At 38.0% G+C, this 45,924-nt stretch carries 39 protein-coding genes, 15 tRNA genes, 1 pseudogene and 1 riboswitch (1 of these 56 running past the window's edge); of the genes and pseudogenes, 46 read left to right on the top strand and 9 right to left on the bottom strand.

Translation table 11 applies throughout. The annotated features are described in order from the left end of the window. Positions 1–89 precede the first annotated feature (89 nt). The 15 genes from I2F89_RS07040 to I2F89_RS06970 all read left to right on the top strand — a co-directional run bounded on the left by I2F89_RS07040 (position 90) and on the right by I2F89_RS06970 (position 1,516). Positions 90–163, top strand: a tRNA-Asn gene (locus tag I2F89_RS07040). Positions 164–202: 39 nt separating this feature from the next. Then, positions 203–291, top strand: a tRNA-Ser gene (locus I2F89_RS07035). 16 nt (positions 292–307) lie between these two features. Next, positions 308–379, top strand: a tRNA-Glu gene (locus I2F89_RS07030). Between the two features lie 16 nt (positions 380–395). After that, positions 396–468 (top strand) — tRNA-Val (locus I2F89_RS07025). A 9-nt stretch (positions 469–477) separates the two neighbouring features. Beyond that, a tRNA-Asp gene (locus tag I2F89_RS07020) sits at positions 478–550 on the top strand. Positions 551–592: 42 nt separating this feature from the next. Further along, positions 593–668, top strand: a tRNA-Phe gene (locus I2F89_RS07015). A 1-nt stretch (position 669) separates the two neighbouring features. Further along, positions 670–750, top strand: a tRNA-Tyr gene (locus tag I2F89_RS07010). 6 nt (positions 751–756) lie between these two features. Further along, positions 757–830 (top strand) — tRNA-Trp (locus I2F89_RS07005). A 2-nt stretch (positions 831–832) separates the two neighbouring features. Next, a tRNA-His gene (locus tag I2F89_RS07000) sits at positions 833–905 on the top strand. Positions 906–915: 10 nt separating this feature from the next. After that, positions 916–987: transfer RNA gene (locus tag I2F89_RS06995), tRNA-Gln, on the top strand. Between the two features lie 38 nt (positions 988–1,025). Continuing rightward, positions 1,026–1,096, top strand: a tRNA-Cys gene (locus tag I2F89_RS06990). A gap of 16 nt (positions 1,097–1,112) precedes the next feature. Continuing rightward, a tRNA-Leu gene (locus I2F89_RS06985) sits at positions 1,113–1,197 on the top strand. A 64-nt stretch (positions 1,198–1,261) separates the two neighbouring features. Next, positions 1,262–1,334: transfer RNA gene (locus tag I2F89_RS06980), tRNA-His, on the top strand. Between the two features lie 9 nt (positions 1,335–1,343). Further along, positions 1,344–1,415, top strand: a tRNA-Gln gene (locus tag I2F89_RS06975). 17 nt (positions 1,416–1,432) lie between these two features. Next, positions 1,433–1,516 (top strand) — tRNA-Leu (locus I2F89_RS06970). Between the two features lie 170 nt (positions 1,517–1,686). Here I2F89_RS06970 and I2F89_RS06965 read toward each other — a convergent pair. Further along, the gene (locus I2F89_RS06965; protein ID WP_195513915.1) at positions 1,687–3,198 is read right to left on the bottom strand and encodes a helix-turn-helix domain-containing protein; all 1,512 of its coding nucleotides are present in this window, start codon (positions 3,196–3,198) and stop codon (positions 1,687–1,689) included. 596 nt (positions 3,199–3,794) lie between these two features. On the opposite strand from I2F89_RS06965, the gene I2F89_RS06960 reads away from it, so the two are divergent. Together I2F89_RS06960 and I2F89_RS06955 are read left to right on the top strand one after the other, a co-directional pair. Beyond that, positions 3,795–4,643 (top strand): discoidin domain-containing protein, encoded by an 849-nt coding sequence (locus I2F89_RS06960; protein WP_195513908.1) that lies wholly within the window; start codon positions 3,795–3,797, stop codon positions 4,641–4,643. A 3-nt stretch (positions 4,644–4,646) separates the two neighbouring features. Continuing rightward, on the top strand, positions 4,647–6,320 hold the full coding sequence (locus I2F89_RS06955) for a hypothetical protein (RefSeq protein WP_195513906.1): 1,674 nt from the start codon (positions 4,647–4,649) through the stop codon (positions 6,318–6,320). Between the two features lie 181 nt (positions 6,321–6,501). On the opposite strand, the gene I2F89_RS06950 is transcribed toward I2F89_RS06955, so the two are convergent. Continuing rightward, entirely contained in the window at positions 6,502–7,557 is a 1,056-nt protein-coding gene (locus I2F89_RS06950) for a LacI family DNA-binding transcriptional regulator (protein ID WP_066025597.1), read from the bottom strand. A 331-nt stretch (positions 7,558–7,888) separates the two neighbouring features. On the opposite strand from I2F89_RS06950, the gene I2F89_RS06945 reads away from it, so the two are divergent. The 7 genes from I2F89_RS06945 (at position 7,889) to I2F89_RS06915 (ending at position 14,982) form a co-directional block, all read left to right on the top strand. Then, complete coding sequence (locus tag I2F89_RS06945) at positions 7,889–8,194, top strand: hypothetical protein (RefSeq protein ID WP_181265011.1); 306 nt, start codon at positions 7,889–7,891, stop codon at positions 8,192–8,194. After that, a complete protein-coding gene (locus I2F89_RS06940) occupies positions 8,103–9,890 on the top strand; it encodes a DUF2264 domain-containing protein (RefSeq protein WP_142433610.1) in 1,788 nt (595 codons plus the stop codon). Before I2F89_RS06945 ends, I2F89_RS06940 begins: the two co-directional genes overlap by 92 nt. A gap of 11 nt (positions 9,891–9,901) precedes the next feature. Beyond that, positions 9,902–11,035 (top strand): glycoside hydrolase family 88 protein, encoded by a 1,134-nt coding sequence (locus I2F89_RS06935; protein WP_142433609.1) that lies wholly within the window; start codon positions 9,902–9,904, stop codon positions 11,033–11,035. 35 nt (positions 11,036–11,070) lie between these two features. Continuing rightward, positions 11,071–12,336 (top strand): ABC transporter substrate-binding protein, encoded by a 1,266-nt coding sequence (locus I2F89_RS06930; protein WP_074801828.1) that lies wholly within the window; start codon positions 11,071–11,073, stop codon positions 12,334–12,336. A gap of 218 nt (positions 12,337–12,554) precedes the next feature. Then, positions 12,555–13,451, top strand: coding sequence for a carbohydrate ABC transporter permease (locus I2F89_RS06925; protein WP_074801831.1), 897 nt, complete (start codon positions 12,555–12,557; stop codon positions 13,449–13,451). A gap of 13 nt (positions 13,452–13,464) precedes the next feature. Next, positions 13,465–14,301: a carbohydrate ABC transporter permease gene (locus I2F89_RS06920; protein WP_074801835.1), complete on the top strand. Its 837-nt coding sequence runs from the start codon at positions 13,465–13,467 to the stop codon at positions 14,299–14,301. A 12-nt stretch (positions 14,302–14,313) separates the two neighbouring features. Further along, on the top strand, positions 14,314–14,982 hold the full coding sequence (locus I2F89_RS06915) for a DUF624 domain-containing protein (RefSeq protein WP_071868031.1): 669 nt from the start codon (positions 14,314–14,316) through the stop codon (positions 14,980–14,982). 152 nt (positions 14,983–15,134) lie between these two features. Here the strand turns inward: I2F89_RS06915 and I2F89_RS06910 are convergent, their stop codons facing one another. Then, positions 15,135–16,355: an MFS transporter gene (locus I2F89_RS06910; RefSeq protein ID WP_086334473.1), complete on the bottom strand. Its 1,221-nt coding sequence runs from the start codon at positions 16,353–16,355 to the stop codon at positions 15,135–15,137. Between the two features lie 547 nt (positions 16,356–16,902). Between I2F89_RS06910 and I2F89_RS06905 the strand changes: the two genes are divergently transcribed. The 9 genes and pseudogenes from I2F89_RS06905 (at position 16,903) to I2F89_RS06865 (ending at position 21,297) form a co-directional block, all read left to right on the top strand. After that, a complete protein-coding gene (locus tag I2F89_RS06905; protein WP_324250206.1) occupies positions 16,903–17,223 on the top strand; it encodes a hypothetical protein in 321 nt (106 codons plus the stop codon). Continuing rightward, the gene (locus I2F89_RS06900) at positions 17,220–17,474 is read left to right on the top strand and encodes a hypothetical protein (RefSeq protein ID WP_100917241.1); all 255 of its coding nucleotides are present in this window, start codon (positions 17,220–17,222) and stop codon (positions 17,472–17,474) included. The genes I2F89_RS06905 and I2F89_RS06900 overlap by 4 nt, the downstream gene beginning before the upstream one ends. Before the next feature lie 19 nt (positions 17,475–17,493). Then, positions 17,494–17,922 (top strand): hypothetical protein, encoded by a 429-nt coding sequence (locus I2F89_RS06895; RefSeq protein ID WP_195513902.1) that lies wholly within the window; start codon positions 17,494–17,496, stop codon positions 17,920–17,922. Beyond that, positions 17,919–18,167, top strand: a pseudogene (locus I2F89_RS06890) (lipase); the annotation flags it as partial. The gene I2F89_RS06895 and the pseudogene I2F89_RS06890, both read left to right, overlap by 4 nt. Positions 18,168–18,192: 25 nt before the next feature. After that, positions 18,193–18,600, top strand: coding sequence for a hypothetical protein (locus I2F89_RS06885; RefSeq protein ID WP_195513899.1), 408 nt, complete (start codon positions 18,193–18,195; stop codon positions 18,598–18,600). Between the two features lie 57 nt (positions 18,601–18,657). After that, positions 18,658–19,065 (top strand): hypothetical protein, encoded by a 408-nt coding sequence (locus I2F89_RS06880; RefSeq protein ID WP_086334477.1) that lies wholly within the window; start codon positions 18,658–18,660, stop codon positions 19,063–19,065. Beyond that, a complete protein-coding gene (locus I2F89_RS06875) occupies positions 19,062–20,309 on the top strand; it encodes a lipase (protein WP_195513897.1) in 1,248 nt (415 codons plus the stop codon). Before I2F89_RS06880 ends, I2F89_RS06875 begins: the two co-directional genes overlap by 4 nt. Positions 20,310–20,318: 9 nt before the next feature. Further along, complete coding sequence (locus tag I2F89_RS06870; protein WP_108146093.1) at positions 20,319–20,624, top strand: hypothetical protein; 306 nt, start codon at positions 20,319–20,321, stop codon at positions 20,622–20,624. Positions 20,625–21,033: 409 nt separating this feature from the next. Beyond that, positions 21,034–21,297 (top strand): hypothetical protein, encoded by a 264-nt coding sequence (locus I2F89_RS06865; protein ID WP_071866319.1) that lies wholly within the window; start codon positions 21,034–21,036, stop codon positions 21,295–21,297. 208 nt (positions 21,298–21,505) lie between these two features. On the opposite strand, the gene I2F89_RS06860 is transcribed toward I2F89_RS06865, so the two are convergent. The 4 genes from I2F89_RS06860 to celB form a co-directional block, all read right to left on the bottom strand. Then, a complete protein-coding gene (locus I2F89_RS06860) occupies positions 21,506–22,108 on the bottom strand; it encodes an alpha/beta hydrolase (protein WP_195513895.1) in 603 nt (200 codons plus the stop codon). A 20-nt stretch (positions 22,109–22,128) separates the two neighbouring features. Beyond that, on the bottom strand, positions 22,129–23,106 hold the full coding sequence (locus I2F89_RS06855) for a ring-cleaving dioxygenase (RefSeq protein ID WP_071866321.1): 978 nt from the start codon (positions 23,104–23,106) through the stop codon (positions 22,129–22,131). Between the two features lie 251 nt (positions 23,107–23,357). Next, a complete protein-coding gene (locus I2F89_RS06850) occupies positions 23,358–24,080 on the bottom strand; it encodes a GntR family transcriptional regulator (protein ID WP_023519447.1) in 723 nt (240 codons plus the stop codon). Positions 24,081–24,383: 303 nt separating this feature from the next. Then, entirely contained in the window at positions 24,384–25,655 is a 1,272-nt protein-coding gene (gene celB, locus I2F89_RS06845) for a PTS cellobiose transporter subunit IIC (RefSeq protein WP_019723475.1), read from the bottom strand. Between the two features lie 153 nt (positions 25,656–25,808). Here celB and I2F89_RS06840 point away from each other — a divergent pair, with 153 nt between their 5' ends. The 7 genes from I2F89_RS06840 (at position 25,809) to I2F89_RS06805 (ending at position 32,571) form a co-directional block, all read left to right on the top strand. Further along, positions 25,809–27,206, top strand: a complete 1,398-nt coding sequence (locus tag I2F89_RS06840) for a glycoside hydrolase family 1 protein (protein WP_071866322.1) — start codon at positions 25,809–25,811, stop codon at positions 27,204–27,206. A gap of 195 nt (positions 27,207–27,401) precedes the next feature. Continuing rightward, positions 27,402–27,842, top strand: a complete 441-nt coding sequence (locus I2F89_RS06835; RefSeq protein ID WP_086334483.1) for a universal stress protein — start codon at positions 27,402–27,404, stop codon at positions 27,840–27,842. Positions 27,843–27,991: 149 nt separating this feature from the next. Continuing rightward, the gene (thiD, locus tag I2F89_RS06830; RefSeq protein WP_086334484.1) at positions 27,992–28,807 is read left to right on the top strand and encodes a bifunctional hydroxymethylpyrimidine kinase/phosphomethylpyrimidine kinase; all 816 of its coding nucleotides are present in this window, start codon (positions 27,992–27,994) and stop codon (positions 28,805–28,807) included. Positions 28,808–29,125: 318 nt separating this feature from the next. After that, entirely contained in the window at positions 29,126–29,908 is a 783-nt protein-coding gene (locus I2F89_RS06825; protein WP_195513893.1) for a hypothetical protein, read from the top strand. After that, positions 29,898–30,653, top strand: coding sequence for a hypothetical protein (locus I2F89_RS06820; RefSeq protein WP_195513891.1), 756 nt, complete (start codon positions 29,898–29,900; stop codon positions 30,651–30,653). The genes I2F89_RS06825 and I2F89_RS06820 overlap by 11 nt, the downstream gene beginning before the upstream one ends. Positions 30,654–31,385: 732 nt before the next feature. Beyond that, a complete protein-coding gene (locus I2F89_RS06810) occupies positions 31,386–32,045 on the top strand; it encodes an ATP-binding cassette domain-containing protein (RefSeq protein ID WP_071866329.1) in 660 nt (219 codons plus the stop codon). Continuing rightward, a complete protein-coding gene (locus I2F89_RS06805; protein WP_115357485.1) occupies positions 32,032–32,571 on the top strand; it encodes a hypothetical protein in 540 nt (179 codons plus the stop codon). Before I2F89_RS06810 ends, I2F89_RS06805 begins: the two co-directional genes overlap by 14 nt. A gap of 183 nt (positions 32,572–32,754) precedes the next feature. Here I2F89_RS06805 and cls read toward each other — a convergent pair whose 3' ends face one another. Next, positions 32,755–34,206 carry a cardiolipin synthase gene (cls, locus tag I2F89_RS06800; RefSeq protein ID WP_195513887.1) on the bottom strand — a complete coding sequence of 484 codons (1,452 nt, stop codon included), beginning with the start codon at positions 34,204–34,206 and terminating at the stop codon, positions 32,755–32,757. Positions 34,207–34,542: 336 nt separating this feature from the next. On the opposite strand from cls, the gene I2F89_RS06795 reads away from it, so the two are divergent. Further along, positions 34,543–37,209: a cation-translocating P-type ATPase gene (locus I2F89_RS06795; RefSeq protein WP_195513885.1), complete on the top strand. Its 2,667-nt coding sequence runs from the start codon at positions 34,543–34,545 to the stop codon at positions 37,207–37,209. 201 nt (positions 37,210–37,410) lie between these two features. After that, the gene (locus I2F89_RS06790; RefSeq protein WP_195513883.1) at positions 37,411–38,133 is read left to right on the top strand and encodes a class I SAM-dependent methyltransferase; all 723 of its coding nucleotides are present in this window, start codon (positions 37,411–37,413) and stop codon (positions 38,131–38,133) included. Between the two features lie 30 nt (positions 38,134–38,163). Here the strand turns inward: I2F89_RS06790 and I2F89_RS06785 are convergent, their stop codons facing one another. Continuing rightward, complete coding sequence (locus tag I2F89_RS06785) at positions 38,164–39,321, bottom strand: hydroxymethylglutaryl-CoA synthase (RefSeq protein ID WP_071866334.1); 1,158 nt, start codon at positions 39,319–39,321, stop codon at positions 38,164–38,166. Between the two features lie 455 nt (positions 39,322–39,776). On the opposite strand from I2F89_RS06785, the gene I2F89_RS06780 reads away from it, so the two are divergent. The 4 genes from I2F89_RS06780 to I2F89_RS06765 all read left to right on the top strand — a co-directional run. Next, entirely contained in the window at positions 39,777–42,215 is a 2,439-nt protein-coding gene (locus I2F89_RS06780; RefSeq protein ID WP_195513881.1) for a hydroxymethylglutaryl-CoA reductase, degradative, read from the top strand. Positions 42,216–42,608: 393 nt separating this feature from the next. Continuing rightward, positions 42,609–42,776, top strand: a riboswitch (M-box (ykoK) riboswitch). Positions 42,777–42,860: 84 nt separating this feature from the next. Continuing rightward, the gene (locus I2F89_RS06775; RefSeq protein WP_071866336.1) at positions 42,861–44,006 is read left to right on the top strand and encodes an FtsW/RodA/SpoVE family cell cycle protein; all 1,146 of its coding nucleotides are present in this window, start codon (positions 42,861–42,863) and stop codon (positions 44,004–44,006) included. Beyond that, positions 43,996–45,135 (top strand): FtsW/RodA/SpoVE family cell cycle protein, encoded by a 1,140-nt coding sequence (locus I2F89_RS06770; RefSeq protein ID WP_074801205.1) that lies wholly within the window; start codon positions 43,996–43,998, stop codon positions 45,133–45,135. Before I2F89_RS06775 ends, I2F89_RS06770 begins: the two co-directional genes overlap by 11 nt. 20 nt (positions 45,136–45,155) lie before the next feature. Next, positions 45,156–45,924, top strand: partial view of a phosphatase PAP2/LCP family protein gene (locus tag I2F89_RS06765; RefSeq protein ID WP_195513879.1) — the start only. 833 nt of this gene lie beyond the right edge of the window; the window shows 769 of its 1,602 coding nt (coding positions 1–769); its start codon is at positions 45,156–45,158; its stop codon lies beyond the right edge, outside the window.

The following is a 45,924-nucleotide window of genomic DNA, read 5'->3' as shown; positions in this document are numbered from 1 at the left end:
CCGAACACAGAAGTTAAGCTTCTTAGCGCCGATTGTAGTGAGGGGTTGCCCCTTGTGAGAGTAGGACGCCGCCACGCTGGTATTATTATTCCGGCATAGCTCAGTTGGTAGTAGCGCATGACTGTTAATCATGATGTCGTAGGTTCGAGTCCTACTGCCGGAGTTCTCATTTATGAGAAGAGTAATGAGCTTCTTTCACTCTGGAGAGTTGTCCGAGAGGCCGAAGGAGCATGATTGGAAATCATGTAGATGGTGCAAACTGTCTCAAGGGTTCGAATCCCTTACTCTCCGTAATTGATGTTTTACTGGCCCGTTGGTCAAGCGGTTAAGACACCGCCCTTTCACGGCGGTAACACGGGTTCGAATCCCGTACGGGTCATTTAATTGGATACATTGGAGGTTTAGCTCAGCTGGGAGAGCATCTGCCTTACAAGCAGAGGGTCAGCGGTTCGATCCCGTTAACCTCCATAATGATTTGGTTCCGTGGTGTAGGGGTTAACATGCCTGCCTGTCACGCAGGAGATCGCGGGTTCGATTCCCGTCGGGACCGTCATTTCTATTCAATTAAAAAATTAAATAATATATTCTTTATGGCGCGGTAGCTCAGTTGGTAGAGCAACGGATTGAAGCTCCGTGTGTCGGCAGTTCGATTCTGTCCCGCGCCACCATGGAGGAGTAGCGAAGTGGCTAAACGCGACGGACTGTAAATCCGTTCCTTAGGGTTCAGTGGTTCGAATCCACTCTCCTCCATTTTATAGGGGCATAGTTTAAAGGTAGAACAGCGGTCTCCAAAACCGTTAGTGTGGGTTCAATTCCTGCTGCCCCTGCCATGGCGGATGTGGCGAAGTGGTTAACGCATCGGATTGTGGCTCCGACATTCGTGGGTTCGATTCCCATCATTCGCCTTTTTTTCATTGGGGTATAGCCAAGCGGTAAGGCAAGGGACTTTGACTCCCTCATGCGTTGGTTCGAATCCAGCTACCCCAGTCCTATAAATATTAATTTATAGCTTAAAATAGTATAATGGCGGTATAGCCAAGTGGTAAGGCAGAGGTCTGCAAAACCTTCATCACCGGTTCAAATCCGGTTACCGCCTTAGTACTAATTACATTGCCGGCGTGGCGGAATTGGCAGACGCGCTGGACTCAAAATCCAGTGCCCGTTGAGGGCGTGCCGGTTCGACCCCGGCCGCCGGTATTAACTAAGATGACCACATCTTAGTTTTTTATTCGGAAATTAAATAACAAATTATTTTATTATGGCGGATGTGGCGAAGTGGTTAACGCATCGGATTGTGGCTCCGACACTCGTGGGTTCGATTCCCATCATTCGCCCTTTATTATTGGGGTATAGCCAAGCGGTAAGGCAAGGGACTTTGACTCCCTCATGCGTTGGTTCGAATCCAGCTACCCCAGTTTTTATCTATTTATTTGCCGGCGTGGCGGAATTGGCAGACGCGCTGGACTCAAAATCCAGTGATCTCACGATCGTGCCGGTTCGACCCCGGCCGCCGGTATTTTTGGCACTAACGTAGTCTATACGTTGGTGCTTTTTTCTTTGTTAGACGTTATCGGCATTGAGGCATATATACGAACGGATAATATACGCCAGGAAAAATACCCATTGAATTATTTGAAATCTCAAAATAATTCAATGGGTATTTTTTATAAATAAATATCCAAGTGATTAAAAATAGCCTGTATAGTTTGTTGTGGAAGTGGCTGAATTTAAATGGGTGATTCTATCCATTAGAAGTGTCCAATCCTCTTGTGTAGGAATATTAGGCAAACGGTGAATCGGACATGGGAAATCTTCGTTCACATGTAGATCATAGTTGCAGATGATCAGGTTGGCTTGATGATCATTGATTTCTTTTTTTGTCACTGGTTGTTCAATCAAAAATTTGACTGAGATTTGTCGCAAGAAGAGTAATTCTGCTTCTTGAATAATATAATCGTCCATCGAGGGGCAACTTTGTAGTGCTACGATGACCCTCAGAGGTTGTTGTGACTTGATCCTTAAAATCGTTGCATGGAACGTGGTTAGGCTAGCTGCTAAGTGATCAAGATGTGTGAACTCAAACATCGGATGGACTTTTAATCGCTCTAAATGCTGAAGCCAAAGGTGAAAAAGCTCTGGGTATTTTTCTTTCATTAAATCAATCAAAGCTACAGAAGTCATTTCATATGACGGGCTCATCTTTGAGAGTAATCTTGTATTGATCAAGAAGGCTTCGATTTTGTCTAAAGCACCATTATCCAGCATCTGTTTTGGAAAAACCTGTAATAAAAAACGTTGGACTGCATCGACCACCACTGCATCTTCTTGACAACGGAAGGCGTAGGTTCGTTCTTCATCTAATCCTTGCCCATTTGAATAAGAAACACAATGTAAAAAAACGAGATACAGCCATAGTGATTCTGATTCAGGAATCGTTAGCTTGAAGAGTGAAGAATAATAGGAGGCAATCAGAGGTTCAATCAGTTGGTAGCCTCGATTTTTTTTGACTAAATCAATGGTGCTAGTGTTAAAGTGACAAAAGTTTTTAGACTGCCCTCTAACTTTAGCAATCGATAACCAAAGCGAAAAACAAAAATGGCTAAAATGCAGGAAAGTTATCCCACTTTTTCGACCATGAGCGATAATTGATTGCGCGTGTTGATTGCTATCAGAATCGATGATTTGACTATCACCAAAGCTTGAATAAAAAGAAAAGAGTAAAAAACGAATATCTTCTTCTTTGCCAATAAAAGTGAGCGGTCCGGTTGCTATCGATATGCGATACTCTTTCAGTACTTCATTCATATGACGAATGATATTGAAAATTGAACTACGAGAGATCATCAAGTGATCTGATAATTGTTCTGTACTATACGTTTTGTTATGAAGCAATAGGTCCATCATCCGATAAATGGTTGTATCTTTAGCTAGTATAGTAATGACTGAATCGACAGAGATTTCTTGAGGATCTATTTGTAAGAATCCTTGTTCATTGTAAGTAATCTGAAAGTCAATCGTAGGTAAGGAATGATTGATAATATCGATATCTTTTCGTAAAGTTGGTTTTGATGTTCCTAACTTTTGTGATAGATCACTAAGGGTTAAATTTTTACTTTGATGCGTACGTATAAACTGTAGTAAGTTATACTGTCGTTTGAATTGATTATCTAATTGTAATGTCATAGGTAAATTATTCATGAGAGAAACCTTTCTTTAAGACAAATATAGAATTTGAAAATAAGTACACTTTAGAAGATGAAAATATAGTTATTACTAATAGTGTATTAGTTATTTAAAATTTAATCAATCATTTTATCATTATTTTCACATTTTTATTTAACTGTTGTCGATGAGCGATGATTTAGTTGGCTCTATTATATATTATCTTTGATAATGCTTATTTTTGAGCGATGAAACTCATTTATGAATTAGATGAAATATTATTTTAAATAGATAAAGCGTTATGTTGAATCTCATTTTAATTAAATTTAATAATGAATGTAATCGATTTTATGTAATTTTAGTTAGTGATAAAAAGTTATTTATTTGTTTAATCTAATCTTATTCTAAATAAAATATTATTTTATGAATGCAAATATGTAGTGAGATATTCAGTTGGTAAGACTGAGTTTTAGTAGTAGTAGCACGTTTCATTCTGAATTTATTAGAAATGGAAATAGTATTTCTAACTAAATAACGAAAATTAAATTACTAAATATTTAGTAAAATAAATCGTTTTCTTTTCTTACCAGTCACGTTATAATAGATAAAAATGATCACTAGGGGGTAGTGAAATGGCGAAGTTAACATTAGCGATTTATGATAAAGAAAGAGTTCCAAGAAAAAGTTTTCAAGGAGAAGAAGAAATAGAAAAAGAGTTGGTTGTGACAGCAGAAAATTTTGTGCATTTGTCTATGAGAAAGTTTGAGTACCAAGAAGGAGATCAAATCGTTGTCGAAATGGATGAGTCTGGGAGGTACTTATGGGTCAAACTAGATGAAACTTTAGAAAGTTCACTGATCTATCTACCGGGAAATAAATGGACCTATGAAGTTTCATTTCATTCCAATCGTATCAAAGCCAGACCGGAGACTCGTTTTTCTGGGGGACGTCATTATATGAGTGTTCGTTGTGCTTCTGAAGAGGAAGTGAAGATGTATCGTAATTTAGCATTGAATCCGCATGATCAAAAAGAAGAAACCGGTGCGTATCCACATGCGAGTGCAAATGTGGAAACGAGGAATGATGCCACTTTCTTTGCGTGTAATGCGATCGATGGCGTATACGCGAATCATTCTCATGGTTCATACCCATTTCAATCTTGGGCCATCAATCAGCAAGCTGATGCAGCTTTGACGATTGATTTTGGTCGAGAAGTTCAATTGGATAAAGTTGGCTTTACATGGCGAGCAGATTTTCCCCATGATAGTTACTGGACGAACGTGACGATTCAGTTTGATGATGGAACAAGTGAAACGTTTGCGACCGAAAAAACAGCTCAACCACAATATTTTTCATTTAGTGCAAGAAAGACCAAAGCTATTCGCTTTTGTGATCTTATTCAAGCGAATGACCCGTCGCCGTTTCCTGCATTGACGCAAATTGAACTGTGGGGCATGAATGACCAGCCGATGAAAGGATAAGCAATGAAAAAATACTTTTTGATGCAACTGTTGGAAGCCAAAAAAGAGTATCTTACGAATAAAGTAGTTCCTGAGTTGCCAGTATCGGGATATAGAGAGTTTTTGACGACTGGAGAGCGATTGGTTTTTGAGAAGGCTTACTTTGCAAGACGTAAACATGCTACTGTCTTGGCGTTGTCCTTATTGCAAAAAAAAGAAGCCAAAGTAGTTGAAGGGTTAGAACAAGTTTTATGGGAGATCTGCAATGAGTATAGTTGGAGTTTACCAGCTCATTTACCAATTGAAGCGAATCACTTTCGTGTGGATGCACCGACATGGATCGATTTATTTGCAGCTGAGACAGGACAAATGTTAGCAGAGATAGTCAAGCTGTTTGAGAAAGAATTATCTGAGCTCTTGACGTTTCGAATCCGGTCGGAAATCGATCGACGACTCTTCGTTCCTTTTGTAACAAACACATGGCCGTTTGAATCATTTGAAAACAATTGGAGTGCGGTTGTAGGTGGTTCGATTGGTATGGCTGCCTTGGATATACAAGAAAAAGGCGATGAATTACAAGCGGAGATATTGAGGAAGGTAGATCGTTGTATGGCCTCTTATTTACGAAGTTTTGGTATGGATGGCGCATGTGAGGAAGGCGTCAGCTATTGGGCATACGGATTTGGTTATTATATTTATTTTGCAGAAAAGTACCAACAAGTTTATGATGATGACCGCTATCTGTTGGGTGATAAAGTGAAAAAAATCGCGGCTTTCCCTAATGATGTGATGCTCGCTGAAACAGAGGCTATACCGTTTTCCGACTACCACCCAGCGGATTTACCAAGTGGATTATTGAGTTTCTGTCAGGAAAGGTTTCATGTCGCCATTCCCGAAGTTGAGAGAATCAATGATTTAGATTTTGATCATTGTTATCGTTTTGCCCCTTTATTACGTAATTTACTCTGGTCAAACCAGCATATTTTGAATGATCAAAACGAAATCATTCATTATTTTGAGGATGTGGCATGGGGCGTTCTTAGATCTCCGAAAGAAAATCTGGTGTTTGCAGCAAAGGGAGGACGAAATGATGAAAGCCATAATCATATAGATATTGGTCATTTCGTATTTGGTACGAGAGAAGACTTATTTCTTACCGATCTTGGGGCGGGAGAATATACAAAAGATTACTTTGATGAAAAAACACGTTATCTTTTCTTAGTGAACAGCGCGCTTGGGCATAGCATACCTATCGTTGCGAACAGTTACCAATTACCTGGAGCTGTTTCAGCGGAAGATACGAGTTTTCAATCAACGAGAACTGGTGGAGTCTTCAAGACCGAATTGGCTTCCACGTATCCTTCGCAGATAGGACTACGCCAGATGGATCGGACAATAGAAGTGGATCGTTCGAAACGACAACTTGTTTTGAGTGATGCATTTACATTCGAAAAAGAAAATCAGTTAGTTATTGAAAATTTTATAACGACAAATCCAGTGGAAGTTATAGGAAAAACGGTATGTATCACAGGAGAAAAAGAAAAGTGTGAGATGTATTTTTCAAAACCTGTGCAGTTGATCAGAGAAAGTTATTTCGATCACTATGGCCAAAAAAATGAAGCTACGCTGATCCAAGCGACTTATCAGTTGCTGAAAGAAGAAACAATCCAGATCGAGATTGTGATCAAAAGTAAATGAGGACACGTGATTATCAGCGATAAGCGTGCGCCTTGTTTAATGGAATAAGGTAGTGACACACACATCCTCGCAAGGGAATAAATGGTGTTTCAGAAGCAATTCCTTCGTAAATAAGCTAGAAAACCCCAAAGTTTTAAAAATTCGGGTTTTCTAGCTTATTTATCGGAAGTTCATCTATCAATCATGAGTTCTTTTTATTTGGTGGGGTAGTTGAGCCACGGACGATTAATTCTGTATCTAATAGGATTCGTTTCGCAATACCCGGGGAGTGGATACGTTCGTGTAAAAGATTGATGCCTGTTTCGCCCATTTCCTCTGTATAAGCTCTGACCGTTGAAAGGGGTGGCGTGATGTAGCGAGAAATTGATAAATCATTGATACCCATCACGCTGATCTGTTTAGGTACTTGGATCTGATGAGCATTCAATGTATGGATGATACCGATAGCAAAAGCATCATTTGCGGCTAAAATGGCAGTCGGTAGATCGTCTTGCCATTGTGCTAAGGCTTTTTCTGTCAGTGATTCACTCGTTTTGACGTCAAGAGAACTATTTTCTTTTACGAAAAAATATTTTTCGTCGAATAGCTGATGATGTTTCATCATATCGATATACGTATTAGTCGTTGGTGTTTTGTAGGTTCGATACCCGTAGAGATTGGCACTTTCTTCTGCACCGATATAGGCAATCTTTTTATGTCCTAAATCTAAGAGATGAGTAAGTGCGACTTCAGTGGCTTGACCAAAATCAGTATTGACACAGTCATAATCGTGAAAAGGAAAATTTGATCCGACGACGCATAGATTTGGCGCAGTAGTATTTAATTCATCAATTTTTTCTTGCGTGAATTTACCGATTGCTAAGATGCCATCGACTGCTTGGATTTGATGTTGTTCGTTTTGGGAAAAGTTAATGACGTGATAGCCAAGTTCTACTGCACGTTTTTCGGCAGCTAAACGAATGGACATGTAATAAATATCTTCCAGTTCTTCGTCACTCGTGCGCCAAGTAATCAAACCAAGGACACCTTTTTTTTTCAACAGTTCATTTGCTGAGTGGGAATTGCCATTTTTTTTTGCCTTCTTTTTATATTTAGTGTAGTTCAGCTTTTCAGCAATTTCGAAAACTTTACGTTTGGTTTCTTCTGTTGCTGAGAGTGTATCATCATAATTTAAAACGCGTGAAACAGTAGAAATCGATACGCCTGCTTCCTTTGCGATGTCGGTGATCGTCGCCATAAGCTACCTCCGGATAATAGACTTTATTAATTATAGTATAGGTAATTTCAGTAAAAAGGCAAGTAAAAATATTTATTTTTTTACCAAAAAAATGTTGACTTTTTACTATTTTTAGGTAAAATTTAGTAAAAGAAAACGATTTCATTAGGAGGGGAGCCAAATCAAACGATTTCTCTTCGGATTACAATTCATTTTTATCGTTAGTTTTTGTACAGGATGTCAAACAAATAGCCGACAACAAGAGAAGGCTTTTGAAAATCAAATCAAAGAAGAAATCCAGCAAAAGGCGCGTGTTTTTACTGAAAAAGAATATCAGTCAGCAGAGGTTCCATTGCATCAGTGGGTAAAAATCGAAGGAAAAATTATACGATCAGATGGTCAAGAACAAATAGAAAAAGGCGATCGCTTTATTCTGAGAAGTGGTTCCAGTGATTACCAAGTATTCAATGAACAAGCAGCATCAATCAATGTGGGCGATGAAGTGATCGTTTACGGAGAATATTATGGGTTTATCAAAGGATTTTTAATTGAAAGGGAGAATATACATGCAACAATTTCGTACAAAAAAACAATGGCAAGAAAATTTTCGCCAGTTAATGGCACCGTTACGTCCTTATTACAAAAATCAACCGGGTAAATTAAAACTAGGAACACATGGCACCGTCTATTCAGAGGCAACAAGAGAAGTTGAAGCATTTTTACGACCACTCTGGGGATTTGGTCCTTATCTGGTCGACGAAGATGATGCTGAATTAGCATCTGATTATCTGAAAGGAATCATTGCAGGGACTGATCCACAGAGTGATGAGTATTGGGGGACAGTAACAGACTATGACCAGTTGATTGTCGAGATGGCTTCAATAAGTACGACGTTACTTTTGAATCCTGAAAAAATCTGGGGACGTTTAACTTCGATGGAACAGACGAACTTGGCAGAATGGTTATTCACAGTGAATTCGCGTAAGATACCTAAAAATAATTGGTATTTTTTCCGTATTTTGGTGAATATCGCATTGAAAAAATGTGGCAAATCCTATTCACAGCAACAAATCGATCAAGATTTTGAAGTGATCGAGCATTTTTACAATGACAATGGTTGGTATTTTGATGGGGCAGATACGCAATATGATTACTACGTCTCATTTGCGATCCATTATTACAGCTTAGTATATGCCCATTTTATGGCAGAGGAAGATCCAGTCCGCACAAAACGGATCAAAGAGCGGGCCGTTCTTTTTGCTCAAACATTTAAATATTGGTTTGATGCTAATGGCGAAGCATTACCTTTTGGTCGTAGCTTGACATACCGCTTTGCCCAAGCGAGCTTTTTCAGTGCCTTGGTGTTCGCGGATGTGGAAGCACTCCCTTGGGGTGAGATCAAAGGGTTGCTTAGTCGTCATTTAGAAAACTGGATGGATAAAGAGATTTTCTCGACAGATGGGCTTCTAACTGTTGGATATCATTATCAAAATCTAGTGTTTGGAGAAGGGTATAACGGACCGGGTTCTCCTTATTGGGCAATGAAGAGTTTTCTCTTATTGGCTGTACCTGATGATCATCCCTATTGGCAAGCAGATATATGTCCACTACAAATTGAAGAAAAGACGCTAGCGTTGCCGGAAAGTAAAAATTTTTACCAATACAATCATTCATTGACGCATCTTCAAGCTTTCCCAGCTGGGCAGTTTGTCAATCAGCAAAGCTTCCCACATGCCAAATATAGTAAATTCGTCTATTCGACACGTTTCGGTTTCAGTGTCCCAAAATCTGATTATTGGTATTACGAAGGTGCTTACGACAGTACGTTAGCTTTGGCAAAAGATGGTCATTATTTCCGTCCGAAAGGGTTAGACCTAGATTTTTCTGTTCTACCTGATCGTATCATCCATGAATGGTCTCCGTGGGAAGACGTCAAAATCCGTTCGACGATCATTCCATTGGAAAACTGTCACGTCAGAGTCCATGAAATTGACACAACTGCTCCTATACAAGCACATGATGGAGGTTTTAGTGTCCCTCTCGAACAGACTTTGCCAAAAGCAGAGGCGTTAAGTATCGAAGCAAAAACAAGTATCGGAATTTCAAAGATCGAGGGCATCATCGGGTATGAAAAAGCGGATGTTGTGCGAACGGAACCAAATACGAATCTCTTTTACCCACGTACGATGTTACCTTTTGTCTCAGCTGAGATCTCCTCAGGCAAACACTTGCTTGTGTCCCTTGTTTCAGGGACTTTACCTGATGAAACAGTGATCCAGCCAGTTATTGAGCAAAAAGGACAAAAATTAATGATCCAACAAAAGAATCAAACGATCGAACTAACGATTAGATAATGGAGGTAGGAATGACACAATTTGATTGGTTGACACATGAAATTGATTTTGTAACTAATAAAGTCAAAAAAAATCTGACACTTTTTCAAGATACCGTACCACCTGCTGCGAGCGTAGACCTTGTCTACGTTCCAGAGGAAAACACGGATTGGACAGCTAGTTTTTGGATAGGGATGCTCTTCCTAGTAAAAGAACTGACGAATGACCAAGCGGTTGATGCAACGATCGAAAAACAATTGGCATCTTTTCGCCAACGCCTTGAAAATGACATTGCGCTTGAAACACATGATATCGGTTTTTTGTACACACTCTCAGCAGTAGCTGATTATCAAGTGAACCGGCGGGAATCTTCAAAAGAATTAGCAATTCAAGCAGCGGATCGGCTGATGAAGCGTTATGACGATAATACACAGATCATTCAAGCTTGGGGAGATTTAGAGGATGAGCACCAACGTGGGCGTATGATCATCGATTGTTTGATGAACTTACCACTTCTGTATTTTGCATCTAATATGACGGGAGAGAGTAGTTATAAAGAAGCTGCCTATGCCCATGCCAAACAAACACAACGTTACATCGTTCGTGATAATTTTACGACATACCATACGTATTATTTTGATCCGAAAACTGGCAAAGCAATCGGTGGTAAGACACAACAAGGGTTTTCAGATGATTCTTGTTGGGCGCGTGGGCAAGCATGGGGAATCTATGGTTTTACACTGAGTTATAATCATACAGGTGATTACACGTTTTTAGAAACAGCAAAAAAACTAGCTGACTATTTCATCGACTGCTTACCAGAAGACACTATCTGTTATTGGGATTTAGTATTTCATGATGGCAGTGGTGAAGAAAGAGACACTTCCGCTGCGGCAATCGCAGTGTGTGGTTTATTGGAACTGGCGAAGCAACTGCCATTAAGCGATCCGAAAAAAGAATATTATCAGACTGTTGCTATCGCAATTATGAAAACGTTATCAACTAATTATACAAGTGTGGATTCGCCACAATCGAACGGCTTGTTACTTGAAGGAGTCTATGACAAAAAATCAAATAAAGGAGTGAAGGAGTGCATGATCTGGGGGGATTACTACTATGTAGAAGCCCTGATAAGACTGAAAAAAGTTTGGTACAGTTACTGGTAAAAAACTAAGATGAAAGAAATGGAGGGAATTGGAATATGAAGTTTTGGAAAAAAAGTTTAGTTGCTGGATTACTTGTTAGTGGGGGGCTATGGTTGGGGGCCTGCGGAAATGAAAACCAAGCACAAGATCAAACGGATGGAATGGTGTTGACGGTCAGTACGTGGAATTATGATACTACGCCAGAATTTGACAAACTTTTTCGGGCATTTGAAAAGGAAAATCCAGGGGTAACGGTGAAACCAGTCGATATTGCTTCAGATGATTATGATACGAAATTGACCACGATGTTAGCCAGCGGAGATTCGACAGACGTGTTGACGATGAAAAATCTCTTGTCTTATTCAAATTATGCATTAAGAGATCAATTGGTGGATCTATCTTCACATATCAACGACTTAGACACGGCTCCTGCTGTAGAGACCTATGAGATGTATGACATTGATGGGAAAACGTATGCACAACCTTATCGTACCGATTTTTGGGTACTTTATTATAACAAAAAGTTATTTGATGAAGCAGGGTTACCTTATCCAGATAATTTGACTTGGGAAGAATACGAAGACTTGGCGAAAAAACTTTCAAAACCAGAAGAGCAAGTATACGGTGCTTACCAACATACTTGGCGCTCGACTGTCCAAGCGATTGCTGCTGCGCAAAATAATAAAAATCTGGTGGAGCCAGATTATGGATTTTTAGGTGCGTACTATGACCGTGTATTGCGGATGCAAGAAGACCAAGCACAGATGGACTTTGGTACAGCTAAATCAACGAATGTGACCTATCAATCTCAATTTGAAAACTCCAAGGCAGCCATGATGTACATGGGTTCTTGGTACATGGGTGCATTATTGACAAATATTGATGCTGGAACAACAGATGTGGAGTGGGGGATTTCTCAAATGCCACAAAATGAAAAAGGAAAGGAAATCCAAACATTTGGGTCACCAACAGCCTTTGCGATCAATAAGAACTCGAAACAACAAGAACTAGCGCAAAAGTTCCTTGATTTTTGTTCGGGTGAAGCGGGAGCTAAAGTGTTAGCAGAAGTAGGTGTAGTACCTTCTTATCGCACAGATGCGATCAATGAGTTGTACTTTAGCCGTAAGGGAATGCCAAATGACGAAGTCTCACAAACAGCTTTCACGCCAGAGAAGATCGCCATTGAGTTTCCAGTGGATGAAAACGGACCAGCTATCGATAAGATTTTACAAGAAGAACATGAACTGATTTTAGTAGGAGACGAAACACCAAAAGAAGCAGTTGGTAATATGGAAAAACGAGTAAAACAAGAAAGTGAATAAAAAGGTGTGAGACGATTTGTCTTGAAGGTGTAAGATTTCTTTCATTTTCATATCAAATAAATAAGGGGGATAAATGATTTTCCTCCGCTATCTTGTCAACTATATGCTGAAGGAGCTGTCTCTACGCCTTCAGTATATAGCTAACAGGAATACCTGTAATTGCCTTTAATGAAAGGGGGAGCGTTAAAAGAACCAATTGGTTTTTTTGACATCAAGCTATGGAAGTAACGAAGTCAGCTTCACGTAAATTAAAACGTAAAAATACGATGATTGCTTGGTCATTTATTGCGCCAAATTTTATTGGATTTTTGATTTTTACTTTAGTACCTGTTGTTTTTTCATTGATTTTAGCCTTTATGAAATGGGATTCCTTTAGTACACCCGAATTTGTTGGTATGCAAAATTTCACTCGCATGTTATCGGATGATACATTTTGGATCTCTCTTAAAAATACCTTTTTGTATACGATCGGTGTTGTTCCGTTGACATTGATTTGTTCATTGGGCTTGGCCATATTGTTGAATCAGAAAATAAGAGGAGTCAAATTTTTTCGGACGGCTTTTTTCTTTCCATATGTCACATCATTAGTGGCAATCGCAGTGGTGTGGAGCATGTTGTTCCATCCCACCATGGGACCGATCAACCAGTTTTTACGTATGGTTATCGAAAATCCCCCAGGTTGGTTGTCTAGTTCAGATTGGGCATTGACAGCGATCATTATCGTTAGTGTCTGGCGAGGGATGGGGTACTACATGATTTTATACTTAGCTGGCTTACAAGGGATCTCGAAAGAATTGTACGAAGCAGCTGCAATGGATGGTGCGAATAAATGGAAACAATTCATCCACATCACCGTGCCTGCATTGCGCCCAACAACCTTTTTTGTAACGATCATGTTGGTTATCAACTGCTTCAAGATTTTTGACCTTGTCCAAGTGATGACCGATGGAGGACCGGGGCGTGCGACTAATGTGTTAGTTTACCAAGTTTATAGTGAAGCGTTCGTAAAATTCAATTTCGGCTATGCTTCAGCGATCGCTATGGTCTTGTTTGTCATCGTCCTTGTGATTACAGTTATCCAGTTTAAATGGAATCAGATCCGAGAGAAAGTGTAAAGGAGGAGAACGGATGAATAATCGATCAGAAAAAAATTCATTTCATAAAATTTTAGTATTTACGTTACTTCTAATTTTTTCACTGCTCACTTTGATCCCTTTTATCTGGATGATCTCTGCCTCATTCAAAACGAACAATGATGTCTTTTCGGTTCCGATCCAATGGATACCTAAAACCTGGCATCCAGAAAACTATTCGGTCATTTGGACACGCATTCCATTATTGACCTTTTTCAAAAATACAGCCATTTTAAGTATCGTGATCACGTTGATCCAGTTATTTACATCAAGCTTTGCTGCTTATGGATTTTCCAAAATGCACTTTAAAGGAAGAAACCTCCTTTTTCTTGCATATATTGGTACGATCGCTGTTCCATGGCAATCTTATATGATCCCACAATTTATCATGATGAGACAATTAGGTTTATCAGATACGTTGCTTTCTTTGATTTTGCTACAAGCATTTAGTGCATTTGGGGTATTTTTATTGAAACAATACTATAGTAGTATTCCCGATTCACTTTGCGAAAGTGCAAGAATTGATGGATTATCCGAATGGGGCATCTATCGCAGGATCATCTTACCATTGACTAAACCAGCTTTGGCTAGTTTGACGATCATCACTTTTGTCAATACATGGAATGACTACATGGGACCTTTTATTTATCTGTCATCTACAGAAAATAAAACGATCCAATTAGGATTAAAAATGTTCGTCGGATTGTATGATACGGAATATGCCTTGATCATGGCAGCGTCTGTGTTGTCTGTTTTACCAGTTGCGATTGTCTTTTTAGCCATGCAAAAATATTTTGTTGAAGGTATTGCTTCTTCTGGGGTCAAAGGATAGAAAGGAAAGGCTATGTTTAAAAAGCAAACATTTGAAACGAATGTTTACATGAAGCTGTTTCGTTTAGCATATAGTTTTCTGGCGGGCAATCTATGCTTATTACTGGTGAATCTCCCATTTTTTTTAGTCGTAGTAACTACTGCGATCGATATCAGGAATAGCCTCATTTTCTTAGGAAGTCTGTTTTTTTTCTTACCTGCCGCCATGACAATTTTTGCCTGGTTTGTTGAGGGAATCCAAGAAAACGAAGTTCCAGTCAAAACTTTTTTTCAATTGTATCGCCGGGCATGGAAAAAAAGTATGTACTTAGGTGGTCCAGGATATCTTGTAATCGTGATCTCTTTTGTCGATATCCTGTTTTTCATGCACCAACCAATCGGAAAATGGCTCATTCCTTTCTTTTTCTTATTGATCATCTTAGCTATTAGTCTGATCGCGAATAACTTTTATCTCCAAGTAAGAAATCCAGAAATCTCCATACGAAAAATCTACCACGTCTCTTTCTATTATGTATTGAAAAAGTGGTACATTAGTTTATTGAATACTATTTTGGTGTTTCTTTTGCTGATCGTGATGGTCGTTAAGCCCCAATTTGGTTTCTTACTCACTCCCTGTTTATTTCTAGGCTTGATTTATTTGAACTGTAAGCAGACCTATCGACATTTAAGTCAAAATCAGTAGACGCTAAAGAATAAAAAATTTGAAAAACAACCAGCCCCCAAAAGTGAGACCAAAAATCTAACTTTTGGGGGCTAATCATTTTGAATAATATTCATTTTGAATAATATTCATTGATCAGTGCCACGAAGATATAGGGGAAAGTTCAATAGATACTAGAATCGAAAGCTTTTTCCAACCAATAGCCATAGGACAAGTGGTATCAGGAACAGCCCGCTTGCAGTCATGATCCAATCAATTGAGATGACATCTGCTAATGGACCTAAAATCAACATCGTAGCCGGTGAAGCAATACTGATTGCCATTGTTACTAAACTCATGACACGCCCCATATGGGCATGATCGGTTTTTGCTTGGAAGAATGAAACCATAGCAGTTCGTGAGATGGGCACAACAAAACCAATTGCTACCATCATGGCGAAATACAGCCAGAAATTTGATGTCAGACCTAACAAAATAAAAGGGATGACCAACAATGAATAGCCTAAAGCAATCGTTTTGATTTTATTTTTGAAACCTCCCCAAGTACTCATCACAGATCCTCCAACTAACATCCCAGCAGCAAAACCAATCTCAATGGCTGATAGCTGCCATAGTCCGTCATGAAAATTACGAGTGATTTGTAAAGGCGCTAAATTTGCAGCAGGTGTAGAAAATATACTGCCCATAAAACCAACAAGGATCAGTGCGAGCAGGATTTTATGAGTACGGAGGTATTTGATACCTGAGTTTATTTCGGATAACACGTTTATTTTATTTGTTTCTTGAGATTTCATTGGGGAAACTGTTACTCGAAAAAACAGCATAGTCACACCGATAACCGCTGTCACAAAGTCGATCATCAATATCATCTCTAAAGGTAAAACTGTCAGTAATGTTGCTGCTAATGCAGGACTTGCAAGCATCATCACAGCTTGGATCGTTTGATCAATGCCGTTGATCCGTACTAAGTGCTTTTCTTTGGCAATTTGTGGAATGAGCGAAGAGACAGCAGGCGTTTGAAATCCTTGACCTACAGAGCGAATGAATATCAGTCCCAATAATAAGAAAAGATTATGCTCCATTTCTTTGTTTATCATCAATAAAATCGCCATGAACAAAGAAGCAAGTGCAACGCAGCTATCAGATAAAATAGCGATTTTTTTTCGGTCGTAATGATCAGCAAGTGCTCCTGCAAAAGGCATGACCAACACCATTGGTAAGATGCCAATAGCGTTCATCAAACCAACCATCGTTCCTGATTGGGTTGATAATGTGACATGCCAAATAATAGCATACTGTACCAACATCGTTCCGATCATTGAGATGGCTTGCGATGTTAGTAAGTATGCTATGTTCGTTTTCCAATTCTTTTCATCATAAATAATTTTTGACATTTGTATTCTCTCCCTTTTGATATAAATCATGTGCTTAACAATTTATATGCCCAAAAGGGTTTTTCGGAGAATGTGTCCTAATTGCTGTCACGAATTTATCATATCTAAAAAAATTTGTAAAGAACAAATAGGAGGGAAGTACTCATGCAAACGATTATGATACTAAAAAGATCTTTTATTAGGAATGTAATAAATAACAATGTAAAAATGATAGGATGAGTTGCGTAATAAATTGATCTAAGAGATAGTAGTGAAATTGAATCCTTAAATATAAAGATGAATCAACCGCATTGATTTTGGATTTTCCAAAAATGAGCAACTATTAAATAACGATTTATTTTGATGGAGAAGTAGCTGATAAATTGTTTAGAGGATGTTTCTCAGTTTTTCGTTTTTTGATTGTCTTTGACGTATCTATTAAATAGAGAAGCGAAACTTTATTTTTGAAAGGAAAAGAGGGAGAGATGAGAAAACGAACAAACAACTTTTAATGGGTATAGTAGTGCTGATCAGTTTGGTAATGATTGGAATCGGCGGGAAAGTATACATGGATAACAGGGAAGAAAGAAAAGCGCAAGAATTGTTAGCAGTCGAGAAGCAATCGGTCCAAGTATTAAAAAATACATTTGCGGATATTGCAGAGGTTAAATTTGAAGGTTCTGCTAAAAATGAAATGACAGGTTCATACACCCTATTTGTAACAATCAAAAATAAAAAAGGGGAACGTGACTCATTTTCTTTTTCTTTTTGGAAAGAGAGAAATGAAATTGGTTCATATATTATCAATAATGTAAATGTTCAAAAAGAAGGGATCACAAAAGAACCGATCCATATCGTATTCTCAAATAATATGGAGGGTAAACTATGACATTTAGTGATAAAGAATATCAAGAATTTAGTGATAAAGTATATCGGTTAGATCAAAATGATGATAAGAAATATGATTCAGATATGACAGAGGGAACTATTTTTAAAATAGATAAAAAATATAAAATTTTAAAGATTCAAGAGAACTTTGGTTCAGATGGCATGCAAGCTATGGCAGTCGCTCCGTTGGATGAAAAAGGGAACGTTGATACTTCCCGAGTAGTGATTTGTTATGCACGAACAAATATATAAGATATTAAGGATATAGAAAATGAATAAACGAATGAAAAGGCAAATATTAATAGGTATCACAGTAATAATCAGTTTGGTAATAATCAGTTTGGTAATAATTATAATTGGAGGGAAAGTATACATCGATAAGAGAGAAGAAAGAAAAGCACAAGAACTGTTAATCGCAGAAAAAGAATCGGTCCAAGCTTTGAAGAATATATTTGCGGATATTTTAGAGGTGAAAATGGAAGATGCAGGATATGACAAAGTTTCCATGACGGGGGCTCATGGCATGCGCGTTACTCTAACAAATACTAAAGGCCAGTCTGTTTGTTTTTCCTATAGTTTTGGAAACCATAGTCGTGAAATTGGTAGCTATGGAGTTATAGATAGAACAGTACAAGTAAAAGGAATTACGAAAAATAAAGTAAAAGTGATTCATTCCAATGGTAAGGTGGATTATGTATGATAATTACAGATAAAAACTATAATCAAATAAGTGAGCAGGTATACTGGCTAGATCCTAAACATCCTAGATATAATATTGATTTAAAGGAATGGATTATTCAAAATTTCGGTGGGGTTGAATTCAAAATGCTAAAACTCAAAGAAAACTCGAAAACAGATGACATGCAAGCTATGGTAGTCGCTCCGTTGGATGAAAAAGGGAACGTTGATACTTCCCGAGTAGTGATTTGTTATGCAGGAACAAATATATAAGATATTAAGGATATAGAAAATGAATAAACGAATGAAAAGACAAATGTTAATAGGCATCACAGTAATAATTAGTTTGGTAATGATTGGAATCGGCGGGAAAGTATACATCGATAAGAGAGAAGAAAGAAAAGCACAAGAATTATTAGCAATAGAGAAACAATCGGTCCAAGCTTTGAAAAATACATTTGCGGATATTGCAGAAGTAAAAATTGAACAATTTGATAGAAATGATATGACAGGATTTTATAGGGCAATGGTTACAATGACTAATACTAAAGGACAATCAGTCTATTTTGGATATGGTTTTATCGCACAAACAAATGAACTAGACGCTTATGGAATAGAAGATATAGACATACAAAAAGAGGGAATAACTACGAGGAAAATCAAAGTGACTTATAGTAATGGTCAGGAAGAAGAGGGATGATTCTGCTGAAATAGTCAGTTTGGTGTAATGGCGATAGTCTAAGAAGCGAGAGGGATTATGAAAAAACGAATGAATAAACAAATGTTAATAGGCATCACAATAATAATCAGTTTGGTAATAATTATAATTGGAGGGAAAGTATACATGGATAAGAGAGAAGCAAGAAAAGCACAAGAATTATTAATGGCAGAAAAAGAATCTGTCCAAGCTTTAAAAAATATATTTGCGAATATTTTAGAGGTGAAAATTGAGCATTCAGGGTACTTCAGCATGACAGGTTCTTATGACATGTTTGTTACTATGACAAATACCAAACAACAATCAGTGTATTTTTCATACGGTTTTGGAAAACATAGCCGTGAGATTCTTGATTACGGAATAGAGGATAGAAGTATACAAACGAAAGGAATTACGAAAAACAAAATAAAAGTGATTTATTCAAATGGTGAGGAGGATTATGTATGACAATTACGGATAAAAATTATAATAGTATAAGTAATAAGGTTTATCGAATAGATCCTAACCACCCTGAATATAGTTCTGATTTAAAAGAAGGATCATTTCGCAATTTCGGTGGGGCTGAATTCAAAATACTAAAACTCCGTGAAAACTCGAAAACAGATGGCATGCAAGCTATGGCAGTCGCTCCGCTGGATGAAAAAGGGAATGTTGATACTTCCCAAGTAGTGATTTCTTATGCAGGAACAAATACATCAGATTTTAAGGATATAGAAACAGATATACGAACGATCGGTGGTTTTTTTGATAAAACAGTTAGTCCGGGTTTTTCTATGACACCTAGTCAAGCACGTGTTTCAGGGCAATTGACGTCAGCAACTGAGTTTGCGAAAGAGGTAAAGAATGAGTATAAAGATGCCGAAATTTCTACAACTGGACATTCATTAGGACAGTATCTAGCCTTGTATATCGCAGCTGAAAACCAATGGAAAAATGTTGGGTTCAATGGGCCAGATCCTTACGAACTATTATCTCCAGAAGCAAAAAAATGGATAAAGGAAAATCCGGGGATGTTGACGAATTATCGTAATCGTGGGGATGAATTGCTTGGCAATCTCATGGGAGATGGAACAGGCGCAGAAATAAAAATAAGCATGGAAATGGGGTTAATGAATCCGTTTGATTATCATGGTTTAGATATTTGGAGGTTTGATAAATACGGAAATCTGATCATTCCAGAGAACGACTATAATACGAAAGCAAGTATACAACAGGAAAAACATAAAGCAATGAGTGATTTCTCAAGTGATTTGGGTACGTTGAAAAAATGGCGTGAGAAGTTTACTGCGAGTGGAGGACATTTGTCAGCGAATGAGCGAATTTATTTGAATCATAGTCAAACAAAGGTAGTTGTAGAAACAATGGGACGAAAGACTAAAAGTGCAATGGAAGAAGTCATTCGAATCAATCAGAGTAGTATTGAACGAATCGAAATGAATTGGGCAGAAGAAGTACGAAGAGCGGAACATGCTGCCCCTTCTTTGACTGCTTGGGAAGTAAAAGAAACATTGGCATCTGTTGGCGTGACATGGGAAACACACGTAATGACGCCAAAGGAAAAATGTCAACAACGAATCCAAAAAGCCAGACGAAAAGGCGAACGCTATGACGAATTGGCGAAAGAAATCAAAAATAAAATCGATGATTTAGTCGCACGAGATCAAGAATTAGCCAATCAACTAAAGGGATGAGGGAAGAAAATGACGATTGAAGAGTTGCAAGCAGACTATCAGAGAAAACGAATCAAACTAGAAGAAGAGGAAGACTTGTTGCGTTATTTCAACCGAAAAGGAGAAGAATTAGTTGAACAATCTGAACAACTGTTAAGGCGAAGTCTAAATGGGTTAGCCCTTGATAACGAACCATTGATGAGAGCAAGGAAACAATATCAAATTGCAGAAGAGCAATATAAGGCAGCATTAAATTCAGAACGACGTCAGTTACATAAACGATTTGATGATTTAGAACGAGAGTATCAAGCGGCTTATCGAAAGTTCAAACAGTGATAAAAGAGCAATCATTACATAAAATCCTATCAACAGGTCGTTGAAACGGAACAATCGCACGTATCTTCTGATTGAGGGGAAATCATACCTTTTTACGAGCACAATAAACAGCTAAAAGTTAAGTCTGCTTTACTCGATAAAAGTGAATGAAAACAATTGGATTTGTGAAATTCGAATTTGCCATGTTTGGCAATTGACTCATATAGATTAGTCTATAAAAATGTATCAATCAGAAGAGGAATTTAAGAATGATTGAGGAGCGCTTTCGTTGGTTATAGCGAAAAATCTCTCAAAAATAAGAGGTAGATAAGGAGGAAACTAGTTTGTCAAAATATATAATCTCTATAAATTAGATGCTAGGTAACTTTATCTTGAGGAACTAATTATAGAGTTTTGGCAACGGGAAGTTATGGATGAATTAGAAGATTTGTTAAATGAATTAAGAAAAACTTTAGAGCGATGGAATGTTCAAACTGTGGGAATTGCTATGCAGGGAAAATTAGCGGCAGAAAAGAAAACGACGGATAAAACCCATAAGGATGCGGTAAAGGAAGCGGAAAATTCATTTTCTAGTAGTCGTGATCAGTTAGAAAATTCTTTAAAAGGAGGATTTGCCAAAAAGGTAATAGAAGTATTCGATGAACAAGAAAAAGAATTGAAAGTGTTTGAATAAGTCAGTGTTATCATGAGAATAATAAGTGTTAGTTTGGCGGGCTGTTCACTCTGTGTTTATTTTTATAATTGGTTTATCCGAACTGCAAGCTACCTTGTCCAACAAGTGAAGTTAAAATGTAAAAAAGAACTTGAGAAAAACGATTTGTTTTCCCAAGTTCTTTTTCGATGTTGGATGATGGATTTCGTTTCAAAAAACACGCTATGCATTAGTCTAAAGTATCAAGCCATTGCTTGGCATGGGTCAACTCATCCATTGTCAATTGATGTCCTTGATTGGTGACTTGTGTTGTTACTTTGGCGCCTCGTAAATCAAATGCGCGAACTAATTGGCTAAATGAAGTATTAGAAACGATTGGATCTCCTTCGCCAAAAGATAACCAGACAGAAGTGTCAGGAAGTTCTGATTTTTCTTGGTACTCATTTAAGGACATCGGGTGAAAAAATAGTCCTTTTTTTAGTTCTGTCTGTTGAGCCAACATGATATGAGCGGCAATATTTGCCCCATTTGAAAATCCGACAACGATCCAATCAGTTAATGGGATATCCTGTGAGCGACTGATATCCTTGATTTCATTATACAGATTTGTGGATTCTTCAGCTAAACTTTCATAATCGAATTGGTTCAAGCCATTTCTTTTGAAAAAACGATTCAAGCCTTGTTCATTGATATTCCCTCTAAAGGATAAAAGCGTACTTTCAGGTGCAAGAAACTCTGCAATTTCCAAAAGTGAGTGCTCATCGCCACCAGTTCCATGAAGTAAAATCAATTTTTTTTGTGTTGCTTTTCCTTGTCTATAAAGATACTTCAAATGACTCACTCCTGTCGTCGTTAATCTACCCGTTTTTGGTTCGCATCGCGAGTGTCAAATGGTCGAACATACGCTTCGATTTCTTTTCTTTTTCCTTCCAATAATGGAGGCAAAGCCAGGATCTCTCCAGCTGTTTCAGCGGGTTCATCTCCAAAGAATCCAGGACCATCAGTGGCTAATTCAAATAAGACATGAGTAGAAGCTAAGAAGTACTCAGATTCAAAGTAAAAGCGATCAACAAATCCAGAGCTAGGCAGGGACGTTTGGTTGATTTTGTTGATCCAAAACTGTAGTGCTTCATGATCAGCTACACGTAAAGCAAGATGATGAACATTCCCGTAACCTTCGATGGCTTTGGGTAGATCGGCACGATGTTCCACGATGATACTAGCGCCGTTTCCACCAGCACCGACTTCAAATAAATAAAAATCATCCACTTGTTCGATTTCTTTGAAACCGAGTAAGGCCAGCAATACTGTTCGGATCGGCTCAAGATCACTCACACGTACGATGACCGGACCAAGTCCAGTGATTGCCATGTCTGTAGGGATACTACTGTTTTTCCATGGAATACCCGCAGGAACGCCGCTATTTTTTTCATCCGAAATCAATTGATACGCTTGTTCATCGAAATCTTCAAATTCAAGATATTTCTTACCAAAACGTTCTTTGATCTCAGAATGAGTGATTTGGTATTTTTCAAAGCGAGCCAACCAATAGTCTAATGCTGTATCGGAAGGAACACGAAAAGAGGTGCGAGCGATCGTATCCGTTCCTTTCGTTCCTTTTGGCTGATTAGGAAAATCAAAAAAAGTCATATCTGTACCGGCAGAGCCATGTTCGTCGGTGAAATATAAGTGGTAAGTTTCAATATCATCTTGATTCACTGTCTTTTTGATCAAACGCATGCCTAAAATGTCTGTAAAGAAGCGATAGATTTTTGCTGCGCTAGATGTCATTGCTGTCACATGGTGGACGCCTCTGATTGTTGTATCCATAATTTATCCTCTTTTCTTTTAACTTACAAAAAGTAAGTAAATGTTGTTAAAGTTAGTATAGGGCGTCACCAAAAATTTTGCAATAAATATGTCTTGCTAGTTGAAAGAGAGGTTGCTTCTGGAATATTGTTCGCTCGATTTAATGAGAGGAAGAGGTGTAGTCAGCTAAGACGATATAAAAAAGCAACGCTCACGATAGTAAGATCGTAGACGTTGCTTAGATGGAATGACGATAGGAAAAGTCAGAATGCTTATTGATTTCCACGGACATCCAACAGTGAATAGTTACGGACATCAAAGCGATTGCGGCTTGAGGAATACTCGATGGGTTGACCATCTTTTAGATAGACTACTTGCTGGACTTCAAGAACTGGATCGGTCTCTGCACAATTCAAATATTGTTGATCAAATGCAGAGCTTTTATCTGCTGAGATCGCGCGATAGGCTCCGGCAAAATGGACATTGAGTTCTTTGTGCAAATAATCATAGATCGATGATAGGAGATGCTCTTTCTTTAAACCTGGAACAAGTTGAACTGGCATAAAAGTATGTTCTAGAATATACGGTTCATCATCTAAGATACGTAGGCGATGAATATTATACACAGGCTGTTCCGCATCGATCATCAAGCGTTCTTGAATAAAAGCATTAGGAAACTCAACATCGAATTGAATGATCTGACTTGTCAGCGAGCGTTGTCGGCGTTTCATTTGTAAACTTAATCCTTCGTATTCATTAGCTGGAGAAGTATCTTTGTTTAAATAAGGATGGCTTAAAATCTTAGTTCCAGACCCTCTTTGAGAATAAACGAGTCCTTCCATGGCTAAGATGTTGATGGCTTTTTTGATCGTCATTCGACTAGCGTTGAATTCTTCGACTAGATCCACCTGATTTGGTAAAAAACTATTTGGTGGATATTTTTTTGAACGAATTCGATCTCTTAGGACATTTGCGATTTCTTCATATTTTGGCACGTTTTTCACCTCACTTTGAGTATAACGAAAGATCATAGCGCCGACAACCAATAAAAGCATGAGAAGCGCGGATAGCTTTATCAGAGAATTTACTTTTTAATTTTGGTACGGGAAATAGCTGACTGATGTTTTATAGAGGACAGTTGCTCATTGCGATCAATAAAATACCAATTTATGTATGTTTCAAAACTTAAAGAAGCACCCATGAAAATGCAACGAGCAAATTTTCGTGGATGCTTCTTTGATTATTGTTCGTGAATATGTTTATTTCAACTTCAAATACTACATTCCTTTAGTATAGGATCAAACAACATCCATATCAGGTTGTTTATCCAAGATCATCAAGAACGGATACCAGATAACTGCAACGATCACAAAATCGATCACTTGGAGTAAGCCACCTAACCATGAGTTTGTGGCTAAGACACCACTCGCGATGATTGGCACTGTCCATGGAACGGAGACACCAGTTGGCGCTGGTACTATACCTGCTGCCATTACAAGGTAGTTGAACGTTGTTACGACTAATGGTGCGACAACCCAAGGAATCAAAATGGTTGCGTTCAATACGATCGGTAAACCAAAAATTGCTGGCTCATTCACGTTGAAGATTCCTGGTGCAAGAGCTAAACGACCGACATCACGATATTGTTTTTTCTTCAAAACAAAGGCCATCAATAGTACAACTGCTAAAGTCATACCTGATCCACCGATTCCGACAGTGAATGTTTCCATAAATGGTTTTGTGATGATGTGTGGCAATTCTTGACCATTTTGGTAAGCTTCTAAGTTATCAAGCATTAAGGTGTTCCAAATCGGGTCCATCACAGAATTGACAATGATTTGACCATGAAGACCAAAGAACCATAAGAATTGTACAAAGAACAAGGCAATTAAAGTTGCAGGTAAACTACTTCCTAAACCAGTCAATGGTTTTTGGATAACTTCGTAAACCACATCATGCAAGTTTGCGTGGAAGACACCAGTCATTACAGCATTGATGATCAAGAAAACGGTCAAAGTAACAACTGCTGGGATCAACGCCGCAAATGATTTTGTCACAGCGGGTGGCACGCTTGCAGGCATTTTGATCTGCCAACCACGTTTAGTGATTCGGCAGTAGATTTCACCTGCGATGAAAGCTGCGATCATCCCGATGAACATTCCTTTTGCACCTAAGCGATCAAGAGTCAACACACCTGATACTTCTTCGCCACCGACAGTTGTCATGACGAAAGGTGTTAAGATCAAGAAGCTGGCAAATGAGACAGCACCTCCAAAAATACCTTCTACATCATATGATTTAGATAAATAATAGCCAATACCAAATGTAACAAAGACAGACATGATACTCATTGTTGCATTTTGTCCATTTCCAAATAAGCTAGACAACGTTCCTTTAGTCGCATCACTAAAGAAAGGTAAGTTATTGAAAACGACAACAATCGATCCGAACATTGTTAAAGGAAACGACAACATAAATGCATCCCGTAACACTGTCAAGTAACGATTTTGCCCTAGTAGGTTCGCTAAAGGCATGATTTTCTGAGCAAGTTTATCCATAAAACCGTTCATTTTATTCACCTCTATTATAATTTGCAATCGATTACAAAATGAGTATAACTTCAATTTAGATAAATGTCTAGTCATTTATTTAAAAAGTATTGATTTATTTTTAAGGTTTGGTATGATTACGTTATCAAAAGAAAAATAAGCGAGGGACTAAACATGACAAATTATGTATTTCCAGAAAATTTTTGGTGGGGTTCAGCTGCTAGTGGACCACAAACAGAAGGACGTGTAGCAGGAGATGGAAAAGGAGAAAATATTTGGGATCATTGGTACGACTTGGAGCCTGAGAAGTTTTTCAATCAAGTAGGACCAAGCAAGACTTCTCAAGTCTACACGAAGTATAAAGAGGATGTCGCATTGATGAAAGCTACTGGACATAATACGTTCCGAACATCGATCCAGTGGAGTCGTTTGCTTCCTAATGGTACAGGGAAAGTAAATGAGCAAGCAGTCACTTTCTATCGTACGTACTTTGAAGAACTGATTGAAAATGGTATTGAACCCTTCGTCAATCTCTTCCATTTTGATATGCCGATGCCTTTACAAGAAAAAGGTGGCTGGTTAGCGAGAGAGACTGTTGATGCTTATGCTGAGTATGCCAAAACATGTTTTGAGTTATTCGGCGATCTTGTGAAGAAATGGTTTACGCACAATGAGCCAATCGTCCCTGTAGAAGGTGGCTATCTTTATCAGTTCCACTATCCAAATCATGTGAACTTCAAAGAAGCAGTTCAAGTGGGTTTCCACGAAAACTTAGCAAGTGCGAAGGCGATTCAGATCTACCATGAAACAGGACAAGATGGGGAGATCGGTATTATCCTGAATTTGACTCCAAGTTATCCACGTGACGAAAATAATGCGGAGGATGTGAAAGCTGCGGCGATTGCGGACGCCTTTTTCAATCGCTCATTCCTTGATCCAGCAGTAAAAGGTGAATTTCCACAAGAGTTGATCGATATCGTCAAAGAATTGGATATCATGCCTGTAATGGAAGAAGGCGATTTGACGATCATCCAAGAAAATAAAGTGGATCTATTAGGAATCAATTACTATCAACCCCGACGGATCAAAGCGAAAGAAACACCGATCGACAAAGATCGTGCGCCGTTACCAGATGATTATTTCGATAACTACGATATGCCGAATAAAAAAATGAATCCTTATCGTGGTTGGGAAATTTATGAGAAAGGTATCTATGATATCTTGACGAATACGAGAGAAAATTATGGCAATATCAAATGCTTTATCTCTGAAAATGGCATGGGTGTCGAAGGGGAAGAGCGCTACGTGAATGAACAAGGCATGATCGAAGATGATTATCGTATCGAGTTTGTGACAGATCATTTGAAATATGTGCATCAAGCCATTCAAGAAGGAACAAATTGTTTAGGGTATCATATGTGGACATGTATGGATAACTGGTCATGGACAAATGCGTATAAAAACCGTTATGGCTTTATCGCAGTCGATCTAGACCAAGATGGGAAACGGACGATCAAAAAATCAGGTCACTGGTTTAAAGAAGTAGCAACAAATAATGGTTTTGATGCTTAACTAACAGCTTAAAAAACGAGTGTTTTATAACTAAATGAATGGGATAAATTATTTTGAAATAAGGCGGTGAATCTAAAAATTAGATTTTCTGCCTTGTTTTTTCTGTTGGAACCATGGGCTTTTGAATCATATCCATAAGAATTGTTCTTCGTTTCTAATCGTGCTACACTAAAAGAAAAGAAGGAGGCGGTTTCAATGGTAGATACGTATAAAAATATTTTAGTAGCAATCGACGGTTCAGAAAAATCAGAAAAAGCATTTATTGAAGCAATCGCAACAGCAAAAAGAAATCAAGCAAAGTTACACATCTTGTATGTAAATGAGGTGTCAGGAAATTATTTTGGTGACTTTGCTTTTGTCACAACAAGTTTACAAGAAGAGTTAGATGAAGTGGCAGACAAACAAATGAAGGAACATCAAAATCTAGCGATCGAAAAAGGTTTGACGGATATTAAAACATATGTGTTATACGGTTATCCCAAAACATTGATCGCAAACTTCAACGAGTCACAAGAACCAATTGACTTGATCGTTATGGGGTCAACTGGGTTAAACGCCGTTGAACGTGCATTGGTTGGTTCAACGACTTCTTATGTGGTAAATCACGCGAAATGCAATGTGTTAGTAGTAAAATAGAAGATGATGTTCGAACTATTTACTTTTAACATATAATTTATCCGTTTTTGAGGATGCTGCATGATTCATTGCGCATCCTTTTTTGTTTTTCAGCAGAAAATGCGGTAGGATAAACAAGACAAACGTATTTCAAATAGGAGATGGATGAAATGGAACAACAATATGTCCAAGTAATGACGATCGCTGGATCAGATAGCGATGGAAGTGCAGGGATGCAAGCAGACTTGCATACGTTTTTTACAAGAAAGGTCTATGGGGTATCTGTTTTGACTGCTTGTGTCGCTGGAAATTCTTATGGAATCGGTGCAAGTGTTCCTTTACCTACGGATTTTATCGATAAAGAATTTGAACTGCTTGCAGATGATTACCAAGTCAAAGCAGCAAAGACTGGGATGCTAGCAGATGCGACATTGATCAATACCGTGGTCAAAAATATTCAAAGGTATGATTTCGGTCCCTTGGTCGTTGATCCAGTGATCATGACGAAACATGGTAATCAATTATTGGAAGAAGAAGCATTGACTACATTAAAAACAGCATTACTGCCATTGGCAGAAGTAGTTACTCCTAATTTTTATGAAGCAGAAAAACTGACTGGTCTCAAATTGAGAACAGAAGAAGATTATGAAAAAGCGGCTAAGATCCTCCAAGAGCTGGGACCCAAAAATGTTTTGATCAAAGGACATCATACTAGTGATTCCAATCAACAAACAGTGAGGGATTATGTTCGTTTAGCTTCAGGAAAAACATTTTGGTTAGAAGCACCATTTTATGCAACAGATCGCATCAATGGAACAGGTGATTCTTTATCTGCGTGTATTGCTGCTGAATTAGCAAAAGGAGAAACGGTGGAAGCAGCCATCCGTATCGCGAAACAATATGTCAATCAAGCAATCAAAGAAGAACTTTTTATTGGACATAAATATGGCCCAATCAATCATTGGGCGGCAAATACGATCGACTAACTGATAGCAAAAATGATTTTAAACAGCACTCCCCTGATAGCTACTAGTGCATCCTAATGGATTCTGGTAGTTCTCAGGGGAGTTTGTTGATTAAGTAGATAACTTTAGAAAAATAAGTAGCTGTTTTTTGAAAAATAGTTAAACACTGTCTGGACTCTAACTAACTCACCTCTAACAAAATAGCCTCATAAAATAACCCGTTTTTCATCTTTATTACATCCTTTGTTAATTTTTTTGTGTTATTATATGCTACGTGGTTAGTAAGTCTTGGTTTTTAGAGAGCGCAAACAAAAAATAATTTTTAGTAGGAGAAGGTTTATGAGAGCAATTCTATATCGTGTGCTAAGAAGACGTCAATTTCTTTATATGTTAGCTTTTATGGTAGTTCTAGGTTTATCTTGCTTGTTTACATATGGTATCATTGGGCAATACCCATGGAAGGGAGGGTATGACGAACCGACCAGTCTTTATTCATTACATATGCTTGTTATTCCGGCAGTAACTTTAATAACGTTTAATTTTTCTTTTTCATTGCTTGCAACGATTCCAATCGGGGATATTTTAGCGGAAGATCGCCAGAGTGGTTATATGAAATCGATGGTGTCTCACATCACGTTAAAAAAGTATTTGATCAATCATTTTTTGTTGGCTTTTCTCATTGGTGGGTGCTTAGTGGTTATTCCTGTCCTTGTTAATTTTATTAGCCTCCTGTTTTTTATTCCTGTGACGCCTTTGCATCGATTTTATAGTATGTTTTTGGTCCCTTCTGATGAATTCATGCCCCATTTGTATTATGACCATCCAGGCATCTATTTGTTAGTGCGAAGTGCCTTTCTCTTTTTGTATGGTGGCTGTCTCTCTTTATTTGCTAGTATTTGCGCTTATTTAACACATAATCGTTACCTTGCTATCTTGATTCCAATGTTTTTTGTTTTAGTCAGCGATATGTTGATCAGTGTGTTGCGTGCTGCAAAGTATAGTTTGAGTGATCAATTTATTGGTACAGAAAATCTTCAGTTGACAGGCGTTTTGTTTGTCATAACTATACTGCTATTTGCAGTCATGACGGTGATCTATGGGGTGAAGAAGAATGAGATTTAAGCAAACCATTTGCTATTATTTGTCGCTTACTTCACATAAGAAAATCTGGGGATGTTTTTTCATAGGGATGATCTTCAGTTTGGGTAATTTAGTTTATCAGTATAATCAGATGGGACAACAATACGACGAGTTAGATTTACTGCTTTATGGACCATACGGTATTTTAAATGGAGGAATAAATGGATTTATCAGTTCTATTTATTTGATGCTATGGCTGTTTTTTATCCATAGCATAGATAAAAAAACAGAAGAAAATTTTTACTTATTACATGTTAAAACAAAGTTGAAACTATTGGTGAATAAGGATCTAATCATGGTTTTGAGTCTGATCCTCTACATAATTTTCGTTTTCCTGGGATTTATTTTCGCCTACCTCATCATGTACGCTCTCGTTAAGGGAGAATTGGTGGAGGCAGAGCTAACTTTATTGAATGTTGGTAAGATCGCAGCCATCAAGTACTTACAATTTTTATTTATAGGACATCTTTTTCTCTTATTAAATAGAGTAATTAGAAATTATTTAGTCGTTGTATTAATGGTTATGACAGTATTTATTATAAACTTAGTTGACTCATTTCCGGCTTTTAATCTCGTGTTTATCGTTAATCGACAACAAATAACGGCTCAAGGTACATTTATCGCTTGGCTGGGTTTATTGATTTCTCTGAACCTTTTGCTTTTTGCAGCAAAATATACAGTCACTCTACTAAGGAGGTCCAACCAATGGTGCTTACCTCGATCATGATAGTCACTAGACGGATGATCAGTTTTACCTTTACCTATGGGAAAAAATGGTGGATTTCTACTGGGGTGTTTTTGATAGGTTACCTTTTAGCGATTAAGTATATGTATCCTAGGATCGTTTTTGATGGAGAAAGTATCCTTACTTTCTTGTTTCAAGGTCCTTATCCTATTCATAACTATACAGACTATTTACTTCCTTATCTTTGGCTTTTGTTTCATCTGTTCTCATTGCTATTTATTTTTTTCCCGATCATTGAATTATTGGAAACACAAAGTATTTTTTTATTGATCCGGATCAAAAGTAGACGTAAATTGGCAATTTCAATTTTTCTTACGATCATAGTGGATTGTTTTGCCTATCTTCTCATTTTTTTCAGCGTACTTTTTTTAATTTTTTATTCCGCTGATTTTTGGTCGTTGGCTGTTATACACTATAGCTTTCTTTTATTTTCGACGCTAATCTTGCTTAATTTTTTAGCCGTATTCATTTATTTTATTTATTCAAACGGTATCTTCTCGTTATTGATCTGCATGGGCATGCTGGTTGTTGCAAGTCTAGTCAATTTTAAGTTTATGCCTTATAAATATTCATTGATTCTAACTAATGATATTCATTTCTATTTGACTCATCCTACATTATTCGTGGTTTTAGGAATACAGTTGGGATTATTGTTAGGTTATTTGGTTGGTATTTTATTTTTCATTCGTAGGCACATATTTTAGGAGGGTTTCCATGGCATTTTTAGAAATAAAAGAAGTAACCGTTGAAAGAAAAAAACAACGAATCCTTAATGAGGCAACGATTTCAGCTGAGCTTGGTGACGTTGTAGGTTTCATCGGTCAAAATGGTTCGGGTAAAACAATGCTTTTTAAAGCAATTTGTGGCTTTATTCGTCTTTCAAAAGGAAAGATCAAGGTAGGGGAAGAAACAATCGGCAAAGAAGTAGACTTTCCTTCTCATACAGGAATGTTGATTGAAAATCCTGGATTTATTGGTTCGATGACAGGTTTTGACAATTTATATAGCTTGTCGTTATTGACCGATAATGTCAAAAAAGATGAGATTGTTGAACTATTAACACTCGTAGGTTTATTGGATAAACAGAAAGTTAAGGTTACCAACTATTCTTTAGGGATGAAACAGCGTTTAGGAATTGCGCAAGCGTTGATGGGTGATCCGACGATGATCATTTTAGATGAGCCTTTTAATGGGTTGGATAATCAAGGAATTGAATTGTTGATCGAGATTATTGAAGAATTGAAGTTAAGAAATAAGCTAGTCTTGCTGACTAGTCATCGAAACGAAGATTTGCAAAGAGTTTGCACCAAATTTTATCAAGTTGATCGTGGAAGTTTTTCAAGAATTGAGGTATCGAATGATGAGAAAAAGTAAAATTTTCTTTTTTTGTCTGGGCGGTTCAATAATCTTAGCAGTCGCAGTTGCTCGTATTATCGAAATCAATCGTGGAGTACCCAAATCATTTGCAATTACCACTTACCATTTGAACGACGTAGTCTCTTTAAATGATTTAGAACTCACTGTTTTAAACTATTCTAAAGGAAAGTCCTATCATTATGATGGTGGGAACCCGATGGACCAATATGAGTTTATGCCTGTGACAGTTACAGTAAACGTTAAAAATATATCGCCGGATGCCCAGGATTTGGCAATTTTGAAAGAAAGTCGGTTATTTAGTGGGTACAACTATTACAATACAGGTGATGTTGACTTTCCGCAACAGGTACTAGATCCTCAACAGCAAACGACGCTTACATATGTCTACACGGTCGATGCAGAAAAAGTAGAAGAATCCTTTCAATTTGTGTTAACAACTCAAGCTTTACTTCGATTTGATCAAGCGAATTATCATGCTAGTTACGATAAAGGAGTCTATAAGGGTGTAGCTATCCAGCTATAATCGTTCCAATTCAATGGAAATTTTGAAGGGTCTCTTTTTTTCTTAATACTGTAAAGACAGCTCAACAAAAGAAACTCCCTTAACAGACTTTGAGAAATCTGCTAAGGGAGTTTCTTTCTTGAAATATCCTATCAATGAAATAAGGTTGTCATTACAACTGTTGATTATTGAAGGAAAAATAGGTTACAAAATCGGTGAGAATAGTCTGGAGATTTGTTGTTTGAACAGCAACCAATTAGACATTTCTTTGACTGTTTCAGTAGTCAACGGTTTGCTTGCTTGTTCATCGAGTACAAATTGGTCGGCTAGTTGTTGCAAGAAAGCTGGATCATAAATGATTGCACTACTTTCAAAATTCAAACGATAGCTACGAATATCTTGGTTGGCTGATCCGACTATGCAGATTTCGTCGTCCATGATCAATGTTTTCGCATGTAAAAAGCCATTTTCATAAACTAAGATCTGTACATTTTCTTTGATCAATTGGCGAGCGTAGTACTGAGTTGCTCGGTAGATGAAAGGATGATCTGGTTTGTTAGGGATCATGATTTTCACCTCTACGCCAGAAGCGGCAGCGATTTTTAACGCGGCAATCACACTTTCATCAGGCACTAAATAAGGTGTTTGGATCCATACACGTTTTTTTGCTGAACTGATCAGCTTGATAAAGGATAACTTTATCTGTTCCCGTTCATTGTTCGGTCCGCTAGACACAAGTTGAATCGATGTTTGGTATAGTTGATCCTGATCTTCTTTCTCTGCTTTAAAGAAATAATCTAAATGATAGCCGACTTTTTTTTGATCTGGAACAGAGACATTCCAATCCATCAAAAAGCGAAGCTGTAATAAAGAGGCAGCAGCCCCATAAATTCGAATATGCGTATCTCGCCAATAGCCAAATTTTTTGGTGTGGTTGACATATTGATCGGCAATGTTGAAACCACCTGTGTATCCGATCTTGCCGTCAACAACGATGATTTTCCGATGATCATGATAATTTAGACGAAAGCGTAGAAGTGCCCGTTGCGAAGTGATGAACGTGTGGACATGACCGCCATTTTCGACTAACTTTTTAAAATCTTTTGTTTTTGTGCCATGGGAGCCAAAGGCATCATAGAGTAAACGGACTTCGACACCTTCCGCTGCTTTTTTTTCCAATACTTTCAAGATTTGTTGGCCGATGTTGTCAGTAACGAAGGCATAATATTCGATATGGATCGAATGCTCAGCTGCTTCGATATCTTTCAGGACGGCTGTTAATTTTTCTTGACCGTCTGTCAGTAAAGTGACGGCATTTTTTCGCGTGAGTGGCATTTGATTCAAGGATGAAAAGAAATCAACGAAATGCTGATGATCTTCATTCTGGATGATGGGATCATAATGTTCTAAGGTATCTCCCTTGAAATCCTGGAAATTTTCCAGTTCGGTTAAATCACTCTGACGCAGATAGAATTTTTTCTTGTCGGTCAAGCCACGACCAAAGAAAAGGTAGAGAATAAAACCAAAACCAGGTAAAGCAAATAAAACAAGTAACCATGCCCAGATTGCTGCGACGTCACGAGGTTTGATCAAGATAGTTACAAGAGCAATAAGTGCGTTCAGTACATATAAAAAAGTAATAATACTTCCTACCACGAGTGAATCCTCCTTTATATAATAACACTAGTATAGCATGAGAAAGGAGAGAAGCATATTCACAAGAAAACAAAGGTGGAAATTTTTTGAAAATATCAAGAGGATAAGCGAAAGTTGTTGCAATTTAAAAATAAATCATGTAGGATAAAAGTACAGTTGAATATCTCCTTAGGGGAGTAACCGACAACATTTGTTGTGATAATATCAACAGTAAGTTAACCAATTGGTTTTCTGGTATTGTATGAAATGGTGAGACCTAAGACAAATCCGTATTTGTCTTAGGTCTCTTTTTTTTCAGGCGATAACGGAAACAATAACTAAAATGGGGGATGAAATTTGGAAAACAAGGAACACGCACAATCAACGGTCTACAAAGAATCGATCGACACGTTGATGCAACAAACGCAAAGCTCACCTGATGGGTTGAGTAGTACGCAAGCAAAAGAAAAATTAGAAAGAGACGGCTTGAACCAACTGAAGGAAGCACCGAAGAAGCCAACTTGGAAACTGTTTCTCGAAACTTTTAAAGACGCTATGGTAATTGTGTTATTAGTTGTTGCATTGATTCAAATGGTGATGGGTGACTATATCGAATTTTTCGTTATCTTTGCCGTGTTGATGTTGAACTCAGTGATCAGTGTGATCCAAACGAAAAAAGCAGAAGGTTCACTTGAAGCATTGAAAAACCTTTCTGCACCAGATGCAAAAGTGATTCGTGACGGAAAAGAAATGACGATTCCGGCAAATGAATTAGTGGTTGGGGATATTGTTTTACTTGATGCAGGTGACTATGTACCGGCAGATGGACGTTTGTTAGAAGCTGGTTCATTAAAAGTTGACGAAGGAATGTTAACAGGTGAGTCGACATCAGCAGAAAAAGAAGTAGTAGAAATTACTCAGACTGTGCCGATCGGTGATCGCTTGAACATGGTCTTTAGTGGTACGATCATTACTTACGGTCGTGGGAAATTCTTAGTAACTGCTACAGGAAACAATACAGAAATCGGTGAAGTTGCTGGTTTATTAGAATCAACAACAGAACAAGTGACACCATTACAACGTGGATTAGATAAATTCAGTAAGAAGTTAAGTTTAGCCATTTTAGGCTTATCATTGGTGATTTTAGGAATCCAATTATTCCGTATCTATATGGGTGGCGGAACAGGAGATATGACGGCAGATATCGTTAGTGCCATCATGTTTGCAGTTGCGGTTGCCGTAGCAGCGATCCCTGAAGCATTGCAGTCGATCGTGACGATCGTCTTGTCACTTGGAACCAATAAAATGGCCAAACGACATGCAATCATCCGTAAACTACCAGCCGTAGAAACGTTAGGCTCAACGAGTATCATTTGTACGGATAAAACTGGTACATTGACACAAAACAAAATGACTGTTGTTGACTATTATTTAGCTAATGGGGCAACTGGTGATTTTTCAAATGATCCAAAAAACTGGTCTGTCGATGAGCGTCGTTTAATTGAGATCAGTGTCTTGGCAAATGATGCGTCAATCAGTGAAGATGGTTCCAAACTAGGTGATCCAACAGAAGTAGCGTTTGTTGACTTCAGTGAAAAAATGAACCAACCTTATCGCGAGATCCGCCAAACGTATCCAAGACAAGCAGAATTACCGTTTGACTCGGATCGAAAATTGATGTCAACAGCACATGAAATCGACAATCAACAATTCTTATTTGTCAAAGGTGGACCAGATATCGTGTTTGGTCGCAGTACAAAAGCATTGGTGAATGGTGAAGTCGTGCCAATGACAGATGAGTTAAGAAAAAAATTCCAAGAACAAAACGAAGTATTCTCAAAACGCGCATTGCGTGTATTAGCCTTTGCTTATCGTCCAATCAATAGCCTAGAGTTATCATTTGATGATGAAGATGATTTGATCTTGGTTGGGATCATGGCAATGATCGATCCGCCAAGAGATGAAGTAACTCAAGCAGTCAAAGAAGCAAAAAGTGCTGGGATCAAAACGATCATGATCACTGGTGACCACAAAACAACTGCGGTTGCTATTGCAAAAGAAATCGGTATTTTTGCTGAAGGTGATCAAGCCTTGACTGGTACAGAATTAGATGAGCTATCAGAAGATCAATTGAATGAAGTATTGGAAAAAGTAACGGTTTATGCGCGTGTATCTCCGGAAAATAAAATCCGTATCGTGCGTGCTTGGCAAACAAAAGGCCATATCTCTGCGATGACAGGTGACGGAGTGAATGATGCACCTGCCTTGAAACAAGCAGATATTGGTATTGCAATGGGTACAGGAACTGACGTAGCCAAAGATGCTGCAGCAATGGTTCTGACAGATGATAATTTCGCATCGATCGTCAGCGCAGTGGAAGTAGGACGTAATGTCTTTGATAATATCAAAAAAGCCATCTCTTACTTGTTCTCAGGAAACTTAGGCGCGATCATCGCGATCATCTTTGCCTTGGTTGCAGATTGGTCAAATCCATTTACAGCTTTACAATTATTGTTTATCAACTTAGTTAACGACTCATTACCAGCAATCGCGTTAGGAACTGAAAAAGCAGAGCCAGCGACAATGAAACGTCCACCAAGAGATCCAAATTCAGGTATCTTTACGGACAAAACATTGATCTCTGTAACATATCGTGGCGTATTGATCGGTATTGCGGTTATTTTTGCTCAATGGTTAGGAATGCAACATTCACCTGAATTTGGCGTGGCGATGTCCTTCACAACGTTGATTTGGTGTCGTACATTGCAAACATTCCCAGCTCGTTCAAATACACAAACAGCGATCCAAGCTGGTTTCTTCTCAAACCGCAGTGTCCTATTAGCAGTTGCTGTATGTAGTGCGCTTTACTGTATTGCGATGATCCCAGGACTAAAAGAAGTCTTCTCGATCCCAGCAGCGTTTGGATTGACTGAAGTCTTCACTTGTATTGGAATCGCGCTTGTAACGGTTGTATTGATGGAAATCACTAAAATGATTTTGGTACGTGTACAAGGAAACAAATAATCAATAAAGACAAAATAGTTCATCTATCACTTACTAATAACAATAAAATGTGATAGTTTTAAGCCTTTCTAATCAAAAAGAAATCCACGAGAATCGTTTCTTCGATTTTCGTGGATTTTGATTTATACTAAGAATAAAGCTCATCGTTTCTCTCATAAAAAATTTATTCCGAAAAGTGAAAGCGAAAGGAAATTTATCCAAATGGACAAAGAAGAATGGAATACCTTTGCGAAAGACTATTACGATTCACAAAAAGAATCCAGTACGACGATCGTAGAGGATGTCGTTGCTTATCTAAGAAGCGAGGATTTATTACCAGCTGGCTCATTCGCAGATGTTGCCGGTGGTGCAGGGCGTTATCTGCCGTTAGCAAAAGAAATAGAACAATACGAGTTGATTGATTTTTCAGAAGAAATGCTTGTGTATGCTGAACATGAAGCACAAGTACTGGGGCTAATTAACTGCAAATTCATTTTGCAAGATTTTACTAATTTTTTACATGAAGAGAAGACTTATGACCTTGTTTTTTCAGCGGCAAATCCTGCCTTGGTTACTTGTGAACAACTGGAAAAATTGCGTAGCAAAGCGACGAAAGCATGTTTGATTCTAAGAGTAGTCGCCTCAGAAGATAATGTCTTCGTACCTCTTGAAAGGCGTTTAGGAATCGAGGTATCTGATCCTCACACATCGCCGGTTATAATGGACCAATTTGAGAAGTATTTGTCAAAGGAACATCTTCCTTATAAGAGACAGGAATTCACTTATGATTCACAGGAAGAAGTCACGGCTTCATTTTTGCAGGCTTACTATGAAGAAATGCAAGATGATCCACGTTTCCAGTCAGCTCTCCAAGAATTATTTAAAAACAGTGAGACAATTCGGAGTACAAATAAACTGACCTATCGATTATTGACTATTTATTAGTCAACGATCGAGGTCAGTTTTTTGCATTGATTATTTTTCTTTGTAAAAACGAATATCATTTTCAACTTTATAGATCGAATAAGGTAGATCTGAATGATATTCAGCTGTTTCACCATGTCCAGGTAATGTTTCATTGAAGATTTCTTCATATTGATCAACCGTCAATGCTTCACGGTTATCTAACATCGCTTGATTCTCTTCTTTGAACAAGAAATTTTGATAGTCTTCTTCTAAATACCCAGTGAAAAACTCACTCACAGCACCAGAACCATAGCTGAATAATCCGATACGGTCACCCGATTTCAATGCTTGAGAGTTTTCTAACAGAGAAATCAACCCTAAATAAAGTGAACCAGTGTATAGATTTCCAATTCGTCGACTATAGGTGATGCCTTCTTCATAACGTGCCATCAAACGTTCTTGCGTTGCTTCATCTGTTTCTTCGATCACACTTTGCAACGCTTTTTTTCCCATTTTTGTGTAAGGGATATGGAAGGTAAGTGCGTCATAATCTGCAAGTGTTCGACCTGTTGTTTCTTTATATCTATTCCAGACTTTTTGGAAAGACTCAATATAGGTAGAGTTGGACAATGGTCCATCTACTACAGGATATTGGCTATAGCTTGGACGCCAAAAATCATAAATATCTTCTGTTAAAAAGACACTGTGGTCTTCAAGAGACAGAATCCGAGGGTTTTGTGTGATCATCATAGCGACCGCACCTACACCTTGCGTCACTTCACCACCACTTGCTAAACCATAGCGGGCGATATCGCTCGCAATCACTAAGACTTTACGATCTGGATGATTTTTGACATATTCTTTTGCCATATGCAAAGCTGCTGTTCCCCCGTAACAAGCTTCTTTTACTTCGAATGAACGAGCAAAAGGTTGAACTTTTAACAAATGATGGATGATCACAGCACTTGCCTTTGATTGGTCGATGCCTGATTCGGTACCTACAATGACCATATCGATTTTCTCACGATCTTCTTCTGTGACGATTTTACTCGCTGCATTTGCCCCTAGCGTGACGATGTCTTCATAAACTTGATTGACAGCCATCTGATCTTGACCGATCCCGATATGGTATTTGGCAGGATCATCTCCACGTCTGTTTGCTAATTCAGTCATATCTAAAAATAAATTAGGAATAAAAAAGGAAAGACGATCAATCCCTATTTTCATTTCAACACCTCTTTACTCATGATAAAAAACTTACTTTATTAAAGTATCACAAAATCGCTAAAAGAAATACAAAAAAGCTAATTTTTAAGGATTTGTAAAAAAATATAGCGCTTTTTTTAAAAGGTGTATGTTATATTTGTATTTCCGGTAAAGAATGGTATATTTTTGTAGGAGATACTTGACAGTTAGAAAATAATCAACTGTCCATCTTTTATACAATTTAATAAGAAGTGTATTTTAATTTTTACGAAACCATTCAGATTGTTCTATCCATTTGATATAGACAAACGTTTTGAAGAATGTCTCGTCGGTTACAGCGTGATGTTTTTCGCAAATACAAGAGAAATAAGGAGGGAATCCGTTTGCGCAAAAGATTGTAACACCTATAAATTCGTCGCGTTTTTTATAATACGTAGATGAGTAAATTTATAGACTTTGGCAACGGGTGGCTTAACTTGAAGGAAGTCGTTATTATAGATGCTGCACGAACACCGATTGGAAAGTATCGTGGTAGCTTAAGCAGTTATTCTGCTGTTGAGTTGGGAACATTCATTACAACAGAAATCCTTGAACGAACAGGGATAAACAAAGAAGCAATCAATCAAGTCATTTTTGGAAATGTGCTTCAAGCAGGGAATGGGCAAAATGTTGCACGACAGATTGCGATCAATAGCGGAATCCCCGTAAGTGTTCCGGCAATGACAATCAATGAAGTTTGTGGATCTGGGATGAAATCAGTGATCCTTGCGCGTCAACAAATCCAACTAGGCGAAGCGGACCTGATCATAGCCGGTGGTGTTGAAAGCATGACTAGAGCGCCGATGATCCAAGTGAGCGATCCAGAAAACGAGAAAATCGAAGAAATCTCAAGTATGGTCAATGATGGATTAACCGATGCATTTTCCAATACTCATATGGGACTGACAGCAGAAAATGTGGCAAAACAATTTTCTGTGACGAGAGCAGAGCAAGATCAATATGCACTGGCTTCACAATTAAAAGCAGCACAAGCCAGCGAGTCAGGGGTCTTCAAGGAAGAAATCATTCCAATTTCCCGTAATGAAGAAGTATTTGCAACAGATGAAGCAGTGCGAGGAAATAGTACATTAGAAAAATTAAGCACCTTACGGACGGTTTTTGCGGAGGACGGCACAGTTACTGCTGGAAATGCTTCACCTTTGAACGATGGTGCCTCTGTACTGATCTTAGCGTCTAAAGACTATGCGATTGCTCATGACTTACCGTATTTAGCTACGATCAAAGGAGTCTCTGAAGTTGGGATCGATCCAAGTATCATGGGTGTAGCTCCAATCAAAGCAATCAATACCTTGATGGAGAAAACAGAGCTTTCCTTGGACGACATCGATCTATTTGAAATTAACGAAGCGTTTGCTGCGTCATCGATCGTTGTGAATCGTGAATTGAATCTCCCATCAGAGAAAGTCAATATTTATGGTGGTGCGATTGCGTTAGGCCATCCGATTGGTGCTAGTGGCGCTCGTATCTTGACTACTTTAGGCTATGCGTTAAGAAGGCAGCACCAACGATACGGAGTAGCTTCATTATGTATTGGTGGCGGTCTTGGATTAGCTGTTCTTTTGGAAGCTAATTTGCAAGAAACTGGTGATAACGAAAAAAAAAAGTTTTATGAACTAACGCCAGAACAACGTAGACAGCGATTAGTTCAAGAAAAAGTGATTTCCCAAGCAGAAGCAACAGGTTTTAAAGAATCTGTTTTAACAGAAGATATCGCCAACCATTTGATTGAAAATCAAATCAGCCAAGTAGAGATCCCATTAGGTGTCGCATTGAATTTTCAAGTGAACGGTCAAAAAAAATGGATTCCTATGGCAACGGAAGAACCTTCTGTAATTGCTGCAGCGAGCAATGGCGCAAAAATATGTGGCGATATCAGCGTTCAGATACCGCAACGATTGATGCGTGGGCAAATCGTCTTGACCGGTCGTTGTGATTATCGAAAAATCAAAGAAGTCATTGAAGCAAGAAAACCAGAATTGGTCACTTGTGCAAACGAAAGCTATCCTTCGATCGTCAAGCGTGGTGGAGGTGTCCGAGAAATTTCTACTCGAGAATTTATGGGGAGCGAGCATGCCTATCTTTCACTTGATTTTTTAGTGGATGTCAAAGATGCGATGGGTGCGAATATCATCAACTCGATTTTGGAGGGAGTTGCGGTTCGTATCAAAGAATGGTTCCCTGAAGAAGAAATCTTGTTCAGTATCTTAAGTAATCTGGCGACGGAATCTTTAGCGATCGCGACTTGTATGATTCCTTTTGAGCGATTGGCAAAGGACAAAGAAACGGGTCAGCTGATTGCTGAAAAGATTCGTCAAGCGAGTGAATACGCAAAGTTGGATCCTTATCGGGCAACGACCCACAACAAAGGAATCATGAATGGTATCGAAGCGGTCATCTTAGCTACAGGAAATGATACACGAGCAGCCGCAGCGGCTATTCATGCCTATGCTGCTCGAAATGGTAGTTACCAAGGGTTGACTGACTGGCAAATCAAGGAAAATCATTTGGTAGGGAAATTGACGGTTCCTTTAGCTGTTGCGACAGTAGGGGGCGCTTCCCGCGTCTTACCGAAAGCGAAAGCTTCTTTAGATATGTTAGCAATTGATTCTGCACAAGAATTGGCACAAGTGATTGCAGCTGTTGGTTTAGCACAAAACCTTGCGGCACTGCGTGCACTTGTTAGTGACGGTATTCAAAAAGGACATATGTCCTTACAAGCGAGAGCATTGGCAATCACAGTTGGTGCCAAAGGGGACGAAATCGAGAGAGTTGCCGCAAAGCTTAGGGAATCAGGAACGATCAACCAACAAAGCGCACGAGCTGCCTTAGCAGCTATCCAGGAGAGCAAAAACTAGGAATAATTTGCGAAATAGTCGTAGTAGCTGAGGAAAGGTGACAAATAATTTTCATTATTATAACGTTTCTCTCGAAACACATAAAAAAATACCTATGCTAAGTATGAAGGACCTATAATCTAAAATTTATTTTTTTCATAAATGGTTATCACGTCTTTTTGGCTATTTTCATTTTTTTGTGAAGTTGTATAATATTAAATAAAACGTAACAGACCTTGTAGATTAAAGGTTTTCTGTTACGTTTTTTTACATACTCTGAACTAAAAATTATAGAACGTATATTATTAAATTTTAAAAATAATTTATATAACATTAAAAAAAGCTAAAGTTTTTTAAGCTTATTTGAGGTTCTCTTGTGAATAAATAATCTAACAGGTATACTTTTCCTCAAATAGAATAACTTGTTAGGCGAGACTCCTAAACAAACATAGGCTATTGCGCAGAAACGTCGAAAGACGCCAATGTGTAAAACAGGAATTGTCGGATTAAGGCTCTTCATAAGATAGCTAAGAGAAATCTTTACGTTGTTTAGTGTCAAAACTCACACGATGAGACTGAAAAGCCAATCGTTTTTTTCGTTTGGCTTTTTTTATTCAAGATGGGTAAGTGACGTATCTCCGCTGTAACACAAAGGAGAAATATAGGATGGGTGTAAAAGACATAAGAAAAATAGATTTGTATTTGCTCGTACCATATCTGTTGATCAGTGTAATAGGATTATTGATGATCTATAGTGCGAGTACGTTTCGTTTGATGTCATTCGATCAAAGTACGAATCAACTTTTAGTTCGACAAATGGTATTTGTAGTGCTTAGTTGGGCAATGATTTTTTTCATTTACCGAGTGAAACCTGCATTCATACTCAACCATCGAATCGTAAAAATAATGATGGGGATCGGTATTGTGGGGCTGATCTTGACTAAGGTACCTGGCATTGGTGTCAATATCAGTGGCGCGCAACGATGGATCTCCATTGCAGGTTTTCAATTTCAACCTGCTGAAATTGTCAATGTCGGGATGATTTTTTATTTAGCTTATTATTTTAGAAAACCCAAGCAATCATTGAATGAATTAAAAAAACCCTTTTTTATCATCGCTTTATGTTCTCTGCTGATTTTATTCCAACCAAAAGTAGCTGGTGCAATCTTGTTGATCATCTTAGCTGCAATCATGATCACGACTGTTCAATTACCAGTTCGCTATATTTTATTGTTTTTTGCAGGACTGTTCAGTCTCCTTTTGCTCCTTGGAGGCATCATTTATTTACTAGGGCAAAATGATCTATTACCAAGTATTTTTGCCCATACTTATGATCGCTTGAGTATTGCCTTTAATCCTTTTTTAGATCCTTATGGAAAAGGATTTCAGATGAGCCAATCTTATTATGCAATGTACAACGGTGGGCTTTTTGGATTAGGTCTGGGAAATAGTATTACCAAAAAGGGCTATTTACCAGTAGCTGAGACTGATTTTATTTTTTCGATTATTTTAGAAGAGTTAGGGCTGATCGTAGGATTGCTGATTCTAGCAATGTTGTTTTCGATTATTTTGCGCTTATTTGTCTTGAGTGCGAATGAGCCAAACCAACAAATCGGGTTGATTTATTTGGGAACAGGGATGCTGTTATTGCTACAGACAAGCATCAATATTGCAAGTATCAGCGGCATGATCCCAATGACAGGTATTCCGCTTCCTTTTATTAGTTATGGAGGATCAAGCTATTTGATTTTATCCATGCTTTTGGGCGTTTGCCTGAAACTGTCCTCACGAGGTAAGCAAAATGAAATTTAAATTTAACGAATTCAACTACGCATTGTTTTTACCGATTTTTCTATTTTATCTATTAAGTGTCGCTGTGCAATATGGGGCAGCGGTATATGACCAAATCCCAGTCAGAGGTGTCGTTTTCAAACAAATCGTCTTTTGTCTGATGTCCTTAGGGCTGTTGTTAGTCACCCAACGTGTGAAAACAGTTGTTTTTTTGAAATACTCCCCTTATTTTTATGGGTTTTCTCTAGTAGTGATGGCATTACTACATCGTTTTTATGATCCTGCGATGTTTCAAATCACAGGAACAAAACGTTGGCTTAGGATCGGTGGTTTTTCTTTCCAACCATCTGAACTAGTAAAATTGACCTTTATTTTAGTCATCGTTTATCTGACATTGATCTATGAACAAAATGTAAAGCAACGGACTGTCAAATCGGATTTACTTTATGTAGGTAAGATTCTACTCGTTAGCGTGCCGACCTTTTTATTGATGTACATGCAAAAAGATTTTGGAACAAGTTTGGTTTTTGTCATATGCTTGGGGGCATTATTCATGATCGCTGGGGTCCATTGGAAGATCATGACGACAATGACTGCGATTCTAGTTATTCTCGGGGCCATTTTGATTGCTTTAGTTTTTACTGAATACGGACACCAGATTTTATATCGTCTGAATTTTAAGACTTATCAGTTAGATCGAGTACGCGCATGGGTTGATCCATTTGCTTATAGCCAATCGATTGGGTATCAACAATCACAAAGTTTGCTTTCCATCGGGGCAGGTGGGTTTAGTGGAAGGTCTGAAGCAATTAATCCAATTTACGTTCCTGTTCGCGAATCGGATATGGTATTTACGGTGATTGCTGAAACATTTGGCTTTTTAGGAAGTGTTTCTGTGCTCTTTTTATATTTTTATCTTTTTTATCAAATCATTTATAGTGCAATCGAAACAAATAATAAAGGGAATGTATATTTTGCGATTGTCTTCGTATTTGGTTTGTTATTTCAAGTGTTTGAAAATATTGGAGCTACGATCGGTCTACTCCCGTTAACAGGGATTCCTTTACCATTTTTAAGTCAAGGAGGAACCTCTCTCTTGGTTATTGGCTGTGGTTTAGGCATTATTTTAGGATTTAAAAAGTATGAATGAGAAGTAGAAGGGAAGTTATTATGAAACAGATACCAAAAGGAACATTGGTGGTAGCACTCGTATCATTCGTCTTATTGACGACTTTAACCACACTAGTTATGACAGAAAACACCTTATTCAACCAACTCGATTTAGCCATTTATCGACAGGAGCGATTGATCGAACTCCCAGTATTAACAACATTTTTCAGTTATTTTGCAAAGCTAGCAACGATTATTCCTACTTTATTTTTCACAGGATTGCTTGCAATTTTTAGTTGGCGGAAACAGTACCATAAATTAGCCTTTTGGCAAGTCTTAATGGTTTTGACAGTTAGTTTGATTGGTTACGTGATGAAACAAGCTATCCAGCGGACACGACCTGATGTGGAGCAATTGATTCCTAGATCTTCTTACTCTTTTCCAAGTGGTCATTCGATTTTGTCTATGACGCTATTCTTAGTATTTTTGATCACCATGTACATTATCTATCGTGAGAAAAGGGTAAATAAACTAGTATGGGTGGGGGCTCTTTATCCCTTATTGATTGCTAGTTCTAGAATTTATTTGAGAGTACATTATCCTAGCGATATCTTAGCAGGTTTTTTGCTGAGTTTTTCAGTTGTTTTCTTATGCTATAGTCTATTTTTCTCTTTTATCACTGAAAAAACAGTAAGAAAAAAGCACCAACAAAAACGATTATTCACTAGAAAACAAAAGGTTTTATTGTCTATTATGGCATTTCTTTTCTTATTAGTAGGTTCTGCAGTTGCATATGGTGTTCGCTTTTACTACGATGCAAGACAGACAG

Source organism: Enterococcus sp. 1001283B150225_161107_E12 (genome assembly GCF_015556925.1).
GTDB lineage: Bacteria > Bacillota > Bacilli > Lactobacillales > Enterococcaceae > Enterococcus_B > Enterococcus_B mundtii.
This window is presented reverse-complemented; position numbering and strand designations above follow the sequence as displayed.

Bases quoted from the DNA above. Each gene is read 5' to 3' on its own strand.
- I2F89_RS06965 (WP_195513915.1), bottom strand. From the start codon at position 3,198: ATGAATAATTTACCTATGACATTACAATTAGATAATCAATTCAAACGA.
- I2F89_RS06960 (WP_195513908.1), top strand. From the start codon at position 3,795: ATGGCGAAGTTAACATTAGCGATTTATGATAAAGAAAGAGTTCCAAGA.
- I2F89_RS06955 (WP_195513906.1), top strand. From the start codon at position 4,647: ATGAAAAAATACTTTTTGATGCAACTGTTGGAAGCCAAAAAAGAGTAT.
- I2F89_RS06950 (WP_066025597.1), bottom strand. From the start codon at position 7,557: ATGGCGACGATCACCGACATCGCAAAGGAAGCAGGCGTATCGATTTCT.
- I2F89_RS06940 (WP_142433610.1), top strand. From the start codon at position 8,103: ATGCAACAATTTCGTACAAAAAAACAATGGCAAGAAAATTTTCGCCAG.
- I2F89_RS06935 (WP_142433609.1), top strand. From the start codon at position 9,902: ATGACACAATTTGATTGGTTGACACATGAAATTGATTTTGTAACTAAT.
- I2F89_RS06930 (WP_074801828.1), top strand. From the start codon at position 11,071: ATGAAGTTTTGGAAAAAAAGTTTAGTTGCTGGATTACTTGTTAGTGGG.
- I2F89_RS06925 (WP_074801831.1), top strand. From the start codon at position 12,555: ATGGAAGTAACGAAGTCAGCTTCACGTAAATTAAAACGTAAAAATACG.
- I2F89_RS06920 (WP_074801835.1), top strand. From the start codon at position 13,465: ATGAATAATCGATCAGAAAAAAATTCATTTCATAAAATTTTAGTATTT.
- I2F89_RS06915 (WP_071868031.1), top strand. From the start codon at position 14,314: ATGTTTAAAAAGCAAACATTTGAAACGAATGTTTACATGAAGCTGTTT.
- I2F89_RS06910 (WP_086334473.1), bottom strand. From the start codon at position 16,355: ATGTCAAAAATTATTTATGATGAAAAGAATTGGAAAACGAACATAGCA.
- I2F89_RS06905 (WP_324250206.1), top strand. From the start codon at position 16,903: ATGGATAACAGGGAAGAAAGAAAAGCGCAAGAATTGTTAGCAGTCGAG.
- I2F89_RS06900 (WP_100917241.1), top strand. From the start codon at position 17,220: ATGACATTTAGTGATAAAGAATATCAAGAATTTAGTGATAAAGTATAT.
- I2F89_RS06895 (WP_195513902.1), top strand. From the start codon at position 17,494: ATGAATAAACGAATGAAAAGGCAAATATTAATAGGTATCACAGTAATA.
- I2F89_RS06885 (WP_195513899.1), top strand. From the start codon at position 18,193: ATGAATAAACGAATGAAAAGACAAATGTTAATAGGCATCACAGTAATA.
- I2F89_RS06880 (WP_086334477.1), top strand. From the start codon at position 18,658: ATGAAAAAACGAATGAATAAACAAATGTTAATAGGCATCACAATAATA.
- I2F89_RS06875 (WP_195513897.1), top strand. From the start codon at position 19,062: ATGACAATTACGGATAAAAATTATAATAGTATAAGTAATAAGGTTTAT.
- I2F89_RS06870 (WP_108146093.1), top strand. From the start codon at position 20,319: ATGACGATTGAAGAGTTGCAAGCAGACTATCAGAGAAAACGAATCAAA.
- I2F89_RS06865 (WP_071866319.1), top strand. From the start codon at position 21,034: ATGGATGAATTAGAAGATTTGTTAAATGAATTAAGAAAAACTTTAGAG.
- I2F89_RS06855 (WP_071866321.1), bottom strand. From the start codon at position 23,106: ATGGATACAACAATCAGAGGCGTCCACCATGTGACAGCAATGACATCT.
- celB (WP_019723475.1), bottom strand. From the start codon at position 25,655: ATGAACGGTTTTATGGATAAACTTGCTCAGAAAATCATGCCTTTAGCG.
- I2F89_RS06840 (WP_071866322.1), top strand. From the start codon at position 25,809: ATGACAAATTATGTATTTCCAGAAAATTTTTGGTGGGGTTCAGCTGCT.
- I2F89_RS06835 (WP_086334483.1), top strand. From the start codon at position 27,402: ATGGTAGATACGTATAAAAATATTTTAGTAGCAATCGACGGTTCAGAA.
- thiD (WP_086334484.1), top strand. From the start codon at position 27,992: ATGGAACAACAATATGTCCAAGTAATGACGATCGCTGGATCAGATAGC.
- I2F89_RS06825 (WP_195513893.1), top strand. From the start codon at position 29,126: ATGAGAGCAATTCTATATCGTGTGCTAAGAAGACGTCAATTTCTTTAT.
- I2F89_RS06820 (WP_195513891.1), top strand. From the start codon at position 29,898: ATGAGATTTAAGCAAACCATTTGCTATTATTTGTCGCTTACTTCACAT.
- I2F89_RS06810 (WP_071866329.1), top strand. From the start codon at position 31,386: ATGGCATTTTTAGAAATAAAAGAAGTAACCGTTGAAAGAAAAAAACAA.
- I2F89_RS06805 (WP_115357485.1), top strand. From the start codon at position 32,032: ATGAGAAAAAGTAAAATTTTCTTTTTTTGTCTGGGCGGTTCAATAATC.
- I2F89_RS06790 (WP_195513883.1), top strand. From the start codon at position 37,411: ATGGACAAAGAAGAATGGAATACCTTTGCGAAAGACTATTACGATTCA.
- I2F89_RS06785 (WP_071866334.1), bottom strand. From the start codon at position 39,321: ATGAAAATAGGGATTGATCGTCTTTCCTTTTTTATTCCTAATTTATTT.
- I2F89_RS06775 (WP_071866336.1), top strand. From the start codon at position 42,861: ATGGGTGTAAAAGACATAAGAAAAATAGATTTGTATTTGCTCGTACCA.
- I2F89_RS06770 (WP_074801205.1), top strand. From the start codon at position 43,996: ATGAAATTTAAATTTAACGAATTCAACTACGCATTGTTTTTACCGATT.